Here is a 57,478-nt window from a genome sequence, read left to right on the forward strand (position 1 = left end):
AGCGTCAGATACGGCGCCGCGAAACTCCATTCCTCATCCGACACATCAGTCGGATACCCTTTGCGGTCCGTTGTTTTCATCCCGCCAGGATACCAGGTCTCAATCGAAGTTCCTAACACGCTCTAAGTAGCGCTATGAATGGCAAAATGCAGCGCGGAGGAGTCGATCGTCATCTTCTGGTCGACTAACCGCCGACGCTTCGCGAAAGGTCCGGCGCAATCGTCGCGCCGCTCCTAATGTCGATTCTTGCCTTCGCGCTTCGGTCTTGAGGATGTTATTGGAACAGCAACGCAGACGAAGCCAGCGATGTCGAGCAATTAGGGAGACCCAATACGCATGCTTTCCGGAGGGTTGAACTGCCCCCCTTTTAGCACTCAACACAGAGCCCAGCCCCGAACGGCTCCACCCCTCACCGGATGATGTCATAGCTGTAATCGGTCTTCGAGATGCCAATCGTGCTTGCATCGAGTGTCTCGAAGAATTCATCCAGCAGCGCTAATAGAACGCGTAATGCCCCCGCATACCCCCACGTCGGATAGCGGTGGTAATGGTGGCGGTCGAAAATCGGAAACACGAGTCGGACGAGCGGCGTACCAGTGTCGCGCTCCAAGTACTTTCCGTGTGTATTGCCGATCAGGAAATCCACTGGTTCCGTAAATAGCAGCGAGCGCAAGTGCCATAGATCGCGCTTTGGATAGACCTTGCATCCTTCACCATATGGCGACGCGTCCAGCAATGCCCTAACCTTTTCCGCCCACCCCTCGTTACCGTTCGTCGAGAGAACGTGCACCGGCTCCGCGCCCAACTCGAGCAGGAAGTTCGTGTAACCGAGCATCTGATCTGGATCGCCATAGAGCGCATACCGCTTGCCGTGCAGACTCGCCTGACTGTCTGCCATCGCATCAACTAGTTGCCCACGCTCATTTTCAAGTTCAGCCGGGATTGGTCTTCCCGTCACGCGCGAAATCTCCATGAGGAAATGATCTGTACCTGAAACGCCGACAGGCGCATTCAGTGACACGACTTCGTGGCCATGATCGGCGAGGAACTTGCTGGTCTTCTCACAACAATACTCCTGAAAGACGAACGTTGCCTTGGCGTTCAGCGCACGTTCGACCTCCTCTTTCGTAGTCCCGCCCTCGTACATCCGAAATTCGCCATCAGTCGGCGTGTTCCATGTTCCCGATGGATCGCAAATAATATTCACGCTTACGCCAAATAAATCGAAGATACGCCGAATCTCCTTCATGTTTCCGACCACGAAGCCGTCGAACCCTCCGATAAAGTTCACGCTCTCGTCAGGAACTCGCAAAAGTGGTGCAGTAGTGCCCGCCTTGCCGTCCCAAAAGTACTTCAGGATGCCCAGGAGCGCATTGTCGTAGCCGGTCACGTGGCTGCCGACAAACGCGGGCGTATGCGCGAACGGCACGTCGTAATCTTGTGGCACGCTGCCCTTCTGCTTGCTATTCTTGATGAACGCGTCGAGGTCGTCGCCAATCACCTCCGCCATGCAGGTCGTGGATACGGCGATCATGTCGGGCTTGTAGAGATTGTACGCATTCGCGAGACCGTCGATCATGTTGTTCAGACCACCGAACACGGCCGCGTCCTCTGTCATGGACGAACTGACGCACGACGTCGGCTCTTTAAAATGTCGCGAAAAATGCGAACGGTAATAGGCCACGCAGCCCTGCGAGCCATGCACGAAAGGCAGTGTCTTATGGAATCCGTTCGCGACGAATACGGCACCAAGAGGCTGACACGCCTTGGCTGGATTTATGGTCAGGGAGTCACGGGCGAAGTTCTTCAGTTTATAATCTTCTGTCTTCGTCCATTCGGCAACCCGCTTTATCGCCTCGTCGGAATGGTTGAACTCGAAGTTATCTTTCTTATTGCGAAGGAGCTCTTGATACTCCGGCTCGCGAAACAGCAGTTCGTGATCGAGAATTTTGTCGCTTGATTGGGGCATGATTCGCTCCTGTATTGATGTTCTATGCAACCGGCAATCGGCGCGGCCATGCCGCTAACAGCGCTCACGCCGCCTTCTTCCAAGGTGCTTTCGACAGACTCCAGACAGGACTCGAGATCGCCATGTCCATGTCCCGCGCGAAGATAGCGAAGCCGTCGTAGCCATGATATGGGCCAGAATAATCCCAGCTGTGCATCTGGCGGAATGGGACGCCCATCTTCTGAAAGACGTATTTTTCCTTGATGCCGGAGCCGACGAGGTCTGGTCGCGTATGTTCGACAAACTTCTCGAATTCGTAGCCAGTCACGTCGTCGTAAATCAGAGTGCCTTCTTTTATGTGATGCCTTGTGCGCTGGTAGTCGTCATTGTGAGCAAACTCGTAGCCGGTACCGACAACTTCCATCCCAAGATCCTCGTACGCGCCTATTACGTGGCGTGGGCGAAGGCCACCTACAAACAGCATCACTTTTTTCCTCTGAAGCCGCGGCTTATATTTGGCTATGACGGCATCCATCAACGGACGATATTTTGCGATCACCTTCTCGGCATTTTCCATAATGGTGTCGTCGAATCGGCTTGCAATCTCGCGCAAGCTTTTTTCGATCATTGTCGGGCCGAAAAAATTGTATTCGACCCACGGAGTGCCATACTTCTCCTCCATGTGCCGGCTGATGTAGTTCATCGAACGGTAGCAGTGAAGCAGGTTGAGCTTAGATCGCGGCGTATTCTCAAGTTCTGCGAGAGTGCCATCGCCTGACCACTGCGCGATGACCCGCAGGCCCATTTCCTCGAGGAGAATGCGGCTCGACCACGCATCACCGCCAATGTTGTAGTCGCCAATGATCGCGACATCGTACGGTGTGGACTCCAGCGCGGATCGCTGTCTCGGCTCGGTGCGGTCGAATACGCAGTCGCGAATCGCATCGTTTGCGAGGTGATGACCGAGTGACTGCGATACGCCTCGAAAGCCCTCACAGCGCACCGGTACGATCGTGTGCCCGCCGTACTGCGCGCTCTTCCTTTTAGATACTGCCTCAATATCGTCACCGATGAGGCCGATTGGGCATTCGGTTTGGACGGATATGCCCCTGTTCAGCGGAAACAGCTCCTGAATCTCGTCGACGATCTTATCGAGTTTCTTGTCACCGCCGAACACAATGTCCTTCTCTTGGAAGTCGGACGTGAATTGCATCGTGACAAACGCATCGATTCCTGTCGTCCCGACGTAGTAGTTGCGGCGCGATCCCCACGAGTACTGCCCGCATCCGACAGGTCCGTGACTGATGTGAATCATGTCCTTGATCGGCCCCCAGACGACGCCCTTCGAGCCCGCGTAAGCGCAGCCCCGAATCGTCATCACCCCCGGCAAAGACTTGATGTTTGACTTCACACCACAGTCAGGCTTGCCCTGTTCGAAGGAACCCAAATGCTTGGCCCGCCGTTTAGCCATTTTTTCAGGGTAAGCTCGCAGCACTTCGTCAATCAAGGCCTTATTAGCAGCTTTGCGTTCTTCAACCGTCGCGGTCATTGAATATCCTATAAGTGAAGACTGTCATTGGCGGAAACGGTAGCCGCGCGCCGCACGGCAACCGTCGTCCAGCACTCGTCAGGCGGTGAGCTCGGCGGCGGTCTTGCCGACTTGGGACTCATCGACTTGCACCATAATTCCTTTTTCCATCAATAAGTCTTCGAGCTGATCCATCGTGATCGGGGTTGGGATCACGCCATTGCCGCCGTTATGGTGAACCTTCTCCGCAAGCGCGCGATATTGCCCAGCCTGCTCGCTGTCCGGCGCGTACTCAATCACGGTCATCCGACGAAGTTCCGCATGCTGCACAATGTTGTCGCGCGGGACGAAGTGAATCAATTTGGTGCCTAGCATCGCTGCGAGTGATTCGGCCAGTTCAAGTTCCTTGTCGGTTTTGCGCTCGTTGCAAATGAGTCCGCCCAAACGCACCCCCCCACTGTTCGCATATTTCAAGATTCCCTTCGAGATGTTATTAGCGGCGTACATCGCCATCATTTCTCCCGACATCACGATGTAAATTTCCTGTGCCTTGTTCTCGCGAATAGGCATTGCGAAACCACCGCAAACGACGTCGCCGAGCACATCGTATGACACGTAATCGACTCCGTCGTAGGCGCCATTCTCCTCAAGGAAGTTGATCGATGTGATGACACCCCGACCCGCACAGCCGACGCCTGGCTCAGGCCCGCCCGACTCGACACAGCGGATATTCTTGTAGCCTATCTTCATAACGTCATCGAGTTCGAGGTCTTCGACCGAACCGGCTTCCGCCGCGAGAGAGAGGATGGTGTCCTGAGCTTTCGCGTGCAATATAAGACGTGTCGAGTCGGCCTTGGGATCGCACCCCACGATCAAGATCTTTTGTCCAAGCTCGCTAAGCGCTGCAAGCGTATTCTGCGACGTGGTCGACTTACCGATGCCGCCCTTTCCGTAGAAGGCAATTTGTCGAAGTTGAGACATTGTTGTACTCCATTGAGATTAGAAGATAAAACTATAGGTGCGAATCAGCACTGAAAAGCCACGACCAAGTCCTCAGCCTGCTGCGTCTATATGGTCTTCTTCTAGAGTCACGCATCGGCCGGAGTGTGTCCGCGCCCTTCGTCCCTGCAACGTCCATGCCACAAGCCCCTGAATCGGCCAAATGCTTGCTCAGCGAGGCCATCCGCAAACTCTCAAATTTCGGCCACCGACAATTTCGACGTCGTCTTCCTGACAAACCGCACGCCGCTTTGCCCCAAATGGACATCCACGTGCAGAGTTGGTGCCCGCTTGACCCGGCTTACCGCAGTATTGGCCAGCATGCAGCATTGGTACGGATGTTGCGAGTTTCCTGCTGCCCGCTGAAAAGGCACGATCCAGCACCAGATTAACGATGCCAAGCTATTTCTCCAATTAGGATTACAAAATGCCTGATACGCTAACCTCTTCTGCACTCAGTGGGACACCATTTGCCCGCCTCGATCGCGAGGGGCGCCTCCTCAACCCCGTCTTTAAGGGCTGCACAAATGCGGCTGACAGGATCGGCTTTCGCGGCGAGCTGGCGCTACGATTTGGGCCTCACCTCGCCGACGAGGCCCGTCCGCCCGAGCTCTCTTGCGAGCAGGTGATGGCTGTCGCGAATGCTGGCGACCCACACGTCCAATTCTTCGCAGGTTGGTTACTGAGTTTTGAACACTTGACGAATGTCGGAGAAGTACTCGGCGAGGCCCTGTCGCACCACGGCAAGTACTTCCTGTTCTGTGACAACATCGATCTGTCCAGTCGCTTTCAGGTGCCGTACAAAGAAGCGACGTTTTATGTTCTGCCGATACTCGAATCGACAGTCTACAACGAGATGCTCGAACTCCTTTACCTGGAGAAGGGCGAACTCAAGAGGAAAGACACTGCCGGGAAGCTCGATGCTATCGTCGATGCGGCGATGCAATTTAGCTTTTCCTTTGACACGATAAGTTACGCGGAAGGCCTCAAACTGATGGGACCGATTCGCGATCCAAATGAAAACAGGCCCGTCTGACGACAGCGTCACGGCAGGTCGCCCGCATGTAATCGCTGCCTCTCGTTTCAGAATGTGACGGCGGTTCCAATCACCTCCACCGGAGTTAAAGCATGTCACTGCGCACCAAGACCGCATCACGTCAAACCGCGTCACTCGAGACTCCCCTACTCGAAAACCCGAGCCACACGCACACGGATATCGCGAACGCCGACGCAGATCTTCATGCACCTCCGTGCGTGGCGGTTGCGAAATGGCTCGATGCTCACGACTTCCCGGACACTCAATCGCGCAGCATTGACGGCAGTACGCCCTTAATGCTGGCGGCGCTGCACGGCGAAGACTACATTGTCGCTGCGCTACTCGAATCAGGCGCACGCATCAGCGCCCTCGACGACGAAGGAAACCATGCGCTGTGGTATGCATGTTTGGGCGGCGCACCAGGACCGATCCTTCGGTTGGTCGGTGCAGGACTCGCTCTTGATCACCTAAACGCGGACGATATGACGTGTCTGATGCAGGCGGCCGCCACCGGTCGAATTGAGGTTATGTGGCTGTTGCTGTCGCTCGGCGCGAATGACAGTCTCGTTGCGCCAGACGGCCGTGACGCCCTCGACATGGCTGCCGATTTGGGACTCCAGTTACTGCACGCGGCACACGAACGCAGGAGCCCCAAATTGGTCTCAGCCGGCGAATCGCCTTATTATGGCCCGGGGAGCGCGCGCGGCGTCTTCTCCGATAATGTTTCCCGCTGACCTGCCCCTCGTCATGCCGCTCTACGACTATGTATGTCGCAACTGCAGGTTGCGCTTCGAAACTCTCGTGCGCACGGACTCGCCCGTGGCCTGCCCCCGCTGTCAGAGCACCGAACTGGAGAAGCAGGTCAGTGCGCCGTCCGCCCCAGCGCGCAGCAGGGCAATCATCGCTGCGGCCCGCCGTCAAGCGGCGCACGAGGGACATTTCAGCAACTACTCGACGGCGGACCGCAGCAAACTGTTGCGTGAGGGTTAATAAAGGCGCAGCGACAACATGGCCGATGTTACCTTCTTCTCTCTTTCCGTCGTTCTACCTAGAGATAGATCGCGGCCCCCGCACCGACGTTGGTCGCCGTGTCCTTCAAAGTTTTGACGATGTACTTCACATCCTGAACAGTAAGCTGAGTGTGCAGCGGCAACGCGAGTGCTCGATCGCCAATCCGCTCGGTATCGGGCAGACAGCCTCGTCGACCTCCAATAGCATCGGCGGCCTTCATGTAATGAAACTGCTCATGCAACGGATGGCTGTAGGCTGCCGTTTCTACCCCGCAAGCCAGCATGTCGTCGATCATTTGAGCACGCGCGCTCTGAGTAAACCTCTTGCCCAGATGCACGACGTAAAGCATCCAATTCACTTCGTCCACGTCCTCCGCCTGATACGGTGGTTTGATGCCTTCGAAGCTCTCCATCGCTTCATGATACCAGGCTTCGACCCGCCTCCGTTGGGCGAGCCGCTCCTCGAGCCCTGCCAGTTGTGCGAGGCCGAGCGCGGCGGTGATTTCACTCATACCCGCCTGCAGCGGCACCCGGGCACCGAGGGAGACCGACTTTCGATCGGCGCTCAGACGTCGCCTTAAGTAACGCAGTTCGTGCGCCAAGCTGTCGTCGTCCGTGACGAGCATTCCGCCCTCTCCCGCACACAACGCGGAGGGTGGCGAAAAGTCAAAAACCGTCACTTTACCGAACGACCCCACGCAGCGCCCACGGTAGCGTGATCCGAGCGCCTCAGTGCTATCCTCGATCAGGCTCAGACCGTTCAGATCGGCAAGCTCGCGCAACGATTGCCACGCGGCAGGATGTCCGTTCGTATTTCCCGCAAGGATTGCACGCGTCCGATCTCCAATCTTCTCTTGTGCCTTCATCGCGTCGAGGCAACCGCTCCAGTAGTCGATATCGGCAAACACCGGTGTCGCGCCGGCGAGGGTGATCGCATGCGCGATCTGATGCCATGTATGCGATGCGCAGATGACTTCATGGCCTTGACCGATGCCGAGCGCACGCATCGCAATCCAAGTGCCGAGCGTCCCGCTCGCCACTGCGACCGCATGGACACGGCCGCTCCAGCCTGCGAATGCAGTCTCAAAAGAATCAAGCATTGGTCCGTCGCTCCAGCACGACGATTGCAGGACCGCGTGAACCAGCTCGATCTCCCGCGGCCCGCACGCAGGCTCAGTAAGTGAAATTCTCTCAGTTTCCATCGTAGACTCCGTCTTCTGCAAGGATGAGCATATTGGCCTTACTTGCGTCTGTTGTCACGGAGACACAGACACCTGTTGACGTCGCGAGATAAACGCGGCGGCCCCGAAACTGGAGGAGGGGTTTTTCATTGACAAGCTCGACCGCGCTAATCCGAATGACTCGCACATCGGGATACGACTTCCGCCAAGTTGCGGCAGCCTGCGGCAGCGTCGGTTCGCTCAGAATTAATTCGGCGATAGTACTGATCTGATCTGCTGTAAGTGCCATGTCAGTCGCGCTCACCCGCGACGCGACGCGCCTCTACGGTGACAGGAAGCGTTGTATCGGCCACCATCTCCGGCAGCTGGAATCGCCAGCCGTTCGCAAGCGTTATCACCCCGCCCCACATCTTCTTGCCATCGATGCAGACGATCTGCTCCTCGAGATCCTTCTTTGGCACGTAGGCGCTGAGTATGCCTTTCCTGTCCATGCGGATCATTAGTTTCACGTTGAGAGTTCCAAGGTCGGTTAAAAGATTCGCACTTCAACAAGTAATTCCAATAAATCTAACGATCGGGCCGAGAAGCACAGCGCTCGTCGTAGGTGGCTCTTGTACTGCGACGAGTGCCTCCCAGCTCTGATAGGCCGATATCGTCCTTCCTCCCTTACGACCGTCCAGTCGGGCGCGATCTCGCCCTCAGTGCAGCGACCGCCTGCCCGTCAAAATTGACTGATTGAGCGCATCGCAAGACTCGCCGGCACCACGTATTTATGGCCATTTCGGCAAGCCTCCAAGCCTTAACCAGAAAGCCGCTTCCGCACCGGCCTCAATAGACGTCACCGTTGCAAAGGTCCCGCAACCCCGTGACGCGGATTGCCGACGACTAGACGGGCTCCGTTGACTTGCGAACCGTCCGGTGCATCGTCACCATGCGCGTTACACGAGCCGCGTCCGACGGGTCCGTTGTGGTCAGTTCCCTCGGGGCTACGAAGACCTATCCAGCCTAGATCGGCCGCATGCTCGCCCAAACGGGCGAGCACGTCATGGGGAAGGTGGTCAAGCGTGCATAGCTCCTTGGCGCGCATGCCGACGCGATGGTCGATTTCGACGAAGTGAACTGCATAGATGTAGAACCGTTGCAGGAAGGTTTCGATTCCGATCACATACCCCACGTCGCCTTTGCTGACGAGCGATTCACCCATAGCCTTACCGGCGTAGGTGCCGTCGTTACGGATGGAGAAGCGCGAAGCGACGCACTCACCAATGCTGAAGCGAGGCGCAAATGTGAGCTCAATGAGGTCATCGCTGTCAATTCCAGTCATACTTATCCTCCGTGACATACCGAACTGCTAGCTCAAGACAACTGCGGTGGAGGAAGGGGTCACCCGCGTCCGATCGCGCTAACATCCATCCGAGCGACATTGGCACTGACCGCGACGACCGACCGTTGGTTTTCCTTAATAAATGCGAAACCTGACCGATCTGGCGTTTCGATGAAGTCGATCTTCAGACCATCTAGCAAAACGCGGCTTTCTGCCGGCAAGAAAATTCGCAGTCCGTGGACCTCGATGGTCTCGTCGCCGGTCCGAGCCTCTACTTCGGCACTGAATTCGGCGTCATATCCAGAGCATCCGCCGGTCCTGACAAGAAGACGAAAACCAGCACTTGATGGCAAGCCGGAAAAACGCACCACACGGCGCATAAACTTTTCCGCGGCAGCGGTAACAGCAAATTTGGTCAACATGATGTCGGCATGGTAATAGTTAGTAATCCTTTGACGATTCGTCCAGGTGCTGCCCGCGGCCAGCGATGCTAGCTCACCACAATGCACCCGTCCACGGGACAAACCGCCAAGCACTGCGGACTATCAAACTGTCCTTCGCATACGGTACATTTCTTCGGATCGATTGCGAATACGCCACCTTTCTCGCTTATGGCGACATTCGGGCACTGCGGCTCGCAGGCCGAGCAGCCGGTACAGGTTGAGGCAATGATCTTCAGGGGCATAATGGCACTCCTTGTAAGAAGGTTTGTATAGCGCGCGGGCAGCCGATCCATTTGTCCGTGTGCCGCTCAATCAGCAGCAGCCGTCGCAGTAATCGACGTCTTCTGCCGGATCCCGGGGGCGCCACGCTCCACGTGCACGGTCACGCCTTTCGTGATGCGGCTGCAATATTCGATGAACCATATCAGCGCGGCTTTTTCGATTGTTTCGTACGCGTACTGGTCCACCGGCTCAATGCCCGCCTGCGACAGCTCCTTGCGCGGACACAAACCGACCTTCGCAACCAGTACAGCGTGGCAATCGCTGATCGCGTGTATGAGCGGTGGCAGGCGATCTTCATCATCATGGCCGCCCCGACAATACGACTCCACGCGGCGGTGTCCCACAAAGATCGCTCCGCCAGCGCTGACCTCGAAAATCTGGAACTCGGAGACATGCCCGAAATGTGCGTTCACGCGGCCGTCTCCCTTCGTCGCGACAGCGATCAGCACCTTCAGGTCGGCCGGCACTTCGCTCGCCTTCACCAAAGCCATTGCAGTCTGTTTCGCGTCGCGCTGCGCATTGCGTTGCACTTCCACTCGGCGCTGAAGTTCCCGACGGTAATTAGCGTCGGACCTAGTTTCCATGTCGTCGATCCCGTCGAGCTTGAACTCGTCGCGGCGGTCCTCACTCAGTAGACCTACTGCGTCCGCACGGCACTGACGGCAATGGCGCATTAACGTAGCGCCTCCCTTGCAACGGTCCTGCACGACCATTAACTCGCTAGCAGTAGGGCCACGCTGTCCGTGCAGTCCGAAATACGTGCCATGCTCAGCGTCCGAGATGAGCGGCATGATATTGTGCAGGAAAGCACCGCGCTTCTTCACTTCGCTGTTCACCTCGATCAGGTGTTCGTCATTTATGCCCGGAATCAACACCGAGTTGATCTTCGTCAACACGCCGCGCGCCGTGAGCATTTCGAGCCCTTGCATTTGCCGCTCATGAAGGATCTGCGAGGCCTCCTTGCCCCTGACGCGCCGGTGGTCCCAAAAAATCCACGGATAGATCAATTCACCGACGTTGGGGTCCACCATATTGATGGTGATCGTCACATGCTCAACAGCGTTGCTGCAAATCTCATCGACAAAGTCCGGCAACGCTAGTCCGTTCGTTGACAGACATAGTTTGATGTCCGGAGCGCGCTCGCGGAGCATACGGAAAGTGTCAAAAGTCCTCTTCGGATTGGCGAGCGAGTCACCGGGACCCGCAACGCCCAACACCGTCAACTGCGGAATCTTGGCCGCGACGGCCAAAACCTTATTCACGGCCTGCTCCGGCGTCAGCTTCTCCGACACGACGCCGGGTCGCGACTCATTGGAACAGTCATATTTACGATTGCAGTAGTTGCATTGGATGTTGCAGGCGGGCGCCACCGCCACATGCATTCGCGCGTAATGGCGATGCGCTTCTTCCGAAAAACAAGGATGCTTGTTTATCCTTTCCCATACTTCTGCCGGCTCGCGCTCAGGCTCGTCCGACGAACTGCAGCCCGACTTGTCTGCGCGGCCGTGGGTGTCGCAGCCGTCGATCTGAACAAGCGCATGTCCGGTCACCCTCAGGGTTAGTGTCTTTTGGATACCGACAGGCGCAGTCGAGGACAGCGTGCTGGCATTCGCGCAATCTTGCATGGATGTTCTCTCCAAAGCCTCCAGTGGTTCGCCGGCTTTATCAGCGAAATCCATGCCACTCACTCGAACTCCATTGGTATCGGTACGTGAGTTGGCCAACCAACTCAATCTTCTTGCTACGCGTCTTGACCAAAAGCCGACAACCAAGCCGTATTCTGTCGCTGTCACGACAAAAATAACGCACTCGTCGTGAGCACAAATTGCTTTTGGTAGGCCACTATCCGCTCTCTATCACCCGGCACTGCCGCATTGCGCGTGGGGCATCCGCGATGCCTCTCCGCCTGAAGGGCAAGCTTCGGCCGTTCGTGTGGCGCCGACAGGGTACCGCGAAGCGTTGCTTTGACCTGTAGACCATCACCTGGCACAACGTTTGCGATACATGGCCAACAGCTGAAGGGATCCGACATGAGCAACCCAATCATCAATGACACGACACTCCGCGACGGCGAGCAAACCGCTGGCGTCGCATTTCGCACGGAGGAAAAGTGCGCGATTGCCGCCGCACTGTCGCAGGCTGGCGTCGCCGTACTCGAAATCGGCATTCCAGCCATGGGCGAAGACGAAATGGCGTGCATTGATGCGATTGTCGACATGAACCTCGACGCTCGTCTGATCGTTTGGGGGCGACTCACCGACGAGGACCTCAGCGCGGCATTACGCTGCGATGCCGACATGATTCATCTTTCGGTCCCGGTATCGGATATTCACTTGCAACACAAGCTACGGCAGTCGCGTAGTTGGGTGTTAGCGCGGATCGCACGCGTCATTGGAAAGGCTGCGAAAAGCCACCCCAAGATCTCCCTCGGTATGGAAGACGCCTCGCGGGCGGACCCCTCGTTCATCTTAGAAGTTGTGCGATGCGCAGAGCAGCATGGGGCTCAGCGCGTACGATTTGCGGACACCGTGGGCATATTGGACCCATTCAAGACATTCCACGCTATCGCAGCAATCCGCGTCGCCGTGGACCTGGAGATCGAAATCCATTCGCACGACGACCTCGGACTCGCCACCGCCAACACGCTGGCGGCCCTCTCAGCAGGGGCGACCCACGCCAGCACTACCGTCAACGGCCTGGGCGAGGGGGCCGGCAATGCAGCGCTTGAGGAGGTCGTCATGGGCACGCGACATCTGCTCCGACGAGACACAGGCATTGACGCAACTGCGTTACGCGACATCTCATCGCTGGTCGAACGGGCGTCTGGCCGCGCTATTTCCTCCAACAAGAGCATTGTTGGTAAGGACGTCTTTATGTACGAGTCAGGCATTCCTACCGACGGCCTTTCGAAGCTCCCCACGACCCACGAGGGATTCGATCCCACAGAACTAGGCCAGCAACGGTCGACGATACTCGGCAAGCATTCTGGATGCTCAAAGTGTACGTGACGTCTACGACGCTCTTGGCGTCACAGTGTCCGAGCGGCTTGTGCCTCAGTTGCTTGCACGTATCCGGTCATTTGCCACACAGTACAAACAGGCGCCGGGGACAGCCGATCTGCATCGCTTCCTGACGCAAGCACGTGGCACCCGAGTTAAGGTGTCTTGAGGCCGTCATCGGGTGCGCATTGGTCCAATAGGAGAAACGACGTGCAAGAGGTTATCGAACAACTGCATCGCCTGTCGTCCACGGAAGACTTCCTGCGATTCTTTGACATTTCATTCGACGAGAAGGTAGTGAACGTCAGCCGCCTGCACATTCTCAAGCGTTTTTTTCAGTACATCGAGCAACAGAAGGGGCTACCGCGTAACAACGCGGCGGCTGTGTTCTCTATCTATCGATGTTTACTGAATAAGGCCTACAACGACTTCGTCGTGTCCACGCCCGCAGAGCAAAAGGTTTTCAGAGTCTTTCAGGAAGCGGATGGACGGCGGGTCGTCTCAATTGACCAGCTGCGCGCGTCGCTGCCAGCACGCGGCGACGCCTGACCCGGAGTACCCAATGCATATTGTCGTTTGCATCAAGCAGGTACCGGACTCGGCACAGATCCGCGTTCACCCTGTCACCAACACCATCATGCGTCAAGGCGTCCCAGCCATCGTCAACCCGTACGATCTGTTCTCGCTGGAGGAAGCGCTGAGGCTAAAGGACCGCTTTGGCGGTACTGTAACCACACTCTGCATGGGGCCGCCGCAGGCTGAAGACGCACTTCGCAAATGCGTCAGCTATGGGGCCGACGAGGCTGTACTCGTCACCGATCGCGCTTTCGCTGGCGCCGACACGCTGGCAACGTCATATGCGCTGGCTGCCGCGATCCGACAAATCGCCAAGGAACAGCCGGTCGATATGATCTTTACTGGCAAGCAGACTATCGACGGCGACACTGCCCAGGTCGGCCCCGGCATCGCTACACGCATGGGCTTCCAGTTGCTCACTTACGTGTCCAGGATCGTGGAAATCGACCTCGCCGCACGCTCGATCGTCGTCGAGCGTCGCGCAGAAGGCGGCGTACACGTACTCAAAACTCGATTGCCATGCTTGGTGACGATGCTTGAGAACACCAACGAACTTCGCTTCGCGACGCTGCCCAGAATGATCCACGCGGCAGCTTTTCCGGTACGGAAATGGAATCGCGAGCAGGCCGGCATCGAGGACGTTAGCAAAATTGGGCTGAAAGGCTCACATACCGTAGTGAGCAAAGTGTTCGGCCCAACACCGCGCGAGCAAAAAGCCGAGATGCTCACACTGGATATGGCGAGCCTGCGCGGCGTCTCGTTGGATCTGGTGCATAGGATGTTCGCTCGCCATCCGACTTTGGAGGCAGATGTGCTAATGAAGAGGACCTTATGAACTCGACGGTTGCCGCGAAAAAGCAGCCGGCCTTGAATGCCAGAGGCCGCAACCTGGAGCTACCCGAACATCTAAAAAACTACACCGGTGTCTGGGTCTTCCTTGAGCACGACCGCGGCCACGTGCATAACGTGTCGTGGGAGCTGCTCGGCGAGGCCCGCAAGCTTGCAGACAAACTTGGCAGCAACGTCTGCGTGGCGGTGCTCGGCGGCACGGATGAGCCCCTCGAAAAGTTTTCAACTGAGGCGTTCAGCCTTGGAGCAGACAAAGCCTATGTCATTCACGACCCAGTGTTGCGTGGCTATCGCAATGAGCCATTCACGAAGGGGCTGACCGATCTGGTCAACAAGTACCGCCCTGAAATTTTACTGCTCGGCGCGACCTCGATGGGCCGGGATCTCGCCGGCTCCGTTGCGACAACCCTGCTCACCGGGCTCACCGCCGACTGCACCGAACTGAACATCGATCCGACCTCCCGGGCACTGGCGGCCACTCGTCCGACGTTTGGCGGCTCGCTGCTCTGCACGATCATGACGCTTGCATATCGACCGCAGATGGCGACGGTACGCCCACGGGTCATGGCGATGCCCTCAGCGCAAGAAGGCCGCGTCGGCGAGATCGTGCAGGAAACACTGGGGCTCGTCGAAGCCGACATTGTCACCAAATTGCTCGACTTTGTCGCTGATGCGACGAGCTCTCAGATCAACCTTCCGTATGCGGATGTGATCGTCAGCGGCGGCAAGGGTCTCAAAACTCCGGAGAATTTTCAACTCGCGTTTGATCTGGCGCGCGTACTCCGTGGCGAAGTCGGCGCTACGCGCCCGTGCGTGCAGGCAGGTTGGGTCGCGGCGGATCGACAGGTCGGGCAAACTGGCAAAACCGTGCGGCCGAAACTTTATATCGCAGCCGGCATCTCGGGGGCAATCCAGCATCGCGTCGGCATGGAAAGCTCGGACGTGATTGTCGCAATCAACACCGATCCGAACGCACCTATTTTCGAATACGCGCATTACGGCATCGTCGGGGACGCACTGCAGTTGCTGCCCGCGCTAACGCACGCCTGCAAGGAACACTTGGCACTTCGGCAAATGCGAGACACCAGGAGAGTTAGATGAGAGAATCGTCGCAATTCGACGCGATCGTCGTGGGTGCCGGACCGTCGGGCAACGCTGCGGCCTATGTTATGGCTAAGGGTGGACTGAAAGTACTTCAAATCGAGCGCGGCGAATATCCCGGTAGCAAGAACGTTCAAGGCGCGATTCTTTACGCCAGTGCACTTCAAGAAATCATCCCAGACTTCCGTGACGACGCGCCACTTGAGCGCCACATCATTGAACAGCGCATGTGGATGCTCGACGATACTTCGTTTGTAGGCACACACGCGCGTAGCGACGACTATAACAAGCCCCCGTATAACCGCTACACGATCATACGGGCGCAATTCGACAAGTGGTTTTCGTCGAAGGTCCGTGAGGCCGGTGCCTTACTGATCTGCGAGACCACGGTGAATGACCTGATTCTGGACGGAGACCAAGTTGTCGGCGTCCAGTGCGACCGCGAACACGGCGAAGTTTATGCGGATGTCGTGATTCTCGCGGACGGCGTCAACTCAACTTTGGCCCGCAAAGCGGGCTTTCATGGTGAGATCGAAGCGCGCAACGTCGCACTAGCTGTGAAAGAGATCCTCTTCATGCCCGAGGAGACAATTCGCGAGAGGTTTAACGTTGCCGATCAAGAAGGCGTTGTAATAGAGATGGTTGGACGAATCACAGATGGCATGGCAGGAACTGGGTTTCTTTACACGAACAAGGAGTCGCTGACGATCGGCGTCGGCTGTATGCTGAGCGACTTCAAGAAAAACTCTAATCGCACAACCCCGTATCTGCTTCTCGAGAAAATGAAGCGTCACCCGTCCATCGCTCCCCTTATCGCGGGTGGCGAGATGAAGGAGTACTGCGCGCATCTCATTCCCGAAGGAGGGTTTAATGCGATCCCGCAAGTATACGGTAACGGCTGGATGATCGTCGGTGACTCGGGCGGCTTCGTCAACGCCGCGCACCGAGAAGGCTCGAATCTCGCAATGACGACGGGGCGCCTCGCTGCCGAGACAGCAATAGCCGCCAAAGCGGCCGGCCGCCACGGCTACCGTGCCAGCACGCTGTCAGCGTATAAGGCCGCGCTAGACAAGAGTTTCGTGATGAAGGACTTGCACAAGTACCGCGATATGCCGAAGGTCTTACACCATAATCCCCAGTTCTTTACCACATACCCTGATCTCGTCGCGAAAGCGGCCCGCACTATGATGACGGTCGATGGCATCGACAAGAAGACCAAGAAGCGCGAGGTCATAACCAGCTTCCGTAAAAGTCGCTCGGTGACAGGGCTGATCGGCGACGCATACAAATTCTGGAGGGCTTTCCGATGAATAATACGACCACTGCCAACATCGACGAAAAGCTGTTTCAAAATCGCTACCGAGTGGACGTCGGGCGGCCGCACGTCCGCATAAAAGACGTGGACATTTGCACAAACGATTGCACAGAAAAGAGCTGTACATTCGTGTGTCCCGCCTCCTGCTATCGGAACGAGAACGACGGCTCAGTCACGTTGGTCACCGACGGCTGCCTCGAATGCGGTAGTTGCCGCATTTTGTGCACCGAACACCATAATGTTGAATGGGCCTATCCGCGCGGGGGATATGGCATACAGTTCAAATTCGGCTAAACGAACAAGCTCAGTATCGCTCCGCGGCTGAGCGCCTTATCACATCCGGAGAAACTTTGATGAATCTCATTACTGGTATCGAGTCGACGGATCTGTTCGGCGGTGAAGTCCCGGCCGGCGTACTACAGCTGATCGAGAGAACCCGCCGCGGCAGCGATGACGATGTGGTCGCCGCGTTGTGGACCGCCATCCTGTCCTATCCGCGCTGCCTGCCACCCTACTATCTGCTATATAAGTTCCATGCAAACCGGGGAGAACTTGGCGAGGCGCATAGAGTTGCAACGAGGGCTTTGGCGGTCGCTGCCTGGGAAGCGTCGATCAGCAGTGATTGGTGCGCGGTGCAGCCGGGCGACGCGGACTTCTCCATTCCCGGGCCGCCGCGCTTTTGGCTCTTTACGCTGAAGGCGCTTGCGTTCATCAGCGTACGGCGTGGCGAACGGGCCCTTGCACTGAAGCTGATTGCCAAACTACGCTGGCTGGACCCGATTGATTGCATCGGTTTCGAGGTCGTCGAAGCCTTACTCGCGCAGTCAGAACACGGCAATCGCAAACTGACGAATTGACAGACAGCAATTCGTCACTAGAAGGGGAACTCCCACGATTCATTGGAGCTTTTCCGCTGCCCAATCGAAATGCGCGGTCAGCTTTGTGATGCTCAATCCTTCCGGCACGGTGCATAGCACCTTCTCAACAACATGCAGACCATGACTTCGTGCGTTCGGTGCGGAAGGCAATCCCGGTATCGTCAATGTCGCGTCTACCTTCATGCAGGGGTGCACATCAATCCGTGCCGAAGGTTGCGAGCGAGTTCCGGACCTCGCCGCTGACGGCGTCGCAATCCCCGAACAGCTAATGCAATTCTAGTTCGAAAAGCATGAGTACAACGGGCCGCCAGCGGAGTTGAGCATCCTTTCGTGCGATGTTGGGGGCGGCTGTTCTGCTCGTATCAGTAGCATTCCAGTTGGCCGGATGCAATGGAGACGATGTGGCACCGCCGCTTACTGACAAGGAGGCAAGTCAACCATTCGCATTCGGCCAGTCTACACCGCCCGGTACCGTTACTCCATCGACCGCACCATCGCGGCCACCCCCGACGTCGACGACCGAAGTGGGCGCAAAGTAGACGCGCTCGGGTGGCCACGCGTGGGTAGTGCAAACCGGTCGACCCGACAGCTACAGATTATGTCGTCGTTGACGCTCGGGCCGTCATGCCCGGGATAAAGCGATGCGCGCGCCATTGAGGCAAAGCGTGATGCAGACGCGTGGACACCGTCAGGACGGCAAGCCCGACTGGATGCCTGCGCGTCGTGCAACCTGCCGAAGTGGCGGAGGGCGTCAAGACGCCAACCGTCGTGCGGGCGTCGGTTTATTACGCAGATCCGACCACCCCAACCCACGCACGACATTTGTCGGCGAGGCGGAAACATTCGAACGGGCTACACGATCGTCCACGCTCGATTCAATCGAGCCAACCAGTCGGACTGGTTGCATCGCCACATTCGGACAGAACCTGCCGGGCAATCGGTACAAGCTGATACGCTTCACACCGTGCTCTTCGCAATGCGGTTTTTGTTAAGGTCATGTCACTCATCCCTAGCTGGCAGGTTGACGACCATCGTCAACGGGATAACGCCCCGTTCACGTCAGCCTCATCGCAAGGGCTTCCACACCACTACGGACGGCTTCCCCTCGTTGCGGCATCGGAGTTTTTCGTCATGGTGTTTGTCCTTTGTCATTTCCAGCCATCAGGTCCGTAAGTCGCACCGGTTCGCAACTAACGATACTCTTACTTGAACAGCAGCGCTTTGATATCACACAGACTGAACCGAAACCTGAAGCATAGGACATCGCGCAACTGATGACCGCCGCTGGGAAGCGATGACTGTGGGTCACGGCGATCTCGCATCCTAAGCACGCGATCGTACTCGGTCAATTCAGCAATGTCACAGTGACTCTCTGACTGCTCATAGCCCAACTGATAGATTAGGTTCCATTCTCATTCTCCTTCGCGAATACGCGTGGATACTTCTGCGATTGTCATTTCACCAATGTGACGCGAAAGCGAATGAAAGAACATTTCATCAAAGAGCTCTTCCGATTCTTTGAAAGCTCTTGCTGGATTCTCCTCAACGAAAGCGTAGGCTTCTTCGTGAGCAAGGTCGAGAAGTTTATGAATCTGGCTTTTATGCATCGTGAACAGCATATCAACTAAAAATAAAGGCGCACACTGATTAAATGGCTGCATTTCTGCGTTCTAATACGTGCGAGCATTGCCACCAGCCACTTCGCTCGTAGTTTGAGCGCCCCGTTTCTTCGGTACGTATATGAGCAATTTCTGTATGGCTTGCAACGCAGTTCACCGCCGAAGCGACGCAGCAGCGTGGCCTCGCGGTTCAGCGCCAAGCCCGATTGGCGCATGCGGGACCTTGCAAAGGTTGCAGAACGGACAAGCGTGTCTACCCGGCTCGCGCTGCGCCATAAGCACATGCTCGGGGGTCAAGTCCACCTGTTCTCTTGTCCCGGTTTGCGAATCTACTCCGTACCGGCACTACAGCAGTAGGCGAGGAGGAATACATGGTTTCCGGTGTCGGTCCTGACGATTGAGCGGATATCCGCGTTGAGCTTCGCCATCGCCGCAGACACGTAGTCGGGGGCCGGCAGCTTGTCGGTATTGAAGTCGTGGACAACCACGGCAACGGCGTTGTTGTCCTTCGTCATTGGGTGAGCGAGAACTCGATCTTCTTCCGCGAACCTCTGTTCCCGCGTCGCTACTGCACCAACCCGTCCGCTGCAGTATCCGTGAGTACCTGACATCACATGAATCGTATTACCATCACCGCTCAGCCCCGCTGCGATCGTCTTGAGAGCGGCCGCGACGTCGTCCACGCAACACAGATCATGGAATCCCCAAATTTGCACGGCGTCGGGAGTACCGCTGGTAATGTTTACAAGTGTTGCCACGATGTTCTCCAAGGTTTCGAAAGGGCCCATTTGATGATCAACCAACAATGACGGCTAAAGTGAGATGTCACTGCCCCGCCATGCCGCGCACAGCGACTACACAAGAGCCGCGAAAGTAAGAGGCCAGTTCAAAAAGCTTGCTCTGCGCGACTTAACGCTTTCCAGTCGTCAAAAGAGCAACCGAATTCTAGTGCTTCATGAGTGCCAGCGGGACGCTTGAGGCGGAGGACGACGGGCGACGGCACCCCATAAACGAGTTCGCCACACCGCAATCTTTAGAAGTTAGGCCGACGATACATATAGCCCGCGCCCGACCGACGGCCATTCTCCGAAAGGTTGTCAAACGCGAAGTCACCTGGACGAGCATGTGCCTCATATCAACGAGTTTTGCTGCTTTGTCCGTTTCGTACCTGTGCCGTTGATCAGTATAGCAACAATCATGCTCGTCACCGGTTAAAAGCAACGCCCACTGACCCTCCGTCAAACGTTGCGCAGCGGTAAGTCCAGGAAGGATTTTGCGAGACTGACAGGCCGCCGCGTACTCAGCAGGCGACCAGCGGCGCTATTCCGGCTAGTACTGCGGCCAGCCCCATCCAAACATGACCCTCTTGATTTTAGGCATGGAAACTCCTTATCAGAATAGCAGATGGCCATCGAACCCGCGGTTCATAGCACTTCTGCCACGATAACGAAACTAACGTCATGGGTGCCCGCCGCCCACCTCAACGCTGAACGCGCTCGAACTCTGCCACGTTTTAGCTAGAGTAGCGAAGGCTAGCAGACTATAGAACAAATTGGCATTCAACATTTCTTATGCTACTAGCCGCAAATTTTTATCGACCGCTTTCAACGAGGCATATCCTTCGCGTGCGAGCCGATATCGGAATCCGACACAGATGGGGCCACGCAAACCGTGCCAGAGCACCACATGCCAGAGCACCACATGCCAGAGCACCACATTCCTGCGGCGATTCGTTGGGACAACGGCTGACAATCGTCCAACCGCGCATGCTCGATGACATTGCGAGACGGATGAGACGCTTGTGCGCCGTGAGCGTACCACTGACGAGCCATGGAGGCCTGGAGTGCAGCAAAGCCGCCCAGGTGGAATAGCCGGGATCAGATCTAATCTATGACGGCGAGGCCGGGTTGCAGCTGCGCAAAGAATCGGAGCAGCGACTATCAACAAGTGGCAGGAGCTACATTTTTGGCGACCGCGCGGACCACCACTTGACTGTTTGATTTGCGCGGCGCGCAAACCAGACAAAGAGTTCTATCGCATCCAAAGTGATTCAGAATTCAATCGGGGCTGCGTTGTATCGTCCTTCCAGACATCACAACATCGCAGCGCTTGGCGTTTCCTTGGTAGCACAGGCAAGCTATTGACAATGCGTTCAAGATCAGGCCAGATGCCGATCAGCGCGACACCTGATATTCATCTAGCTTGAAAATGCGGCGCAGCACCGGCACATCAATTCACCTTGCACCTAACGCTACGTCAGGCTTTAGCGTTGATGTACGCACCGGAGACGCAATGCAGTTAAAGATCGGTGAACTGGCAAAAAGAGCGGGGCTGAGCGTTCGTGCTTTACATCACTACGACGCGATCGGCTTGCTGTCTCCGTCGCAACGCACTGAGGGGGGAGCACGCCTGTACGGGCGTGGCGACCTGATCCGGCTGCATCGTATCGAGGCACTGAAACGGTTCGGTTATTCGCTTCCCGATATCAAAGTCAGCCTTGACGACCAACCGGCCAGTGCCCCGATAAATATTCTTCATCGCCAGATCGCCGAACTGGACGCGCGGGCTTCGCGGGCGCAGCGGCTCAGTCGCCACCTGCGACGCCTCGCCAAGATGCTGGCCGCCGGCAGCGAAACGCTCGCGATTGATTGGCTTAACACCTTGGAGTTGATGAGTATGTATCAAAAGCACTTGAACGAAGACGAACTCGACACGCTGTTTGCAACGGGCCCGGACGCGATTGCGCCGATGGATCCAATATGGGACGAGCTCATCGTTGAGGTTCATAGCGCCATGCGGGAAGGGCTGTCTAGTGAAAGCAGTGTTGCCCAAGAGTTGGCTTGGCGCTGGGTTCGGCTCATGACCCGCATGACGAACAACGACCCGGCGCTCGCTTACAAGTTGATGAAGATTCAAACCGCGGAGCCACGCGCACAGCAGATTGTCGGCATTACGGCGGAGATGCTGGTTTGGATAGACGAATCGTTTGCGCACGCGCGCTGCACACTTCTCGCCAAACACTTGAACCCGGCGCAAATGGACGAAGTTCGACGCCGCCAGCTTAACGAAAAGAACAGGCGCGAATGGCCAACGTTGGCGCTTGAGTTGCGGGCACACATGCAGGCCGGCGTCGCGGCCGACGCTGCGCCGGTACAGGCTCTCGTCGAGCGCTGGCAACAGCTTTTCCGTGAAAGCTTCTGTGGCGATGACGTGGTCTTGGAAGTGCATGTTCGAGACGCCTTGAACCAAGAGCCGGACCTGCAACTTGGGGTGGGGCTCGACGAGGCATTGTTGGCCTATCTGCATAAGGCACACATCGTTGGGCACGATGTGACGCCAACCGACGCCGGGCCCAAGCCTAGCGCCTTGATCGTGGCTAGACAACGGGCGGCGCACCAACTACTGGATCGCCCGCTGGCGCTTGATGATCCGCTCGCATTGGCCGTGCTAGGCAAAGCCGAGGCACAGGACCTACGCAATGGCCTCGATCGGTTCCGCCACCCGATGTCGATGTGTAGGCGCAGCGCGCTGGTCGTACGCAGTAGGCTAGCTGACGACATTTGGACCGAGGCCGCCGAGCGGGGGGTGCGACAATACGTCGTGCTTGGGGCAGGACTCGACACCACCGCCTACCGGCAGCACGACACGCCCGGGAGCATCTTCGAGGTTGACTTGCCGGCCACGCAGGAATGGAAACGAGCGCACCTGAATGAGGCGGGCATCCGCTTGCCGCAATCGTTGCGGTTCGTACCGGTCGACTTCGAGCGCATCAGCCTTGCCGAGGGCTTGACGCGTGCCGGATTCGATCCACTCGCACCGGCCTTCTTCAGCTGGCTCGGAGTAACCATGTACCTCGACGAGGCTGCGGTCGTTGATACTTTGCGGTTCATCGCGCGCTGCGCCAGAGGCAGCGCCGTGCTGCTGGAATACGCATTGCCAGTGTCCAGCTTGCCGCCGATGATGCGTGTCTTCGTCGAACAGTTGATGGCGCAATTCGCCGAGGGCGGCGAGCCGTGGAAAAGCGCGTTCGATCCGGCTGAGTTGGCTCAAATGCTGGTTACACTGGGCTTCAGCAGTTCCCACACTTGGACTATAGACCAGTTGAACCAAAGGTACTTTGCGAACCGCTCAGACGGACTGCAAATCGGAACAACACCGTCACGTCTAACTCTGGCCACGGTCTAATCGTCAGACTATGCCTCGCAATTACTTGTTTATCCGCCCCAGTCCGCGCAATGGTCAGCGCTACAAACGGCAAGGGCATCCCACAATCGCAAGGCTATACGAGTAGCAATGCGCCAGCGCAGCGATGCCACCGAGCCAAGTACGGGTCACCGCGGGCGCCGGGGAGCCGAGCAGGAAATCCTCGGGTGCGAGATGCACCGAGGATTTCAGGTTGTTTGCAGCCTCGGTACAGTCGTGTGCGACGAGAAACCCGGAGGCGAACGCATAGGAAGACATGATGACATCCACGCTTAACACCTTGATCCGCGCTGAACGCAATCAGCTGGCAATCGTTAAAGTATCTCCTGAGCATTTGTAGCTCACCGTCACGGCGAATATGCCAAGGCCCCGCATGGCCACGTATCGTCGGTAGCCAGACCATCAATCTGGTCCGAAGCAATCCGCGAAATCGCCACACTCCGCGCAGTTTGAAGACTTGCAGACAAGCAACGCCTCACGCTCGCACAGTTGCTTGTAGAGGAATTTCTTCCACTTCATACCGTGAACGTTTTTTTGCGCCAGCCGCGGAAACCAATAGCCCAACAGCACCGGCAATTCGCTACGCGAGCGAAGGCGCAGCTCCTGCCACAGGTGTTTGTGCCCCGCACAGGCGCAGGCGAGCGCATGCGAAACGCAATGGATTTCAATCGTTGTGCCTGCGAGCGGATCAGCATGTGCCTTCAACAGGTTTGCGAGGTCTCCGACCTCGTCGTCGCACGATCGCTGGCGCCACGCTGCAGGCGAGGCGGCCAGTTGCAAGAAAAGGGCGCTGTCGACGCCGGGAAACCAATGCGCAAGCAGCCAGTGGGTTTCATCCAGATTCAACCCGCGGATGGGCAGTGTGTGCACGCCGGCTTGGCCGAACGCCGCCGAGAGTACCCCTGCGAGGGCAAGAACCGTGGAATCGTTGCTGTCCACAGCGTGACGCATCAACGTCGTGTAGAAGTCCATCACCGTCCTTTGTGGCTCAGACCATGGCCACCGCGTGCGTGTAGCACTTTTTTGGGCATATCCTCGCGCATGCCGTGCAACCGATACACAACTCCCGGCGCGCAATAGTCATAACCTTCTTTTCGTACTCGTCGTCGTCATCCTCGCCTACCGGGGTAAGGTCGCCCCCCTCGTCTACACCGACGAGCTGCAGGACCCCACGAGAACACGACCGGAAGCATCGTCCGCAGCCGATACACTTCTCATCATCAAGGGCGGAGACAAAGGTAGGCGTCCACATCTCCCCGCTAGGTAGTTTTACGCAAAAAATCTCGCTCATCTCCGGCTCCCAGGCGCTTCGTCGAGAGCCGCAGCCGCGGCCTTGCGCGCGTCCATCAGCGCGGCGTGAGCTTCGTGACAGAGCTGCGCAACCGTCAATATCTCTTCCCACCTAGTCGGAAGATCCTCCGAAAGGTCGTGGAGATCCATCTTGGCCTGAATGGCCCGTGTATTGAGTGTCTTCAGGCGCACCTTCAGTTCATTCGGGTCACTCATGCCCCCTCCCGTGGTAAAAGGACGCGCCTCAGTTGTCGCTGTCCGCAAAGTGGCGGTCTTGTCAACAGTGGCTTTAGCCATGAGATACCTCGTCATCCTCGGCAAAGTCGAATGAGCGCACATTTCTGGTTAGCGCCTTGCGCAACCACGGCGGTGGCGTACCTTTCAGGACATCCCTAAGCTTGATAAGGATGTCCTCAATTGGCTCCAGCTGTGGCACCTTGACTGGATGCACCTTCAGCGCTACGACGCGCGCCGCTCCTGAACCACCGATTGCGGCAACGTACAGGATCGCGCAACCGCGGATCGCGTCCAGCTTCGGTGCAAGCTTATCTTCGTCGCCGTCCTCCTCTAACTTGCCGCCAAAATCGAAGGCTTCCACGAACGCGTACCCCTCCGCCGTCACATCGAAGATAACAATGCTTTTCGCCCAGCCAAAGTGCGCGTCGACATGCAGTTTGTCCTGCGTGGCAAATGCGATTTTCATGTAATGGTTCCCTCATGATTTGCATGCAATGGTCGCGACGACCGGAATTCCTTACTCCGCGTTAGCGACTGGCGCAGCGAGGTCGAGCGACGACTGCGGCAGAGCCCAGTCGGCCGGGCGGTGGTGCGTAACTCGATCGATTAATAGATTCGCGAGTTCGAAGACGAGGTTCATCGTTCCGCGATAGCCGACCTGGCATCGATGGGCATTGCCGACCCGGTCGAATACGGGGAAGCCTATGCGCAACAGAGGCTTGCCGAGACGCGCGGCCATCTGCCGGCCGTGCGAATGCGTAATAAGCAGGTCGCAATCCGCCGCGCCTCGTTCCATGTCCTCAAGGTCACCGAGCACGACCTCGCTCGTCGGCAGTAGCGCATGCGACGCCGATGTAGTCGTGCTGACGCAGACTGGCAACTCGGCGCCGATTTCGTGCAACAGCGAACCGATTGCAAGCAGCAAATCCGGTTCTGCGCCCAAGGCCACCTTAACGCCACCTATGTAAAAATGGCTGTCGAGCATTGCATCCAGCAGTTGGCTGCGCTGCCTCTGGTATTTGATCGGGACCTCCCGGTCTGACAATCGCGCAATGCGATGCAAGAGCCGGTCGTTCGGTTCGAGCCCTGTGAGCCGCTCAAAAATTTCGAACGGGATGCCTGCGATAGTCTCCAGTGCCTGCGCACCGTCGCGCGTTTGCTCGCCCACGCCGATGGTGAATGTCGACGCACCTGCGGCGCGTATCTGGTCGAGAGAAGTTCCGCCCAGCGTGGTCCCGCGCCAGTCGGGAGCAATGTGGCCATCGAGCGAACCGGAGACGTCTGGCAATATGATCGGAACTAACCCGAATGCCTCAATGATCTCTCGCAACTCGTCGATATCGCTGGGTGACAGATGACTGCCGGGCAGCACGTTGACCTGTCGCTGCACGGTTGGCAGTGGCTTGACAAGCGCCTTCACGATTGCAACGATGGCGCGCCTGTAGCCGTCCTCGAATGCGCCAATGTAGTCTGGCGTCGATACGTACACGAGTTCGGTATTGCTCAACTCTGGCTTGCGTTTGCGCACCATCGCGAGATGACCGGCGACATCTTCCCCGTTGGCCTCAGTCAGCCCTGTCGAGCAAAGCACGATGATTTTCGGCGCCGCGCGCTTGCAGATGTTCAGTAGCGCCGTTTCGACGTTTTCAAATCCGCCCAGAATGGTAGTGACCTCATTCATTGCAGTGGTCTGCAACGGGATGGCCTCCTTGAAATGGCGCACCAAGAGGACGAGGCCGAACGACGTGCAGCCCTGCGAACCGTGCATCACCGGCATGCACGCATCGAGTCCCATGGCGGCATAACTCGCGCCAAGCGGCTGGCTCATTTTTAGCGGGTTGACCGTACAGGCTTTCCCTAGTTCGACGACGTTTGCCATTGTGTCTGCACTCCGCTATGCTCAGGCCGCGACGCTGGGTCGAAGGCCCTTCGGCCAATCCCGCGCGCTTGCACGCGGCGACTGTTCTGTCATGCGCTCTGTGAACTCCATTCGCTCGCCACAGAGCCCTTCGCCTTTGTCGTCCCACGGAGCTGGAATGCGCACCTGCTGCCAGACCGGGTTGCTGATTGCGCGGTCAATCTCGTGCACCAGCTCGACGATTCCCTCATACCCGGCATATGGATGATGGCGTTCCTGATTGACATCAAGCCAAGGCACCCGCGCCTTTAGCGCGACAAACTGCGAGCGCCCGCCGGACAGCATGATGTCGGCCTGCGACTCGCGGAGCATGCCGTACATTTCGCTTGCCGTCATATTGTCGACTATGCGCGCGTCATCGCCCATGATCTCCTTGATCCTTTCCTTGTCTTTCTCGGTGCTTTTCTTCACACTGGTGCCAACGATCTTGAGCCCCACCTCTTGCAACGCCGCAACAAGCGACCAGGATTTCACACCGCCTGTAATCAGCAGCACGCGCTTTCCATCGAGGCGCGCCCGGTATGGCGCAATGCGCGCCCACGCGCGCTCCTCTTCTGCTTCAATCAAGCGATCGGCGCGTTTGATCAGATCGTCGGGCGCACCCCTTTGCACCAGCAGCTTGGCGACTTGGCGCAACGCATCGCTCACATCGCCGATTCCGTAGAAAGAGCCCTCGAAATAGGGAATGTCGTATTGCCGCTGCATCTTTGTGGCAATGTTAATCATCGACTTTGAGCACACCACCATATTTACCTTCGCGCGGTGAGCGCTCGCGATGTCACTGTAGCGAGCATCACCAGAGATGCAAGCCAAGATACGGATACCCAGCGCGTCGAAGAGCGGCTTCGTCTGCCACAACTCCCCCGAGAGGTTGTATTCGCCGATGATATTGATGTCGAACGGCGTTGTGTGAGCGGGCTCACGCGAGCCGATTACATGATCGAAAATCGCCTCCCCACCGAGTTTATTGCCGAAGTTTTTCGACCCGGCGAAACCGGGCGCGTTGACCGGTATCACAGGTTTGCCGAATTTCTTTGACGCTTGCTTACACACTGCCTCTATGTTGTCACCGATCAGCGCGGTGACGCACGTCTGATAGACAAACACGGCAGGGGGATCATATTTTTGGATAATCTCGCGAATACTTCTGAACAGCCGTCTCTCGCCGCCATAGATTACATCGATCTCACCTAGATCAGTCGTGAACGCGGACCGATAGAGCATCGACCCGGAGGATGCCGCAGGACGGTTATCCCACGAGTTGCCCTCGCACGCAATCGGCCCGTGCACAAGGTGCGCTACGTCAACCACGGGCTGAAGTGCAATCCGAGCTCCATCGAATGCACAACCGCCAGCAGTCGCTCCTGGCGGAAGTTGCTTGGCGCAGCCTTGTCTGCGCTCCGTCTCACTTTTCGCCCTATTCTTCGCGCAACCGGGTTCGTCGAAAATATCTGCAGTCCTAGCCTTGAACCACATTGGAGAATCCTGACAATATGAGGTCCACAACTAATTGCAAGTTCCATACCATCGCGCGAAGCCGCAGGCATCCGCAGCGTGGGGTATCGGGCACTGTAGTAACAGCGTCGACTTAAACCAGTGCTTTGTCGGAGTTGAACGGATTGCGACACAACATACTTATCGACCTTCTTTCAGACCATGCGCGTGCTGTGTTCCACGCGCGTCGCTTTGCATACCGAGCAGACGAAATATCGGAGCCGTCCAGGGCGTGACCTCAAGCTTCGCTTTCTTAGAAGCGCCGCAGTTTGATTCCGTGCTTGCGCAGTGCATAGCCGATCTGCCGCGCCGTAATGCCGAGCAGGCGTGCCGCCTTTGCCTGCACCCAACCGCAGCGCTCCATGGCCCAGAGCAGCCGCTCACGCTCGTCCTCAGGGATGTGCTCACCAGAGTGCATGCCGAGACCGCGGGCATCGCGCTCCGGGGCGCCGAATTTCGCGGGAACGTTCAGCGCGTTACTGACTGTAACGTCCGACGAGCGTGCCGGACGTACTGCGTCTTCTCGCTCCACATGATGCAACACCTTCGTGAGGCACCGGTCGATCTCGCAGAGAAACGAAGAACGACCAATCGTGTCATGATGCGCCATTGTCGCAGTCCGCTCAATGCAGTTTTCGAGCTCGCGCACATTTCCGGGCCAGTAACAACTCGACAGCACCCGCAACGCTTCCTCGTTGAAATGCAGAGCGCGACCGTTCTCACGATTAAAGCGGTTAAGGAAGTATTGCGCCATCTCGGGGATGTCTTCCCGGCGCTCGCGCAGCGGCGGCAACACGATGCTCACCACGTTGATGCGGTAGTAAAGATCCGCTCGGAATTCGCCCTCTCTCACCATTTGTTCCAGACTGCGATTAGTTGCAACGATGAGCCTCACGTCAACTCTCACGGGCGTTGTCCCTCCTACCCGCTCGAACTCCCGCTCCTGCAGAACGCGCAGGAGTTTCGCTTGGAACGACGGCGATATATCACCTATCTCGTCGAGGAAAAGTGTTCCGCCGTGCGCCAATTCGAAGCGCCCCTTTCGCTGAGTTTGCGCGCCCGTGAACGCCCCCTTCTCGTGGCCAAACAGCTCGCTTTCCAGCAGTGTTTCCGTGAGCGCCGCACAATTCACCGAGACGAATGGCTGGTCCTTGCGCGGGGACAAACGATAGATTGCACGCGCGATCAACTCCTTGCCGGTGCCGCTCTCGCCGCGCAAGAGCACCGTCGTTCTCGCAGGTGCGACCTGATGGACCTGCGAGAATACGTGCTGCATCGCCGCAGATCGGCCGATTGCCCAATCGACTTGAATAGGAGGGGCCGCGTTCCGTCGGCGACTAATCTCCTCCTGCACGCTTTTGCGGTTCGGATTCGCCTCACGCTCAAGCAGAAGTGCCCTGCCCATTGGCGCAGCAACAACTTCCAAAAGTTGGAGATCGTCTGCGAAAGCACGCTTCCCGCCCGGATTCTCACAAAGTGCTACGAGCACCCCGAGCGGCCGTCCTTCGTGCCGGATCGGTGTCCCAAGTAGAGCGACACGCTCGGCATTGGAAACACGAACAGCCCCCGTGCGGTCGTCGAACATTGGGTCACCATCCAACTCAGACACAACCACGGCGGACTCGCTTTCCTGTATCTGCCCTACGATCCCTTCACCGGAGGGAAAACGCATACCTTCTCGCCAGTCGTCTGACAGTCCCGTGCTACACAGGCCGCCAAGCTTTCCATCCGGCTGCTCGACGGCGATGAACGCGGACCGCCAGCCTCTCGCACGCGACAGAAACCACAGCGACTTCTTCAACGCGTGCTCCGCATTACGGGATGAGGCCAGCGTTTTTAGCACTTCGGCCACTACATCGAAATCGGGAGGGCTCTCGTTGATAAGAGAATGCGACATAGATTCGGGCTCCAGCGACAACTCGCCAACGCAGTGACGAGACGGCTCGGCACAACGGCAGAGCCATAGTCGCGTTGGTGGCAGCCGAATTCGGGATGCCGCTGTGCTCAGGCATCGCCAAACTCGACAAAAATGACAAAATCGCAGCAATGGCGTCGGGAAGCTGCAAACAGAGGCAACGAGGCCCCTCCGTTCGCGGCTAGCATACTAACCAAAAAAGACGTAGGTTTCACGACAAATTCGGGTCAACGGCAACCCGCACAGCCAGTCGAGGTTCCTAGTCTCGGTCGAACGCTGCCAGCGTTGAAGGAAGGCAGAAGCGGTTTCGTTATATGAAATTCAAATCGTAAGTGCCATAGGCCTCAAATGGCAGCTCAGGTTGCATTGCACGACACAGACGCAACTCCGCGCGAGTCCTTCCAAAATGCTGTGAGAGCTGTTCAGCAGCTTGCTCGAGTGCATCCGCCCAGTTGTTCGTCGTTTCTTTTTTAGCGCGCGATCCAATGCAACGTTACACGCCTGCAACCGGTCGACACCTATGTCATTTCGCATCGAGGCCCGATGTTTCTCGATGACATAAGTCAAACGTCACTCAGTGGGCTCCTGAATTCCCAAAGCAACGCTGCCTGCCCGCGTCAGCGTCGGGGCTGTCCATCGAAAATACCCGGCAGCAACCGTTTTGACGCGCCGAAATATCATCTCTTCGACGCGACCACGGCGCGACGTCACCTAAACCTGACCACGCGTTGGCATCGCCGGCTGCTCTGCCGTGAATATTCCGTGCTCTGCCGAGCTCAGCTGCAGCGAGCGAAAGAGGAACCGTTGAAGTGCGGTAGCTGCGGATGTTCGGTCGTTCCAGTTCTCTTGAGTGAACAGACCGAATTCCGCCACTGGCGGCATCGGCAACCCGACAGCTTGCGGATCGATCGCGTGCATGGTGTCGCGGCGCACGTGCCAGTCGAGCAGCACTGCAATACCGAGTCCTGCCTCAACGGCCGACTGCACCGCCGACAGGCTTGTGCTCGTACACGCAACACGCCACGCGATGCCGGCGTCGAGTAACGTCGCGAAAAAAATCTCCTGCCACCGGCATGCGCCGCCGAATGCAACAATCGGAAGCGGGCCCTCGCCAAGGTCCGTGTTCCGGGTACGTGCGGCTGCCCAGCGAAGCGGATGCCGCCATGTAACTATCGGCTCCGAGTGAATCAGCGCAGGGTCGCCGATCGCGAAATCTAGTGTGTTGCTTGCGAGCCGCTGCGATAACGCCGGGCTCGCATCGACAACAATCTCCAGCGCTACGTCCGGATAGAGAGCCGAGAACTGCCGCAATGCATGGCGAAGGTGGCTCATTGCGATGTCTTCCGGAATGCCGACCCTCACTGTGCCAGAAACGTCGCCCTCAGTCAGGGCGGAGCGAGCCGCGAGGCCAATGTCGAGGAGCTTGTGCGCATATGGCAGTAGCACGTTGCCCGCGGTGGTCGGCTTTACGCCGCGCGGTGAACGTTCGAGCAAGCGTTGGCCAACCTCATCTTCGAGCCGCCGAAGGGCCATGCTGACAGCAGCCTGTGTCCGATGGAGAGCCATCGCAGCATTGCTCACGCTGCCGGCTTCTACAACCGTCACGAATGTACGCAGCAGCGTGCTGTCGAGATCGCGAATCATCAATTTCCCTCATGCAGACATAAAGATTATCAGCTTATACCACGCATACCCCTGCGGTTAATATCCTACCGTCACGAGTCAGGGAACATGGATGCGAAGAAAGTTGCACGAAAAACACGCCGAATACGCACTGCGGGGAATACCCGAGTCGCTGGCGCACCCGGCCCTTCGAGCTTCGCCGTGTACCTGATCGAACAGCCGCCACCGAACTGGCCAATGCTCCTTCCAGTGAAGGAGCGATACCGCAGAAAAGCACAGCTTGACGTTGTGGCCTCCAGTCACCTCGTGCCCACGTCATGGCGCTCCTCGATGAGGAGTTCTAGGCACGCCGGCCTATCTGAGCCCGGATACGTCCACTTAACTGCAATTAGCAAACAATAGGTTGAAGCATTGCGTTCAGCAAGTTGCACGAACCCTCTCTCGCTATGCCAGCCGAAAAAAATGCCCAAGAATGTTTGACAGTGCTGCCCTCTCATCGCACGACCACCGCAGTCGCGGTTCGAGTCTAGAAGCTCGCGGGACTCCCGCGAGCCTGATGTACGCATCGAAGTTTCCCGCAAGAACGCGTCAAGGTGCCCGGCTGATCTCCTCGACGCGTTTATAGCAGCCCGGTTCGCTCGTTTCTTTGCCTTTTTCAATTTCTAACCGGAGGTCACATGAGTACAGCCAACGATCGCATTTATTTTGAGCAAGTCGCTCAACAAGCTGTGGAGCAGATGTTCGCAACTTCGCCCGAAACCGCAGCGTTCCACCGTGGCGATTGGATCGACAGTGAGTACTATCGCCGCCACCTCGTAGAAACTGTATTGCGAATCCGACTCAATAACGAGGTCGACGCGTTCGCACTCTACAAAATCGGCTCCAAGGACAACACGCTCGCACAGATCCTCGCGCAATACTTGGCAGAAGGATACGGGCATGAGGGGAAATTCCTCCACGACCTTAAGAAATTCGGCGTATCTGCCAATGAAGTCGACCGGATTGCCCCCCTCCACAGCACCGACAAACTGATCGGCTACCTCTATCTGAGCATTGGTCGCAACGGTCCGCTGCCGACGATGGTCTGGAACTGGCTGCTCGAATGGTATACCAATCGCTACAGCAAGAGCATTACAGAAGCCGCCAAGCGGGCGTTCGGCCACGATCACGTTAAAGGTTCGCTCGACCACATTCAGTACGCAGAATCGCACAAGCACTATGACATCATTTGGATTGCCCTTCAGCGGGCAATAGGCGGCTGGGGCAGCATTGAGAGCGCGGAAATGTATCTCCGCAACTTCGTCGGCCTGATCCATGAATATTTCGATGAGTTGCGTGTGACGACCGTGCCCCGGACGGAAAGCATAACGTCGCGGGAAGCAGCCACATGACCGCCGTCGTCTTGGTTGCGCCTGCGTCATCCGGTACCGCAGTTTTCGCCGCCACAGCTCGTCAAGGTATCGCCGCCCTTGCATTTGCGCGTGCCGCGACCCTTCGACTGCGAGCGTCTGTTGCGTCCTTCGCGGTGGTGGGCGCTGCGCTCGGCGTCTTCCCATGCACAGGCGAGTCACCGTGGACAGTTCAGCGCTCGCGGAGATTGCCGGGCAGCAGCGTAATGGACACATATACCCACTGGTTAAACTGAACAAGTCGATCTTGTTGTCGAAACTGATGATACGCGGCCATATTTGCAATCCAAACCCACGCAGCTCCGGCAATGCGAACGTGGCGATGCGACGTGCCTAACCATCGTACGGTTCGTCAAATCCATATCAGCGGACTTCGCCGGCGGCGCCGAAGTGGCGAGTGTGCGCCACAATCCGGTCTCAAAGGAGACGAAGCTCCCACGCCCACCCGCCCTCCACTATCGCGAGACTGACTGCTCTCTTAAACCCCTACCAGACATGTCCGGCTCACCGCCGCAGATCGCCCCGACGCCGGGCCCGGACATCGCCAAAACGCTCTGTGCGCTCAAATTTGATCAAGCCGAAAAAATATCTGAACAAGTTGCTTCCACATGAAAGCCAATCATCCTGCTAAGGGTAACCGCATAGTCGTGCTTAACCGGTGGTCCGACGGTTTCGCCGCCTATCAGCGCTACATTGATCATGCGGCGAACAAGATCGCATACGTCTGCACGCCCAACAGTGTCGCCGCGCTTGACACCTCTCGCATTGCACACGTCGAACAGCTATCTGACATCCTCGATGAAGAAGCGCTGCATGCGGCCGTGCGCGCCTGTAGTTCAGCGCTCGGCGGCATCGACAGGCTAGTCGCCTTATCCGAATTCGACCTTTTAGCGGCCGCGCGACTGCGCAATTCGTTCAATATCCCCGGCGACCTTCCCGAGACAGTCGTGCGCTTTCGAAATAGGGCCGTTACGAAGAATACTATCGCCGCAGCTGGCCTGCGTGTACCGCGGTTTGCAGCCCTGGAAGATCTGGTCGTTGCCAAGGCGGCGACTACCACTGTGGTGCGTTTTCCGATAATCGTGAAACCGCGATCAGGTACGGCGAACATAGGGTCACGGCGCATCGAGACCCGTCCTGAGTTCGATGCACTGTGGCCGACACTACCGCTTGCCGAGTACGATTGCGAGGAGTACATCGACGGTCCGGTTTATCACGTTGACGGCTTCCTTCTGAATGGCACATTGGTTATCGCGCGCGCGTCTCGCTACATCAACACTTATGTCCAGTTCGCTCAAGGTAAACCCCTCGGCTCGGTGATGCTCGACCCAGGTCCTCTAAATGAGGCGCTGACCGCATTCTCCGTAAAATGTCTGCGCGCCCTGGATTTCAGAAATGGGCCATTCCATCTTGAGATAGTCCGGGGCTGCGATGGATTGTATTTCCTTAAGGTTGGTGCCCGCGTCGGCGAAGGAGAAATCCCATTCCTCTTTCACGATCTGTACGGTGTTGACCTGTTCGCCCTCTGGGCCGCGCAGCAGTCAGGTGACAGGGCGCGGTTAGCCACTCAGGTGCAAGCAGCGCTAGACGCGTCGGCATCGTCCGCCCGCGGTGGATTCCTCATGTTGCCGGAGCCAGTGGGCAAAGTATTCGTCGATGCAAAATTGCTACGAGAGATCCCCGCGCTTTACGATGCGGTTTTCCCCAAGCCACATCATTTCTTCGACGGCACCGGCGGCTACGCCACCCTCCTCGCGCGCTTCCGCTACCGCGCTGCATCGGAGCACGAAATCGCCACAGCAATTCACACGACATTAGACAATTTCCAATACACGCTCGCCGAGATTGCCGCGCCCCCCTTCACTGCGGAGCCAGCGGCTCCAATGGTTCATCCCGGAAGGCATTCCCCGCCGCTTCTGCCTTGCTAGACGTAGTTTCGCGCCTCCTCCAGCAGGAGCTCACGCATCCAGATGCTCGCAGGATCACCGTTATGCAGGGAAGGCCATTGGATCGCTTCAGTGAAACAGGAAAGTGGCAACGGGACGTCGACGATCCGCAGCGGGGCGACTTCTGCGAAATACTTTGCCAACCTCAGAGGAATCGTAGCGATACGGTTAGTATGAAGCAGGACTCGCGGGATCAAGTCGAAGGTAGGCACGATAACCTCTTCGCGCCTCTTGAGACCTAGATCGAGTAAGAAGAACTCCTCGATCGAAGGTCTCCGTGCACGCCCAAACCTCACTGTTACGTGTCCCATCGACATATACTTCTCGAGTGGCAGGCGGCGGGACAACTGTTTGTTCGTCGGACAGCCTACACACACGAGCTTCTCCTCAAAGAGCGGTGCTTTAGGATGAGCATCAGCCAACAACAGCTCCGGCAGGATCAAAAAATCGGCGTCCCCACGCCGAAGCAGCTCACCCGGGTCGTCATCAGGGAAAAGCAATTCGAAACCAACCGAAGGAGCCTCGCGCGCTACACGCTCAATGACATTCTGAAAATAGACCAGCGTCATAAAGTCGGACAGGCACACCCTGAAGCGGCGATTCGACTTGTCCGGTCGAAACACGTCCCGCGAGATGATCGAAAGCTGGATGTGCGATAAGGCTTCCCGAACAGGTCCAGCGAGCTCCGTCGCTCGCGCAGTGGGGACGAACTCACGACCTCTCAATACAAACAGGTCGTCGCCGAAATAATCGCGTAGTCGAGCGACGGCGGCGCTCATGGCAGGCTGGCTCAGATTGACGCTTTGCGCCGCAGCCGTCAAGTTGCGCTGCGTCATCAGCGCATCCAGCGCGACGAGAAGATTCAGATCAAGGCCTTTGAATCGCATGTTCCGGTATCCGCCTTATGGATGAGACATATCGAAACAATCGATTGTACAAATTATTTGCGATAACGCAAAGTTGCGACAATTCAAATTGAATAGGGAACGTCGAAGCCCGTCTGTCGTAGTGCTGATTGATCCGCAAAATCCCGCATAGTGATCCGCAGTTGGCGATCGAACCTATCGGCAGATCAAACGATACAAGGCATGCGTCGGACGCGATGGAAAGGCTATGAACCACCCAGACTATTTGACAGAAGTGCGCAGCGGCAGTGATTGTGCCGATCTTCGCCCTAAGATTTACCTTACATTTGATGACGGACCTCATCCAGTATGGACGCCGAAAATACTTGACATATTGGCATATGAGCAAGCGGCGGCAACTTTCTGTGTCATTGGCGCGTACGCAGCGGAGTATCCAGAACTGATCAAACGGATCGCCGCAGAAGGTCATGAACTCGCTAACCACACCATGACACATCCAGACCTTTCGAAATGTGAGCCGGACCTAGTTCGCCGTGAAATATGGGAGGCGGATGCGCTTATCAAGGAGACGTGTCCTGCGGCGAAAGTGACGTATATCCGCGCGCCATACGGAATCTGGACGAAAGACGCAATCGGGGAAACGGGGAAGGCTGGACTGATCGCGCTTCACTGGTCAGTAGACCCGCGGGATTGGTCTCAACCGGGTGTCAATGCGATTGTTGATGCGGTGATGGCATCAGTCCGGCCAGGCTCGATTGTGCTGTTGCATGATGGAAGCCCCCCCGGAGAGTCGAACTCCGATGTTCACACGACATCCCGCAGACAGACGGCCGAGGCTCTCTCGCGTCTAATTCCTGCGTTGAAGGCGCGCAGGTTCGTGATTAGTCGACTTCCTGATCGTCGATCCCAAACACTGGGCGAATGAGCGCACATCTGTAACCACTAGCCTGCTTGGACTATTGGCTGGCCCACTCATTGCAAACGGTTCCCAATAGTCACATCGAGAGATCGTGCACGATTCTGGCGCACAATCAAATGAAGATGTCAGGAAAAACTGACCCCCGAAAAAAGGATCCACTGATATAACTTTCCGTGTGCGCCGATGGAGGTGTTGTTGCTTACCTCGATACCATGGAACGCATTGAAGGAGGTTATTAGTCGGCCGAAAGCGACAGATTAATACGATTGCATCAACAAACGACGGTACACGACAGCACGCAGTCAACTCTTTCTACGGTATCGCAGTTTCACGCAGGGTCTGTCGTCGATGTGATCGCGCCAAGCAGGCGTATTGACGGATCCTAGCAGGCCTGTAATCAGATCATTTTTTGACACCACTTAGCAAACTGACCTCGATGAACATTCCTGCCGTCATCAATACGACCTCCGTTTTATTGTACGCACTTCTTTCTGCCGTTTATAAGACAGCACAGGTTCTACATTCCCTACCCGCTCCAGCTGAGCATAGCAACCAATCTGCCACGAATTTTCTTCCCGACGTCGACGTCATCGTTCCGTGCTTCAACGAAAACCCCGATACTCTGCGCGCGTGTCTCGCCTCTATCGCAACGCAGGAATACTCAGGAGCTTTAAAAATCCACGTGGTCGATGACGGATCCGCCAACCGCGATGCGTTGGAACCCGTTTATCGCGACTACGAGCACGATCCAAGATTCAATTTTGTTCTTCTCCCCCAAAACGTGGGAAAACGCAAGGCCCAGATCGCCGCAATACGGGCTTCATCCGCAGAACTCATACTCAACGTCGATTCCGACACGACCTTGGCGCCTGACGTTATAAGCCAACTCATACTGACAATGAGCGATGCAGAGGTCGGCGCCGCCATGGGTCAATTGACCGCCAGCAATCGCAACGATACGTGGTTGACCCGTCTGATTGATATGGAATACTGGCTCGCGTGTAACGAGGAGCGCGCAGCTCAGGCCCGGTTCGGCGCCGTGATGTGCTGCTGCGGACCGTGCGCGATATATCGCCGCTCCGCGCTTCTCTTGCTGCTTGACCAGTACGAGACACAGATGTTCCGGGGAAAGCGAAGCGATTTTGGGGAAGATCGTCATCTAACAATTCTCATGCTGGCCGCGGGCTACCGAACAGAGTACGCTCCAAATGCGATCGCTTCGACCGTGGTTCCAGACAGACTGGGGCCGTATCTTCGCCAACAATTGCGCTGGGCGCGAAGCACGTATCGCGACACGCTGTTGGCGCTACGGCTTTTACCCCGCCTAGATCGGTATCTTACGCTGGACGTCATTGCGCAGAATGCAGGCTCCCTATTGCTCGCGATCGCAATGCTCTCCGGCTTTTTACAGATCGTATTGACAGAGACGGCCCCATGGAAGGCGTGCTTCTTGATTGCGTCAATGAGCATGCTCCGCTGCTCCGTAGCAGCCGTGCGCTCTTGTGAGCTTCGATTTCTTGGGTTTTCCGCGCACACGCTGGTCAACCTACTGTTCCTACTACCTGTTAAGGCGTACGCCTTGTGTACACTCAGCAACAGCAACTGGCTGTCCCGCGGCGTGGCCGCCGGCGGTTGTAGCGCACACGTCGACCCGCCGGGGCACGACACTGAAACGGGCACCACTATATCCACAAATGGCGGGGCTCAGCGTGACAAGCCCCGTCGACACTGGGATGAGCAGGCATTCACGGAATCTGATGACGTTTTCCGAAACAAATGATCGTGTTCGTCACGAGATCTTCCTGAAGAGAACAACCATTTGGATTTCCATGTCAATGCCAACCGCAGCAATCACGTTTACAGGTGTCAACAAGTCCTACGGCGGGAAGCTCGCTGTCAATGGACTGTCCTTCCACGTAGAGCCGGGCGAATGTTTCGGCCTTTTGGGGCCCAACGGCGCAGGCAAGAGCACGACCGCGCGGATGGTCCTCGGGATGGCGCTACCTGACGCGGGTACGATCACAGTCCTCGGAGAGCCAGTGCCTGGACGCGCGCGACGGGCACGTGCACGAATTGGCGTCGTTCCGCAATTCGATAATCTTGAACCCGGGTTCACAGTGCGTGAGAACCTAGAGATATTCGGGAGCTACTTTGGCATGAGCGCAGGTGAGATCTCGATTGTGATTCCCTCTTTGCTCGAATTCGCGCGTCTGGAAAGCAAGGCTGATGCGCGCGTTATCGAATTATCAGGCGGCATGAAACGGCGTCTGACGCTCGCTCGCGCGCTCATCAACGACCCCCAACTACTTGTAATGGACGAGCCCGCGACGGGCCTTGATCCGCATGCGCGCCACCTCATCTGGGAACGCCTGCGCTTGCTACTCGCGCGCGGCAAAACAATTCTTCTCACCACTCATTTCATGGAAGAAGCGGAGCGACTGTGCAACCGTCTCTGTGTGATTGACGAAGGGCGCAGCATTGCCGAAGGTACTCCTAGTGCGCTGATCGAAGAGCAGATTGGGAGCCAAGTGATTGAGATATATGGCGGCAATTCACATGAACTGCGGCCGTTACTCGAACCCTACACACAGCGAACCGAAGTGAGCGGCGAAGCATTGTTTTGCTATGCCGCTGATCCCGAGCAGGTGCGTTTGCAGTTGCGGGGGCATGCGGGTCTGCGCATTCTCCAACGCCCCGCCAACCTGGAAGACGTGTTTTTGCGGCTAACCGGCCGCGAAATGAAGGATTAGTGATGCGTGATGTATTCATGATAACTCTGCCCGGCAACGCGCTGAACTGGCACACAGTATGGCACCGCAACTACCTTGCATGGAGGAAATCTGCGCTTGTGTCGCTCCTCGGGAACCTTGCGGATCCGATGATGTACCTGTTTGGTCTTGGCCTAGGTGTGGGAATAATGATAGGCCGCGTCGACGGCACGTCATACATCGCGTTCTTGGCCGCTGGAATGGTTGCGACGAGCGCAATGACTTCTGCCACCTTTGAGACGATTTATGCGGCCTTCTCGCGAATGCATACTCAGCGCATGTGGGAAGCGGTGTTATGCACTCAACTCACGATTGGCGACGTCGTTCTAGGTGAACTTTCATGGGCGGCCACAAAAGCCCTTCTTGCCGGCGCTGCGGTGATGGTGGTTGCTGCGATCCTAGGCTATGCGGCGCTGTCGAGTATCATCTATGTCATGCCCGTCGTCGTTCTCACTGGACTCGCCTTCGCGAGTGTGGCTATGGTGCTCGTCGCCATCGCGCCCAGTTACGACTATTTCATTTTTTACCAAACCCTTGTTCTGACGCCCATGTTGTTCCTGAGCGGCGTCGTCTTCCCGATCGGTCATCTCCCCGGTGCTCTTCGGCAAATTGCGAGATTCCTTCCGCTGACACATTCCGTTGAGCTGATCCGCCCAGCGATGCTGGCACGGCCTGTCGCTAGTATCAGCCTTCATGTGGCTGCGCTTTGCGTCTACGCAGTACTGCCGTTCTTTTTATCGGCGGTTCTACTTCGCCGCCGCCTAATGTCGTGACGATTTTGGCAATCAATCCGAGCCCACGAACTTCGCAACGGACTATCTGCGCAGCGCTCACACCCTCTTTCAACCCGTTAGATTAACGCCATGACATACCCCATGCAGACAACTGAGCCATTTGTGATCGTGGGGATGCCGAGGACCGGCACTCACTACTTGGAAGAATTGCTGAATGCGCATCCGAACGTGTCAAGTAATGGTGAGTTGCTCAATCCGTATGACCCAATCTGGCCCGGTCGCGCCCGGCTTTTGCGTAGCGATCGCGAACTGCTCGAGCTAGCCTATCTGCACCATCCGACCATGACCGGGAATCCGCATTTGACACACGTCGGTTGCAAGATCAACCAGCCTCAGTTTAACGAACGTCCCGGGTTTTTCGAGACGCTGGCCGCGTGGCCACGTTTGAAGGTACTGCTCGTGATTCGACGAAACACGTTGGAATCGTTCCGTTCTTTGGTGCAAGCAAGACAAAGCGGTCAGTGGCTAAAATACGGTCCGGACAACGACGACTCACGTCCGCCTCCGCAAGTCATATTGAAAATCGAAGACTGTGAGGCTTACTTTAAGGCCGCGGACGATTTCCACCACTTAATTCTGAGCTCGTTTTCACCGTCGAGCGTGCTCACTATCAACTATGAAACTCTTCGGGACGATCCGGCCCCAAGTCTGAAGGCGGTCTCAGCCTTTCTCGGCATCTCGAATCACCCTTGCTCTGAAAACACATCTCTTAGACGTCAGGAAGTTCGATCGCTGCGGCAGACGGTACTTAACTTCGAAGAGTTGAGGCGTCACTTCGAGGGCAGTCGATACGATAGCTTTTTCGAAGCTCAAGGGGGCTGATCGGCCCGCCAAACATCAAGATTGCCCCGATAGCTTTCAATTGTCTAGCTTTTGAAGAGCATTGGCTTTATCGACTCGCAAACTGGGGTTTCGCGGTCCGCAGCCTAGCTAAACTAATTCTTGCGTTCCGAGCAGCAGATGAACTCCGATGTGTATGGCCCACTGTTCCGGTTCAGTGTTCAGCGAGTGGCGTATGAACATATTGTTATAGGGTAACTTCAAATGGCCTCAACTGTGCAATGGAGACTGTATTGGGAAAATGAGCTAGGGCTCTCGGACCACATAGAATTGTCCGAGTTCTTTCGGGCAACGTATGGACCAACTGGATCTTTTAACGCAAGACCTTTCGAGGGCAGCCGGAGTTGGGCTGGTGCGCGGCCCGAACTCCGTGCGATTGCCTACGATTCGCAAGGGGTGGCGGCTCACATGGGCTCGCTGCGCCGGTTCATCAAGGTTGGCACGGTCGATGTTCTTGTAGCCGAACTGGGACTTTACGGAGTTCGTCCGGATCTCGAAGGACTCGGCATCAGCCATTCGATCCGCGCGATGTATCCGGCACTGCAGGGCCTTCGGGTTCCATTCGCATTCGGCACGGTGCGCCATGAGTTGAAGAACCATATCGCGAGGTTGTGTCGGCATGGATTGGGAACGGTCGTCTCGGGCGTGCGGGTGCGGTCAACTCTGGCCGACGTTCGTCTAGATTTGCCCCCGACACGCACTGAAGACGTCCTTGCGGTAATCATGCCGATTGGTAGCCCGATGAGCCAGTGGCCAGAGGGGAGTGCAATCGAGCGCAATGGTCCGGAGCTATGAAGGCTGGCGCTTCACCACAGAAGGCGGTGGAGCCGACGCCCCCATGCAATTGTCCTTATAGTAAACCGCTATCGAGGTATGTGAACTTGACACATGTAGCGAATTTCGACTTGCTGCTTCGCGAATTGAACTCCAACGATCCGTGGCGGCTGGACAGTAACCCGTTCGAATTCGAGCGCCACAGGCAAATGCTTCGATTGGCACTTGCCGAGGGCATCGTCACAAATGCACTCGAAGTCGGATGTGCGAGCGGGGCGTTCACGGAAAAGCTGGCGCCTCACTGTCGACGGCTCACCGTCATCGATGTAGTTCCAGAAGCGATTGCGCGAACACGCGCACGGCTAATGGAATCGGCCAATATCACTTGGATCGTATCAGACATCCAGCGCTTTTCGGCTCCGGATAAGTTCGATCTGATAGTTGTCGCGGAGGTTCTTTATTACCTCGGAAGCATCGCCGAGGTACGGGCCACTGTGCAGAGCTTGGCGCGCATGCTTGCGCCCAACGGGCAGTTGGTATTCGGATCGGCTGTTGACGCCAATTGCCGGCGGTGGGGCCACATCGCCGGGGCGGAAACGGTGCTCGAAATGCTACGGGAAGAGCTGACCGAAGTCAAGCGCGTGCAGTGCATCGGGCGGTCGTCCAATGAGGATTGCATGCTCGCGCGCTTCCGGAGCCCGATGGATTTTACAAATCAACCGAATTTCCTCCGTTAGAGCGGGAGATACTATGCGCATCTGCGGCATCAAACTGACACACGATGGAGCCATCGCTGTTGTGGAGGATGGAAAGCTCCTTTTTTGCATCGAACAGGAGAAGCGGCACAATAACCCGCGATATCAGGAAATCGGGAATCTCGACGTAGTTGCAACAGTGCTGAGCGAACACGGGCTGCGTGTCGATGACATCGATCAGTTTGTAATTGATGGCTGGGACGGCGAGATAGAGTCGGAATTTCGCACTCTCAGCGGCCGTACGCCTGTGATCTTGAAAGGTGCTCCCTATATCGAACGCAGGGCCGACGATCTCCTCCATCCGCTCGAACGCACCGGCCTGTTAATCGCCGAACAATCGTATTCGTATCAGAGCTACCCTCATGTTTCGGGCCATGTCGCGTCCGCGTACTGCACCAGTCCGTTCGCGATAGGCGGGGAGCCTGCATACTGCCTAGTCTGGGATGGCGGCATGGTCCCAAGACTGTACTATGTGCGACCGGACGAAGCACGCCTCGTCAATTGCCTGTTCCCAGTTATCGGCCAAATGTACGCGGCGGCTGGACATCATTTCGGGCCCTATAAGAAGGCGAGCGGCGCTGACTGGGACCTGGGCGTCGCCGGCAAGCTTATGGCATACATCGCGCTCGGGTCGATCGACGAAGGCATCATTGCAGTCTTTCGGGAGCTTTATGAGCAACGCTTTGCCGGCGACACCGAACTTGCGCAAGACTACCGCGAGAATGTCCGCATACCAGAAAGATCTCTCGCAGCTATACGCGACTTTTTCCAAGAATGCGTTCCACAATTGGAGGCCAAGCCTCAAGAAGACATACTTGCTTCCTTTCACGTATTCCTCGAGCGTCTTCTGGTTCAAGGAATGGAGGCAGCGCTCTCACGCCATCCGATTTTCGAGCCGCGGAACTTGTGCATCTCTGGCGGATGCGGTCTTAACATCAAATGGAACAGCGCACTACGTGAGAGTCGTCTTTTTGACGCAATCTGGATTCCGCCTTTTCCGAACGATAGTGGGTCTGCGATTGGCGCCGCTTGCTGCTCGATGGCAGCGAACAAAGGCTTCCTGCCGTTGGAATGGTCGATCTATAGCGGGCCAGCAGTGAAAACTGGTGACGTGCCGCCCGGATGGACAGCGTCCCCTTGCTCCATTGCACAACTCGCCGGCGTACTCGCTGAAAATCAACCCGTCGTCTTCCTAGCCGGCAGGGCAGAGCTGGGACCCCGAGCGTTGGGTGCTCGAAGCATTCTCGCTGCTGCGACGTCCCCTGCGATGAAGGACTTCCTCAACGCGGTGAAGCATCGGGAGCATTTTCGTCCGGTAGCACCAATATGTCTTGAAGATCAGGCGATTGCCGTCTTTTGTCCCGGTACTCCAGACCCCTACATGCTGTTCGATCATCAGACGCGCGAGGAATGGCGGGAGAGGATCCCCGCCGTAGTGCATCTCGACGGATCGGCGCGGTTGCAAACCATTGCAAGAACTTCCGCGCATCCCGTGGCGCAACTCCTAATTGAATACGAAAGACTCACTGGCGTTCCTTTGCTATGTAACACCAGTGCCAACTATCATGGACGTGGCTTCTTTCCGGACGCTGCTTCAGCCTGCGAGTGGGGAGGTGTCGAACATGTATGGTGCGACGGTCTTTTATTGAGCAAGGCATGTAGCACTGGCCTGCCATCGTCAATCGACGAACCAGGTTCTGACGGCCGGTTTGAGCGGGCCGTAGCCGCACCGCTCGGGGCGTGACTTGAGTGAGTGCGTCAGGGACTTTCTTTCACGGACGAACCGCACAGACAGCGGCAGCATCCCTCAATGCCAAGATTTTCTATATTGCCATACCGATGCCCACCACACTGCTCCGACGCCGCGATGCAGAGCGGACGCCTTTGCTTCCAACAGCGGTTTCACCCCCTATCGTAGGCAAGTATGAAGAAGACCTCCGTTTCAGATCGTCATGTGCACGGCTTCCGGATTCAGCCGGAGTCGAGAGGACGATTGCTCCGGCAAACGCCCGCCATCCTGTGGTTCACAGGGCTGTCGGCAGCTGGAAAGTCGGCGATTGCCGACAAGGTCGAGGCACTACTGCATGCGTCCGGCCAACTCACCTACATTCTCGATGGAGACTCTATCAGGCTCGGTCTATGCAAGGATCTCGGCTTTGCGGATGCGGATCGCCACGAGAACGTGCGGCGCGTGGCCGAAGTTGCAAAATTGATGGCTGACGCGGGACTCGTAGTGCTAGTGTGCCTCATTTCGCCGTTCCGTCGCGATCGGGAACTCGCCAGATCCACCGCGGGTAGGCACCGTTTCGCCGAAATCCACGTTCACGCTAGTTTGGCCGTAGCCGAAGCTCGCGATCCCAAGGGACTGTATCGGCTTGCGAGAACTGGCGCCATACAGCATTTCACCGGCATCGACTCGCCGTATGAACAGCCGACGGTCCCGGACGTATTCATCGACACATGTTCGAAGTCCATCGATGAAGGCGCGGACCTTGTGGTGAACTGGCTCAATAGCCGCTAGTTGGAGCGAGACGAGTGTGGGCACGCCGCAGAACTGGATTCGATAACCCGATGTTCATGGCGAGCGGCTCGATCGACGCCAGTTGCCGGAGCGGGCGAAACGTCGACACTCGCACTTTGCATACCCTCCTTCCAGCGAACCCGGTGCCAGGGACGTGAGTTTCTTCAGCCACCCATCTGATTGCACTGTGCTCACGCGGACCAAGGTAGACAGATGATTGATTACGGCAATCTCAATTGCTATCGCGGACGATCGCGGTCGCGGTTGCGCGACGCAGCGTTGCTTCCGGCAGCAAATCGGTCTTTCGGCCGTGCCGCATCAATCACTGCCCTGCTTTCACTAGTCTATTCACTTTCCGGCTGCACAGTCGGCCCCGAATATCGCACTCCCGCGCCGCCCGCGACCGACAGCTATACACCGACGGCCCTACCCGAACACACGGTTTCGTCGCCCGGTTCGACGGGTCTTGCGCAGCAGTTCAAGGCTGGCGGCGAGCTGCCTGCACAATGGTGGACCCTTTACCGTTGCGAGCCCCTCGACGCGCTGATACGCGAGGCCCTCTCAAATAGCCCGAATATCGCTGCAGCCCGCGCGGCGCTGCGCCACGCGAGCGAAAATCTGCGCGCGCAAACAGGGATCGATCTATATCCCGCCATCGATGTCAAGCTCAATGCTACTCGCGAAAAGCTCAATGGCACGACCCTAGGCCAGCCCAGCCTGAACAGAATACTAAGTCTGTACAACGCATCAGTGAACGTTTCCTACAACCTGGATCTCTTCGGGGCTGCACGGCACGAACTCGAGGCGCTGGGCGCGCAGGTCGACTTCCAGAGTTTGCAGCTACAGGGCACATACCTGGCGCTGTCAGCGAACATCGTCACCGCTGCGGTCAGGGAAGCTTCCCTCCGCGAGCAGATTGACGCGACCGAGCGTATCGCCACGGATGAGGAGACTCAGCTCGGTGTATTGCGTAAGCAGCTTGAGTTCGGCGGGGTGGGTCGCGTGGCCGTGCTCTCGCAGGAAACGTTGCTCGCACAAACGCGCGCTACCCTGCCGCCACTGCGGCAGTCTCTCGATCGGGCGCGACATCAGCTTGCCGTGCTCGCGGGTAAACCGCCTAGCGATAACAGCGTTCCCGAGTTCAGGCTGTCGATGTTCACCCTACCGCAGAGCTTACCCGTCGCCCTCCCTTCGTCGCTCGTCCGTCAACGTCCGGACATCCTGGCTGCGGAAGCCCTGCTGCGTCAGGCGAGCGCCCAGGTCGGCGTCGCAACCGCGAACATGTATCCGCAGCTTACGCTGTCCGCAAACTACGGCCCGCAATCGTTAACGCCAGCGGGCATGCTGAAGTACGCGGACATGATCTGGAACATCGGCGCGGGACTCACTCAGCCGATCTTTAACGGAGGCCAACTGAGCGCTAAAAGGCGCGCGGCGGAATCCGCCTTCGATGAGGCCAACGGGCAATACAGGCAAACGATACTGCTTGCATTCGAAGATGTCGCGGACACGCTCCGCGCACTCGATCACGATGCAACCGCACTCGCCGCGCAAACCGAAGCGTGGCGTGCAGCCAGCAGCTCGCTCGAGCTGACGCGTGGCCAGTTTCGTGCCGGCGGTGTCAGTTATCTAGCTCTGCTCGATGCGCAGCGTCAATACCAGCAGACCATCGTCAATCTCACCCAAGCGCGCGCTGCACGCTACGCAGACACGGCGGCATTGTTCGAAGCACTGGGTGGCGGCTGGTGGAGCGACACTGCGAGGATCCAGACAGGACAGGCGGACTCCGATATCAACCCGCAGTGAACTCTCTTTCTGCTTGCCGCGCCCCGCATGGTTTCCAATGCTGCGCGTCCAACGGGATCTGTTCCATATCAGTTTGCCGTGCAAGGACACGACGATGACGACAAATAAACCAACAGCAAAACGGATGATCACCATGCTGATCTGCATGGGCGCTCTGCTTGGCGCGCTGATCGGTTTCAACCTGTACAAGGCGCATATGATCCGGAAATTCATGGCGCACAACGCGGTGCCGGCTGCTACCGTCACGTCCGCCGTCGTGAGCTATCAGACATGGCAGCCACAGCTTGCCGCTGTGGGCAGCCTGCGTGCCGTGCGCGGTGTCGACGTGACGAGTGAAGTGGCTGGACTAGTTCGCGAGATCGCATTCAAGTCCGGCGAGGAAGTCAAGGCCGGACAGGTGCTCGTGCGTCTGAACGACCGCTCGGACCGCGCGCAGCTCGCCTCGCTAAGAGCTGCCGCCGACCTATCGCAAACCGTCTATAACCGCGACACAGCACAGTACGACATTCAGGCGATTGCCAGGGCGCAAGTCGATACTGATGCCGCCGACCTGAGAAGCAAACGAGCACAAGTCGAACAGCAGGCCGCACTGGTCGAGAAAAAAACGGTTCGCGCCCCCTTCGCGGGACGCGTGGGCATCACGACAGTCAATCCGGGCCAGTATATCAATCCGGGCGACGCCATCGTTACATTGCAAGCTATCGATCCCATCTACGTCGACTTTCACCTGCCCCAGCAGGAACTCGGTCAACTGCAGGTGGGACAGAGCGTCGCCGTAAATGCAAGTGCATTCGTGAGCCACGGCTTCGTGGGTAAGATCCGCGCTATCAACCCGCGCCTCGACAGCACGACGCGCAACGTGGAGGTCGAAGCGGCCCTCGACAACCGCGAGCGCAAACTGTTGCCGGGGATGTACGCTAGCGTAAAAGTCGATGTTGGTCACGAGCAGCGCTACCTGACACTGCCGCAAACGGCAATCACTTACAATCCCTACGGGGCAACAGTTTTCGTCATCAAACCGGGCGAGCATAAGGACGCACGCGGCAAAACGATGCCCGTTGCGCAACAAATCTTCGTAACGCCAGGACCCACGCGCGGCGATCAGGTTGCGATCCTGAAGGGCTTAGACGAAGGCGCACTAGTGGTAACGAGCGGCCAGCTCAAGCTGAAGAACGGCACACCGCTCGTGATCGACAATCGCGTGTTGCCGGCAGACAGTCCTGCTCCGACGCCCCAAGAACAATAAGAGTTCCTCAGATGGATTTCACCGATATCTTTATCAAACGGCCGGTCCTCGCGTCCGTGGTGAGCCTGTTCATCCTCGTGCTGGGCTTACGTTCCCTGTCGACACTCAAGGTTAGCGAATATCCCCAGACTGGCACTGGCGTCGTTACCATCACCACCTCGTACTATGGCGCTAGCGCCGAGACGATGGCCGGCTTCGTTACTCAGCCGCTCGAAGCCGCGATCGCACAGGTGCAAGGCATCGATTACATGTCGTCGAAGAGTAGCACGGGTGTCTCAAGTATCACCGCGACTCTCCGCCTGAACTACGATCCGAACCGCGCGCTAACAGAGATCAACACCCAAATCACGTCTATGCGGAACCAGTTGCCACCCCAAGCGCAACAGCCAGTGTTGACGATTCAGGTCGGCCAGACTACTGACACGATATATATGGGCTTCTACAGCGATGTCCTGCCAAGCAACAACGTCACGGACTATCTGCTGCGCGTTGTCAAGCCGAAGCTCGATTCAATTCAGGGCGTGCAAACCGCAGAGGTTCTCGGCGGCCGTCAGTTCGCGTTGCGCGCGTGGCTTGATTCCACCAAGCTCGCAGCGCACAACGTGACGGCTTCTGACGTCTACACCGCACTCGGCAACAACAACTATCTGGCGACGCTCGGAGCAACCAAAGGCCAGATGACCAGCGTCAGTCTAAACGCCGGTACCGATCTGCATTCCGTCGAAGACTTCAGGAAGCTGGTTATCAAGCAGAAGAACGGCGCGATCGTACGCCTAGAGGATGTCGCCAATGTTGTGTTGGGTGCGGACAACTACGACTCCGATGTCGCTTTTAGTGGAAAACGCTCGGTGTTCATTGGGATCAAGGTAGCGCCCGACGCGAACCTGCTCGAAGTAGCGAAACGCGTCAAAGCTGTGTTCCCTGATCTGCAGAAGCACCTCCCCACGGGTGTGTCGAGCGACATCGTCTATGATGCCACGGACTTTATCGAGACTGCCATCGACGAAGTGATGAAGACGCTCGTCGAGGCACTACTGATCGTAACGCTAGTGATTTACCTGTTCTTCGGCAGCTTCCGCGCGGTGATAGTGCCCTTGTTCGCGATGCCGCTGTCTCTGATCGGCACATTCTTTACGATGCAGTTGCTCGGCTACTCCATTAATCTACTGACGCTGCTCGCGCTGGTGCTCGCGGTCGGACTCGTGGTCGATGACGCGATCATCGTGGTTGAGAATTTCGACCGACACCTGACGACCGGGGGCAAGCGTCCCTTCGATGCCGCGCTCATCGCCGCGCGTGAACTCAGTGGCCCGATACTCGCAATGACTGTTGTGTTGATTGCCGTCTATCTCCCCATTGGCTTCCAAGGCGGACTGACGGGCGCACTGTTCACGGAGTTCGCATTTACACTGGCAACCGCGGTCACTATGTCGGGCGTGGTCGCGCTAAGCCTATCGCCAATGATGTGCTCGCGACTCTTTCACCACGAGCAGCAACCCGGACGCTTCAACCGTCTCGTCCATCAGCAGTTTGAGAAAGTGCACCGGGGTTATATGCGGCTCCTGCGCTCGATACTGGACACATGGACCGTATTCGTCGTGATGGGTGCAATACTGTTATGCGGGACCATCTATTTATTTGCGACGTCACAGTCCGAACTCGCCCCCCAGGAGGACCAAGGCATCGTACTGTCGCTGATCCAGGGACCACCCAATGCGACGATTCAACAGATGCAGATGTATGCCGACCAGGTTTTCCAGATATCTAAGCAATTGCCCGAGTATGCGCAGATGTTTCAGTTGACAGGCGCGCCGACATTGAATCAGGGCTTCGGCGGCGTGCTCTTCACGACATGGGACAGGCGAAAGAGAGGTGCCTCCGAGTTGCAACAGGAGCTTCAACAGAAGTGGAATGGCATCGCCGGCGCGCGAGTTGCTGCTTTCCAGCTTCCACCCCTGCCCGGTGCGCAAGGCTTCCCGGTGCAGTTCGTGATCAACACGACGGAGCCTTTCGATAACCTCAACGAAGTGACCCAAGCGGTTTTGCAACAGGCGCGCGAAAGCGGCATGTTCCTCTTTGTCGACAGTGACCTAAAGATCGACAAGCCCGAGACCGTTCTGATGGTCGACCGCGACAAGGTCGCCTCGCTCGGCCTTACGCAAAGCGACATGGGACAGGCGCTCGGAGCTGCGCTCGGTGGTAACTACGCGAACTATTTCTCGGTCGCCGGCCGTTCGTACAAGGTGATTCCGCAGCTTCAGCAGGTCGACCGAATGAACCCATCGCAGCTATTAGACTACAACCTGCGCACTTCCGACGGCAGTATGATTCCTGCTTCGACTGTCTCGCATCTGAAGTCGACGGTTGTGCCCGAATCCATCAACCATTTTCAGCAAATGAATTCGGCAACGATCTCGGCCGTAGCCGCACCCCGCGTTTCGCAGGGCGAAGTACTCGAGTTCCTGCGCAACGCCACAACCCGCGTCGCTCCCTCAGGATACAACATGGACTATTCCGGACTTTCGCGCCAATTCATGCACGAGTCCGGCGGCTTCCTAATCACTCTGATGTTCGCAGCGGTCATTGTGTTCCTTGCACTCGCGGCGCAGTTTGAAAGCTTCCGCGATCCCATCGTCATTCTGGTATCAGTGCCGTTGGCGTTGTTCGGTGCGCTGATCTTCATTAACATCGGCGTTTCCACGCTCAACATCTACACGCAAGTCGGACTGGTCACACTCATGGGGCTTATCAGCAAGCATGGCATTCTCATCGTGCAGTTCGCGAATGAGTTACAGCGTTCAGGCCGCAGCAAGCGCGAAGCTCTTGAAGAAGCGGCAGGCGGGCGCCTGCGCCCGATCGTCATGACTACAGCCGCCATGGTGCTTGGTGTTCTGCCGCTAGTGATTGCGTCCGGCGCCGGCGCGGCAGGGCGCAACGCGATCGGACTGGTAATATTCACAGGACTGTCGATCGGCACTCTGTTCACACTGTTCGTTGTCCCGTCGATGTACATGTTGTTAGGTGCAGAACATCACGAGAAGACAACAGCAATGACGTGACCGCCATCAACTGTGCAATTTTTCGCGCACTCCTCGCGCCGCGGTGTGGCTGGAGCAAGCAGCTTGCGATGACTGCAAGGACTGCCTTCACGCGGCGAACAGGCGGTGACCGTGCCCGGCACGCAGGCCGCAACAATCGTCATGCCACGTCTGGCCCAGCAACTCGCGTCCTTGCGCAAGCAACGCGACGAGGTCGCCAGCGAAGTAGAACGCCTGGTACATGCACACCCTCTTTGGCCGGTCCTGACCAGTATGCCCGGAGTCGGCGTCAGGACCGCCGCCAGACTCCTCACTGAAGTCGCTCACAAAGCCTTTGCTTCAGCCGCGCATCTCGCCGCCTACGCCGGCCTCGCCCCGGTCACACGACGCTCAGGTTCGTCCATCCGTGGCGAGCATCCATCCAGGCGGGGCAACAAGGTGCTCAAGAGAGCGCTCTTCCTCTCGGCCTTTGCCGCCTTGCGAGATCCAGTCTCGAGGGACTATTACGCTCGTAAGGTCTAGCAGGGCAATCGCCACAATCATGCGCTCATTGCCCTTGCCAGACGACGCTGCGACGTGTTGTTCGCAATGCTGCGCGACGGCACTTCTATCAACCAAAATCCGCCCCTAACGCTTGACGAACGACATAGCCCCCCCCCCGCATCCGCTGACCACGCACGTACACTGGCCCACAGCAATGGTATGGCTCACTCGTTCTTGAAGACGATGTGCGTTTTCCCCGGGGTTACAGGGCAACTCCACTCCAGGCCCCCAACCCGCAATTGAGTCCAGTCCGAAAGCTATATGCCCATGGTGTCTCGTCGTCAAGTTAGTCGATATCGAGCACGAGGTAATCTTTTGCAGTCGACATCCCGACGCTCGCCTCGTTGCGACATTGCCTTCACGTCTTCGCAAGCGATGTTTAGGCAACTCGGCGGCGACAAAAAATAGACGACCGGTTGTGACCTCACGATATCTTTTCACAAGCATCAATTTTATTTGTTTGATCCTGAGGCAGACGATTTGCTATCGTGGCATTCACGGGTATTAAAGATAAATAGCGGTTTGTCCTGACAGACAACGGAGTTATTGGCAACGAAATAAGCAATCTTTACCTGTCTTATCTAAATCGTAGCGTTAATCTCAGCGATCGTCTTTTGGACGGGTAGAGGCACTCAAAAGGGAGATAATTCATGAAAAACTGCGCCGCATCTTCACAAATTGCATCACCGACTATTGACCTATTGTACGACTACGCTCCTTTCCTCGAGATTTGCAAATCAGAAGGAGCAATTGGTTCGTTTTCACCCAGTGTACAGACGCCGCGGGTTGCAATCGTGGGGGCCGGCATTAGCGGGCTTCTGGCCGCGGCAGAATTGATGCGAGCAGGTGTCACCGATGTCACCGTGTTTGAAGCCCGCGATCGCATCGGAGGTAGAGTATGGTCACAACCTTTTGATCCACGGTACCCGCATCTCATCGCTGAAATGGGTGCAATGAGATTTCCTCCGAGTGCGACCGGTCTTTTTCATTACCTTGACAGATACGGCATTTCGACGACAGCCTCTTTCCCGGATCCGGGAATGGTCGATACCGAATTGCACTATCGCGGTACTCGCCATATCTGGCGCGCGGGAGAACCGCCGCCCCCATTATTCAGAGTCGTCTACCAAGGCTGGAGAACCTTTTTGCAGGAAGGATGCGTGATCAACGGTACGTCTCTAGTTGCTCCCGCAAAAATCACCGCAATGTTGAGGTCAGGCCGGTTTGAGAAAGCCCGAGCGGAATGGCAAACGTGGCTCGACGTGTTTCGTGACAGTTCTTTCTACGCAGCCATCGTGGCCATCTTCACTGGATCTCGCCCGCCCGGAGACATCCGCTGGGAACGGCCTGACGACTTTGAACTATTCGGTTCTTTGGGCATAGGCTCTGGAGGCTTCCTTCCTGTTTATCAGGCGGCATTCACCGAAATACTGCGGCTCGTCATCAATGGCTACATGGACGATCAGCGCTTGGTCTCTTGCGGAATTTCTACACTAGCTGAGTGCCTCGCAGCAGAGAAGATCGGAGAATGCACCGTTGCTGACCGGGTTCGCTTCAATGGCGTGGGCCGTATCTACAAAGAAGACGGAAAGATAAGGCTGATAACTGACGCGGGCGAAATCATGACCTTTGACCGAGTTATCGTTACCAGCAACACAAGGACAATGCAGATGGTTCACGGCCTGACCGACGACGAGACGTTTCTCAGTCGAGACGTCTCACGAGCCGTTAGAGAAACGCATCTCACCGGGTCATCAAAACTATTCATGCTTACACATGGTAAATTTTGGCTCGGTAACGATTTGCCAGTCACAATTCAATCTGACAGTTTTGCGCGCGGGGTATATTGCCTTGACTACGAGCCCGATAAGCCAGACGGTCCAGGTGTAGTTTTGCTTAGCTACACGTGGGAGGACGACGCGCACAAGCTACTAAGTGTCCCCGACAAAAAGCAGCGCTGCGAGCGTTTTGTCGACGCCCTTGCTACATTCAACCCTGAACTTGCGCGGCACCTGACTCCCGTGGATGACGACTACGAGCATGCCATCCTTCACCATGACTGGTTGACTGACCCCCATTCTTCCGGTGCGTTTAAACTCAACTATCCCGGTGAAGATGTGTACTCACAGCGGCTTTTTTTTCAATTTCAGACGGCAAACGACCTTGCAACGGATACTGGCCTATATTTGGCTGGATGTGGTTGTTCATTCACCGGTGGTTGGATCGAGGGGGCGGTCCAGACAGCTATCAATAGCGCCTGCGCCGTTATACGCAGTACAGGCGGAGACCTTGTACGGGGCAATCCTCTCGACGAAATACGCAGTGCCTATCACTACTAATATCGCATGCACTGACGACACGCTATTTTGGAACTATTTATGTATTCGGAAGACACTCTGCAATCGCTTTGTGATGGTATACGCGATGGTGAAATCTCTGCGGATGACATGCGGAAGCACGCAATTAGCGCCAATGCTAATCAGTCGAAGCTGAATTGTTTCATTGGTAGTCGCGACCTCGATGCGCATTTCGCAAGGCCGAATGATGTGCTGAAAGGTGCACCACTCTATGGCATCCCCTTCTCATTGAAAGACAATATTTGTGCTAACGGGCTTCCAGTAACTGCCGGTACGCCAGGGATGGAAGGATGCATAGCGACACGCGATGCCATTATCGTCCGAAAACTGAAATCCTTGGGTGCAATCGTCGCCGGTAAGAACAATATGCATGAACTTAGTTTTGGCATCACATCGGTCAATCCGAGGTGGGGAACGGTGGGCAACCCGACGGCTCCGGGATATCTGGCGGGCGGAAGCAGTGGCGGTTGCGCGGCCGCGGTGGCTGCCGGGATCGTTCCGATGGCGATCGGAACTGACACTGGCGGCTCAGTGCGGATACCGGCCGCCTTCTGTGGCATTGTCGGCTTCAGGCCTACAAGCGGTCACTGGTCTTCAGCTGGAATCGTTCCAGTTTCTCGCACTAAAGATTCACCTGGGCTTTTGACGCGCACGGCGAAGGACGCGTTGATGATATATGAGCTGCTGTCAACCGGTACTCGCCCTCCGGCAAAACAGATGAGTACTCCTTGCCGCATAGGACTTCCGGCGTCCATGTGGAGTGACATCAATGAAGATGTCCGAAAGCATTGTTGGCATGCGATCACGCGTCTCATCCGCGCGGGGTTCGAGTGCGTTGATCTGGACGACTCTGCTGTTGCTGACTTAAATAGGATTGGAACCTTCACCATTCCCGTTTACGAATTCTTCATGGACTTTCCACGCACATTGCTTTCCTTCGGTTGGGCCAACAGGATAAATACGATATTCGATAACATCCGTGATGAAGCTGTCCGCAACATCGTCCACAGCAACCTCAGTGCGCAGATGATCTCTGCGGCGGATTATTCTTTTGCGATTCAGAATGTGGGCCTTTTGCGTCAACAAATGAAAAACCTGTTCACCACCCAAGGTATCGATTTTCTCGCATACCCGACGGTTCCGCGCAGCGTTCCCCACTGTAGCGATGCCGGGCGGCCCGAACTTTTCTCGGAGGTGATACGTAATACCGACTTGGCCAGCAATGCCGCGATGCCCTCGATTACGCTTCCTGTTGCTCCGCATGGCGCATTGCCCGTTGGTTTGAGCCTTGACGCACCACGAGGTCAGGACCGCCGCCTCTTGACTATGGCAACGTCTGTAGAAGACGTTCTGAATTCGTCGTAACACGACTGCCATCTTCACTGCGAAAGGTTTCATGCGCAGGCAGCAGCAAACGATTCGCACACCGTTTCGGAGGCGGTAGCCAATGCAGATTTCATTGCAAAGAATAAACACTCTCTTTGACGCCGGTAGTTTTGTCGACCATCACCCTGTCGAGAGAAGTCATTTCATCTGCGGCGAAGGGTCTATAAATTCCGTAAGAACGTTTCTGGTCATGAATCGGGGAAGAGACTGTGAATTCCGAGGAAGCGGACAGTGGGGTACCGCCACGCAGATTATAAAGACCGTAACGATGGCCCGGGACAGTTGCGCCCCATTGATTTACGTTCAGGACCGTCCCGGAGGGACAGATAGTTTCGATACCACAAAAGTTCTTTCGTCGGACATGTCGAAACTGCTTTTGTCACCAACTGGAATGGGCAGAGTCAGTGCATCCCTCGCGGAGTTGGCCGAGAAGAATTTGCTAATTTCCGCCATACTCGGCCCGACCTCAGGCCCCTTGGCCTTACCACTGATGCTGGCTGACTTGGTGTTGATGACCAAAAAGGGCGCCTTGTGCATGGGTCGCCCCGATATGGTGAAGGCCATGCTGGCTCAGGATTCAGATCTCTATTCGCTAGGTGGAACAGACGTTCACAGCAAGCACTCAGGTTCAGTTCAATTGGTATTCGAAGATGAAGAAGACCTATTCGGATGTGTAAGGCAGTTGCTTCACGTCAGCGCCAACCGCGGAGCGAACCGTGGTCTGGGATATGTAGAACCCGAAGCAGCTGATTTCAAGAGCTTGATTCCATCGGATCATCGTACGCCCTATGACATGCATCAGTTGCTGCATTCTTTCGTCGACAAGGACAGCTTCACCGAAATTAGCCCGGAATACGCAAAGGAAGTGTTGACAGGCTACGCGACCATTAAAGGAAGCGCGATCGCTATCATTGCCAACAATCCCCGCTATAAGGGCGGTGCCATTCACAGGCAATCCGCTACCAAAATAGTCAAAATGGTTGGTGTGGCTGAGAAAGTCAGGATACCGATCATTTTTATTGCTGACATCCCTGGATTTATGATAGGCCGAGAGGCCGAAAATAGTGGGATTTTTTCTGCAGCGGCAGATTTGTTCAGGGCACACGTTCGAAGCAAAGTACCTAAGTTGCTGCTCATTGCAAGAAAAGCGTACACGGGAGGCGTGTATGCTATGTGCGGCCCTGGCTTTAACCCAGTAGCAGTCTTGGCTTATCCGCAGGCTCACATTGGTGTTTTCAGTCCCGATACAATGACAAAAGTCATGTCAGAACTTGATGAAACGACAAGAGACATAATACAGAGGCTGACCGACGAAATCGAAAATCCCGAACTGTTGAAGGCCAGTGGACTGATTACCGACGTCATTGAAATAGAAGATACCAGGGAGCAGGTTTCGAGATATTTGTTCGCGGAAGGAGGCAGATCTTGAGTCGGATGCTCTGATCGCGGGACAATGCGCGACTCGCCAGACTATTGTGTCCAAGTTGTAGCACTGCCGCGATCAGACTTCTTCGGACTGTTGCCGCGCCACGGTCATCCGGCACCGCAATGATAACCGGCGATTCGATGTACGCATGTCACGTTCATCGCGCTAGGCGGGGTCCACGCACTACATAGTCGGGTCTGAATAATTCGTTTTCGGCGACGACGCCGTTCATGGTGTCGAAGCGGAAGCCGCGGAGCGGTTGAGCAATGCGACAAGTACAAGGACGTAAAAACGCCGCAGCTTTCTGAGGATCATG

Annotated in this window: 49 protein-coding genes and 3 pseudogenes; 29 read left to right on the top strand and 23 right to left on the bottom strand. The window is 56.7% G+C overall.

The window, feature by feature from the left end; genetic code table 11:
* The 4 genes and pseudogenes from AB3X96_RS37395 to nifH all read right to left on the bottom strand — a co-directional run.
* A pseudogene (locus AB3X96_RS37395) lies at positions 1-80 on the bottom strand (IS5/IS1182 family transposase); the annotation flags it as partial.
* A 329-nt stretch (positions 81-409) separates the two neighbouring features.
* Positions 410-1,969 (bottom strand): nitrogenase molybdenum-iron protein subunit beta, encoded by a 1,560-nt coding sequence (gene nifK / locus AB3X96_RS37400; protein WP_368593696.1) that lies wholly within the window; start codon positions 1,967-1,969, stop codon positions 410-412.
* Between the two features lie 64 nt (positions 1,970-2,033).
* Positions 2,034-3,497 (bottom strand): nitrogenase molybdenum-iron protein alpha chain, encoded by a 1,464-nt coding sequence (gene nifD / locus AB3X96_RS37405; protein ID WP_368593697.1) that lies wholly within the window; start codon positions 3,495-3,497, stop codon positions 2,034-2,036.
* A gap of 78 nt (positions 3,498-3,575) precedes the next feature.
* Positions 3,576-4,457, bottom strand: coding sequence for a nitrogenase iron protein (nifH, locus tag AB3X96_RS37410; protein ID WP_176112424.1), 882 nt, complete (start codon positions 4,455-4,457; stop codon positions 3,576-3,578).
* A 445-nt stretch (positions 4,458-4,902) separates the two neighbouring features.
* On the opposite strand from nifH, the gene AB3X96_RS37415 reads away from it, so the two are divergent.
* From AB3X96_RS37415 to AB3X96_RS37425, 3 genes are all read left to right on the top strand, one after another.
* Positions 4,903-5,511 carry a hypothetical protein gene (locus tag AB3X96_RS37415; RefSeq protein ID WP_368593698.1) on the top strand — a complete coding sequence of 203 codons (609 nt, stop codon included), beginning with the start codon at positions 4,903-4,905 and terminating at the stop codon, positions 5,509-5,511.
* Positions 5,512-5,603: 92 nt separating this feature from the next.
* A complete protein-coding gene (locus AB3X96_RS37420) occupies positions 5,604-6,245 on the top strand; it encodes an ankyrin repeat domain-containing protein (RefSeq protein ID WP_368593699.1) in 642 nt (213 codons plus the stop codon).
* A 13-nt stretch (positions 6,246-6,258) separates the two neighbouring features.
* Positions 6,259-6,501, top strand: a complete 243-nt coding sequence (locus AB3X96_RS37425; protein ID WP_176112427.1) for a zinc ribbon domain-containing protein — start codon at positions 6,259-6,261, stop codon at positions 6,499-6,501.
* Between the two features lie 58 nt (positions 6,502-6,559).
* Here AB3X96_RS37425 and AB3X96_RS37430 read toward each other — a convergent pair whose 3' ends face one another.
* The 7 genes from AB3X96_RS37430 to nifB form a co-directional block, all read right to left on the bottom strand.
* A complete protein-coding gene (locus AB3X96_RS37430; RefSeq protein ID WP_368593700.1) occupies positions 6,560-7,723 on the bottom strand; it encodes a DegT/DnrJ/EryC1/StrS family aminotransferase in 1,164 nt (387 codons plus the stop codon).
* A complete protein-coding gene (locus AB3X96_RS37435) occupies positions 7,713-7,991 on the bottom strand; it encodes a hypothetical protein (RefSeq protein WP_368593701.1) in 279 nt (92 codons plus the stop codon). The genes AB3X96_RS37430 and AB3X96_RS37435 overlap by 11 nt, the downstream gene beginning before the upstream one ends.
* Position 7,992: 1 nt before the next feature.
* Complete coding sequence (gene nifT / locus AB3X96_RS37440) at positions 7,993-8,211, bottom strand: putative nitrogen fixation protein NifT (protein ID WP_368593702.1); 219 nt, start codon at positions 8,209-8,211, stop codon at positions 7,993-7,995.
* A gap of 329 nt (positions 8,212-8,540) precedes the next feature.
* Positions 8,541-9,026, bottom strand: a complete 486-nt coding sequence (locus AB3X96_RS37445; protein WP_368593703.1) for a nitrogen fixation protein NifZ — start codon at positions 9,024-9,026, stop codon at positions 8,541-8,543.
* A gap of 59 nt (positions 9,027-9,085) precedes the next feature.
* Complete coding sequence (locus AB3X96_RS37450; RefSeq protein ID WP_368593704.1) at positions 9,086-9,448, bottom strand: HesB/IscA family protein; 363 nt, start codon at positions 9,446-9,448, stop codon at positions 9,086-9,088.
* 68 nt (positions 9,449-9,516) lie between these two features.
* Positions 9,517-9,711 (bottom strand): 4Fe-4S binding protein, encoded by a 195-nt coding sequence (locus tag AB3X96_RS37455; protein WP_176125947.1) that lies wholly within the window; start codon positions 9,709-9,711, stop codon positions 9,517-9,519.
* Positions 9,712-9,777: 66 nt separating this feature from the next.
* Positions 9,778-11,376, bottom strand: coding sequence for a nitrogenase cofactor biosynthesis protein NifB (gene nifB, locus AB3X96_RS37460; RefSeq protein WP_368593730.1), 1,599 nt, complete (start codon positions 11,374-11,376; stop codon positions 9,778-9,780).
* Between the two features lie 405 nt (positions 11,377-11,781).
* Here nifB and nifV point away from each other — a divergent pair.
* The 7 genes and pseudogenes from nifV to AB3X96_RS37495 all read left to right on the top strand — a co-directional run bounded on the left by nifV (position 11,782) and on the right by AB3X96_RS37495 (position 17,448).
* Positions 11,782-12,919: pseudogene (gene nifV, locus AB3X96_RS37465) on the top strand (homocitrate synthase).
* A 41-nt stretch (positions 12,920-12,960) separates the two neighbouring features.
* On the top strand, positions 12,961-13,299 hold the full coding sequence (nifW, locus tag AB3X96_RS37470) for a nitrogenase stabilizing/protective protein NifW (protein ID WP_368593705.1): 339 nt from the start codon (positions 12,961-12,963) through the stop codon (positions 13,297-13,299).
* A gap of 13 nt (positions 13,300-13,312) precedes the next feature.
* Positions 13,313-14,161: an electron transfer flavoprotein subunit beta/FixA family protein gene (locus AB3X96_RS37475; RefSeq protein WP_176112436.1), complete on the top strand. Its 849-nt coding sequence runs from the start codon at positions 13,313-13,315 to the stop codon at positions 14,159-14,161.
* Positions 14,158-15,276, top strand: coding sequence for an electron transfer flavoprotein subunit alpha/FixB family protein (locus AB3X96_RS37480; RefSeq protein WP_368593706.1), 1,119 nt, complete (start codon positions 14,158-14,160; stop codon positions 15,274-15,276). Before AB3X96_RS37475 ends, AB3X96_RS37480 begins: the two co-directional genes overlap by 4 nt.
* Complete coding sequence (locus tag AB3X96_RS37485) at positions 15,273-16,586, top strand: FAD-dependent monooxygenase (protein ID WP_368593707.1); 1,314 nt, start codon at positions 15,273-15,275, stop codon at positions 16,584-16,586. The genes AB3X96_RS37480 and AB3X96_RS37485 overlap by 4 nt, the downstream gene beginning before the upstream one ends.
* Complete coding sequence (locus AB3X96_RS37490; RefSeq protein WP_176112439.1) at positions 16,583-16,885, top strand: ferredoxin family protein; 303 nt, start codon at positions 16,583-16,585, stop codon at positions 16,883-16,885. Before AB3X96_RS37485 ends, AB3X96_RS37490 begins: the two co-directional genes overlap by 4 nt.
* A gap of 59 nt (positions 16,886-16,944) precedes the next feature.
* Entirely contained in the window at positions 16,945-17,448 is a 504-nt protein-coding gene (locus tag AB3X96_RS37495) for a hypothetical protein (RefSeq protein ID WP_368593708.1), read from the top strand.
* A gap of 1,433 nt (positions 17,449-18,881) precedes the next feature.
* On the opposite strand, the gene AB3X96_RS37500 is transcribed toward AB3X96_RS37495, so the two are convergent.
* On the bottom strand, positions 18,882-19,130 hold the full coding sequence (locus AB3X96_RS37500) for a hypothetical protein (RefSeq protein WP_368593709.1): 249 nt from the start codon (positions 19,128-19,130) through the stop codon (positions 18,882-18,884).
* Between the two features lie 287 nt (positions 19,131-19,417).
* Positions 19,418-19,846 (bottom strand): hypothetical protein, encoded by a 429-nt coding sequence (locus AB3X96_RS37505; protein WP_312883734.1) that lies wholly within the window; start codon positions 19,844-19,846, stop codon positions 19,418-19,420.
* 1,534 nt (positions 19,847-21,380) lie between these two features.
* On the opposite strand from AB3X96_RS37505, the gene AB3X96_RS37510 reads away from it, so the two are divergent.
* Positions 21,381-23,273: an SAM-dependent methyltransferase gene (locus AB3X96_RS37510; RefSeq protein ID WP_368593710.1), complete on the top strand. Its 1,893-nt coding sequence runs from the start codon at positions 21,381-21,383 to the stop codon at positions 23,271-23,273.
* 60 nt (positions 23,274-23,333) lie between these two features.
* On the opposite strand, the gene AB3X96_RS37515 is transcribed toward AB3X96_RS37510, so the two are convergent.
* From AB3X96_RS37515 to AB3X96_RS37555, 9 genes are all read right to left on the bottom strand, one after another.
* Positions 23,334-23,549, bottom strand: coding sequence for a hypothetical protein (locus AB3X96_RS37515; RefSeq protein ID WP_368593711.1), 216 nt, complete (start codon positions 23,547-23,549; stop codon positions 23,334-23,336).
* A 144-nt stretch (positions 23,550-23,693) separates the two neighbouring features.
* Entirely contained in the window at positions 23,694-24,263 is a 570-nt protein-coding gene (locus tag AB3X96_RS37520; protein WP_018435008.1) for a nitrogen fixation protein NifQ, read from the bottom strand.
* A 16-nt stretch (positions 24,264-24,279) separates the two neighbouring features.
* Positions 24,280-24,582, bottom strand: a complete 303-nt coding sequence (gene fdxB, locus AB3X96_RS37525) for a ferredoxin III, nif-specific (protein ID WP_368593712.1) — start codon at positions 24,580-24,582, stop codon at positions 24,280-24,282.
* Positions 24,579-24,797 (bottom strand): CCE_0567 family metalloprotein, encoded by a 219-nt coding sequence (locus tag AB3X96_RS37530; protein WP_026228605.1) that lies wholly within the window; start codon positions 24,795-24,797, stop codon positions 24,579-24,581. The genes fdxB and AB3X96_RS37530 overlap by 4 nt, the downstream gene beginning before the upstream one ends.
* Before the next feature lie 73 nt (positions 24,798-24,870).
* Positions 24,871-25,284, bottom strand: a complete 414-nt coding sequence (gene nifX, locus AB3X96_RS37535) for a nitrogen fixation protein NifX (protein ID WP_368593713.1) — start codon at positions 25,282-25,284, stop codon at positions 24,871-24,873.
* Positions 25,285-25,335: 51 nt separating this feature from the next.
* A complete protein-coding gene (gene nifN, locus AB3X96_RS37540) occupies positions 25,336-26,697 on the bottom strand; it encodes a nitrogenase iron-molybdenum cofactor biosynthesis protein NifN (RefSeq protein WP_368593714.1) in 1,362 nt (453 codons plus the stop codon).
* A gap of 21 nt (positions 26,698-26,718) precedes the next feature.
* A complete protein-coding gene (nifE, locus tag AB3X96_RS37545; RefSeq protein ID WP_368593715.1) occupies positions 26,719-28,212 on the bottom strand; it encodes a nitrogenase iron-molybdenum cofactor biosynthesis protein NifE in 1,494 nt (497 codons plus the stop codon).
* Between the two features lie 271 nt (positions 28,213-28,483).
* Positions 28,484-30,127, bottom strand: coding sequence for a nif-specific transcriptional activator NifA (gene nifA / locus AB3X96_RS37550; protein WP_368593716.1), 1,644 nt, complete (start codon positions 30,125-30,127; stop codon positions 28,484-28,486).
* Between the two features lie 729 nt (positions 30,128-30,856).
* A complete protein-coding gene (locus tag AB3X96_RS37555) occupies positions 30,857-31,789 on the bottom strand; it encodes a LysR family transcriptional regulator (RefSeq protein WP_176112450.1) in 933 nt (310 codons plus the stop codon).
* A 656-nt stretch (positions 31,790-32,445) separates the two neighbouring features.
* On the opposite strand from AB3X96_RS37555, the gene AB3X96_RS37560 reads away from it, so the two are divergent.
* A complete protein-coding gene (locus AB3X96_RS37560; protein WP_368593717.1) occupies positions 32,446-33,159 on the top strand; it encodes a hypothetical protein in 714 nt (237 codons plus the stop codon).
* Positions 33,160-33,785: 626 nt separating this feature from the next.
* Positions 33,786-35,105 (top strand): acetyl-CoA carboxylase biotin carboxylase subunit family protein, encoded by a 1,320-nt coding sequence (locus AB3X96_RS37565; RefSeq protein ID WP_368593718.1) that lies wholly within the window; start codon positions 33,786-33,788, stop codon positions 35,103-35,105.
* Here the strand turns inward: AB3X96_RS37565 and AB3X96_RS37570 are convergent.
* Complete coding sequence (locus AB3X96_RS37570) at positions 35,102-36,010, bottom strand: LysR family transcriptional regulator (RefSeq protein ID WP_176112453.1); 909 nt, start codon at positions 36,008-36,010, stop codon at positions 35,102-35,104. The genes AB3X96_RS37565 and AB3X96_RS37570 overlap by 4 nt on opposite strands.
* Before the next feature lie 226 nt (positions 36,011-36,236).
* Between AB3X96_RS37570 and nodB the strand changes: the two genes are divergently transcribed.
* From nodB to AB3X96_RS37650, 16 genes and pseudogenes are all read left to right on the top strand, one after another.
* On the top strand, positions 36,237-36,914 hold the full coding sequence (gene nodB / locus AB3X96_RS37575) for a chitooligosaccharide deacetylase NodB (protein WP_368593719.1): 678 nt from the start codon (positions 36,237-36,239) through the stop codon (positions 36,912-36,914).
* Positions 36,915-37,344: 430 nt separating this feature from the next.
* The gene (gene nodC, locus AB3X96_RS37580) at positions 37,345-38,688 is read left to right on the top strand and encodes a chitooligosaccharide synthase NodC (protein WP_368593720.1); all 1,344 of its coding nucleotides are present in this window, start codon (positions 37,345-37,347) and stop codon (positions 38,686-38,688) included.
* The gene (gene nodI / locus AB3X96_RS37585; protein WP_368593721.1) at positions 38,666-39,658 is read left to right on the top strand and encodes a nodulation factor ABC transporter ATP-binding protein NodI; all 993 of its coding nucleotides are present in this window, start codon (positions 38,666-38,668) and stop codon (positions 39,656-39,658) included. Before nodC ends, nodI begins: the two co-directional genes overlap by 23 nt.
* Positions 39,659-39,660: 2 nt before the next feature.
* The gene (locus AB3X96_RS37590; protein ID WP_176112455.1) at positions 39,661-40,449 is read left to right on the top strand and encodes an ABC transporter permease; all 789 of its coding nucleotides are present in this window, start codon (positions 39,661-39,663) and stop codon (positions 40,447-40,449) included.
* A gap of 102 nt (positions 40,450-40,551) precedes the next feature.
* On the top strand, positions 40,552-41,292 hold the full coding sequence (locus AB3X96_RS37595; protein WP_281375199.1) for a sulfotransferase: 741 nt from the start codon (positions 40,552-40,554) through the stop codon (positions 41,290-41,292).
* A 222-nt stretch (positions 41,293-41,514) separates the two neighbouring features.
* Positions 41,515-42,105 carry a NodA family N-acyltransferase gene (locus AB3X96_RS37600; protein ID WP_176112457.1) on the top strand — a complete coding sequence of 197 codons (591 nt, stop codon included), beginning with the start codon at positions 41,515-41,517 and terminating at the stop codon, positions 42,103-42,105.
* Between the two features lie 80 nt (positions 42,106-42,185).
* Positions 42,186-42,821, top strand: coding sequence for a nodulation methyltransferase NodS (gene nodS / locus AB3X96_RS37605; protein WP_368593722.1), 636 nt, complete (start codon positions 42,186-42,188; stop codon positions 42,819-42,821).
* Between the two features lie 13 nt (positions 42,822-42,834).
* Positions 42,835-44,583, top strand: coding sequence for a nodulation protein NodU (nodU, locus tag AB3X96_RS37610; protein WP_368593723.1), 1,749 nt, complete (start codon positions 42,835-42,837; stop codon positions 44,581-44,583).
* A 180-nt stretch (positions 44,584-44,763) separates the two neighbouring features.
* Positions 44,764-45,360, top strand: coding sequence for an adenylyl-sulfate kinase (gene cysC / locus AB3X96_RS37615; protein ID WP_176112460.1), 597 nt, complete (start codon positions 44,764-44,766; stop codon positions 45,358-45,360).
* A 213-nt stretch (positions 45,361-45,573) separates the two neighbouring features.
* Positions 45,574-47,166: an efflux transporter outer membrane subunit gene (locus tag AB3X96_RS37620; protein ID WP_368593724.1), complete on the top strand. Its 1,593-nt coding sequence runs from the start codon at positions 45,574-45,576 to the stop codon at positions 47,164-47,166.
* 94 nt (positions 47,167-47,260) lie between these two features.
* The gene (locus tag AB3X96_RS37625) at positions 47,261-48,412 is read left to right on the top strand and encodes an efflux RND transporter periplasmic adaptor subunit (protein WP_368593725.1); all 1,152 of its coding nucleotides are present in this window, start codon (positions 47,261-47,263) and stop codon (positions 48,410-48,412) included.
* An 11-nt stretch (positions 48,413-48,423) separates the two neighbouring features.
* Complete coding sequence (locus AB3X96_RS37630; protein WP_368593726.1) at positions 48,424-51,471, top strand: efflux RND transporter permease subunit; 3,048 nt, start codon at positions 48,424-48,426, stop codon at positions 51,469-51,471.
* Between the two features lie 96 nt (positions 51,472-51,567).
* Positions 51,568-52,088: pseudogene (locus AB3X96_RS37635) on the top strand (transposase); the annotation flags it as partial.
* A gap of 555 nt (positions 52,089-52,643) precedes the next feature.
* The gene (locus AB3X96_RS37640) at positions 52,644-54,332 is read left to right on the top strand and encodes an FAD-dependent oxidoreductase (RefSeq protein ID WP_368593727.1); all 1,689 of its coding nucleotides are present in this window, start codon (positions 52,644-52,646) and stop codon (positions 54,330-54,332) included.
* Between the two features lie 39 nt (positions 54,333-54,371).
* Positions 54,372-55,715 (top strand): amidase family protein, encoded by a 1,344-nt coding sequence (locus tag AB3X96_RS37645; RefSeq protein ID WP_368593728.1) that lies wholly within the window; start codon positions 54,372-54,374, stop codon positions 55,713-55,715.
* 82 nt (positions 55,716-55,797) lie between these two features.
* Positions 55,798-57,165 carry a carboxyl transferase domain-containing protein gene (locus AB3X96_RS37650; RefSeq protein WP_368593729.1) on the top strand — a complete coding sequence of 456 codons (1,368 nt, stop codon included), beginning with the start codon at positions 55,798-55,800 and terminating at the stop codon, positions 57,163-57,165.
* Positions 57,166-57,478 lie beyond the last annotated feature (313 nt).

This window comes from Paraburkholderia sp. BR13439 (assembly GCF_040948805.1).
Classification (GTDB): Bacteria; Pseudomonadota; Gammaproteobacteria; order Burkholderiales; family Burkholderiaceae; genus Paraburkholderia; species Paraburkholderia youngii.

What these genes read in the sequence shown, in the direction of transcription:
- nifK (WP_368593696.1), bottom strand. Translation starts at nt 1,969, where the DNA reads ATGCCCCAATCAAGCGACAAAATTCTCGATCACGAACTGCTGTTTCGC.
- nifD (WP_368593697.1), bottom strand. Translation starts at nt 3,497, where the DNA reads ATGACCGCGACGGTTGAAGAACGCAAAGCTGCTAATAAGGCCTTGATT.
- nifH (WP_176112424.1), bottom strand. Translation starts at nt 4,457, where the DNA reads ATGTCTCAACTTCGACAAATTGCCTTCTACGGAAAGGGCGGCATCGGT.
- AB3X96_RS37415 (WP_368593698.1), top strand. Translation starts at nt 4,903, where the DNA reads ATGCCTGATACGCTAACCTCTTCTGCACTCAGTGGGACACCATTTGCC.
- AB3X96_RS37420 (WP_368593699.1), top strand. Translation starts at nt 5,604, where the DNA reads ATGTCACTGCGCACCAAGACCGCATCACGTCAAACCGCGTCACTCGAG.
- AB3X96_RS37425 (WP_176112427.1), top strand. Translation starts at nt 6,259, where the DNA reads ATGCCGCTCTACGACTATGTATGTCGCAACTGCAGGTTGCGCTTCGAA.
- AB3X96_RS37430 (WP_368593700.1), bottom strand. Translation starts at nt 7,723, where the DNA reads ATGGAAACTGAGAGAATTTCACTTACTGAGCCTGCGTGCGGGCCGCGG.
- AB3X96_RS37435 (WP_368593701.1), bottom strand. Translation starts at nt 7,991, where the DNA reads ATGGCACTTACAGCAGATCAGATCAGTACTATCGCCGAATTAATTCTG.
- AB3X96_RS37445 (WP_368593703.1), bottom strand. Translation starts at nt 9,026, where the DNA reads ATGACTGGAATTGACAGCGATGACCTCATTGAGCTCACATTTGCGCCT.
- AB3X96_RS37450 (WP_368593704.1), bottom strand. Translation starts at nt 9,448, where the DNA reads ATGTTGACCAAATTTGCTGTTACCGCTGCCGCGGAAAAGTTTATGCGC.
- AB3X96_RS37455 (WP_176125947.1), bottom strand. Translation starts at nt 9,711, where the DNA reads ATGCCCCTGAAGATCATTGCCTCAACCTGTACCGGCTGCTCGGCCTGC.
- nifB (WP_368593730.1), bottom strand. Translation starts at nt 11,376, where the DNA reads ATGCAAGATTGCGCGAATGCCAGCACGCTGTCCTCGACTGCGCCTGTC.
- AB3X96_RS37475 (WP_176112436.1), top strand. Translation starts at nt 13,313, where the DNA reads ATGCATATTGTCGTTTGCATCAAGCAGGTACCGGACTCGGCACAGATC.
- AB3X96_RS37480 (WP_368593706.1), top strand. Translation starts at nt 14,158, where the DNA reads ATGAACTCGACGGTTGCCGCGAAAAAGCAGCCGGCCTTGAATGCCAGA.
- AB3X96_RS37485 (WP_368593707.1), top strand. Translation starts at nt 15,273, where the DNA reads ATGAGAGAATCGTCGCAATTCGACGCGATCGTCGTGGGTGCCGGACCG.
- AB3X96_RS37490 (WP_176112439.1), top strand. Translation starts at nt 16,583, where the DNA reads ATGAATAATACGACCACTGCCAACATCGACGAAAAGCTGTTTCAAAAT.
- AB3X96_RS37495 (WP_368593708.1), top strand. Translation starts at nt 16,945, where the DNA reads ATGAATCTCATTACTGGTATCGAGTCGACGGATCTGTTCGGCGGTGAA.
- AB3X96_RS37500 (WP_368593709.1), bottom strand. Translation starts at nt 19,130, where the DNA reads ATGCAGCCATTTAATCAGTGTGCGCCTTTATTTTTAGTTGATATGCTG.
- AB3X96_RS37510 (WP_368593710.1), top strand. Translation starts at nt 21,381, where the DNA reads ATGCAGTTAAAGATCGGTGAACTGGCAAAAAGAGCGGGGCTGAGCGTT.
- AB3X96_RS37515 (WP_368593711.1), bottom strand. Translation starts at nt 23,549, where the DNA reads ATGTCTTCCTATGCGTTCGCCTCCGGGTTTCTCGTCGCACACGACTGT.
- AB3X96_RS37520 (WP_018435008.1), bottom strand. Translation starts at nt 24,263, where the DNA reads ATGGACTTCTACACGACGTTGATGCGTCACGCTGTGGACAGCAACGAT.
- fdxB (WP_368593712.1), bottom strand. Translation starts at nt 24,582, where the DNA reads ATGAGCGAGATTTTTTGCGTAAAACTACCTAGCGGGGAGATGTGGACG.
- AB3X96_RS37530 (WP_026228605.1), bottom strand. Translation starts at nt 24,797, where the DNA reads ATGAGTGACCCGAATGAACTGAAGGTGCGCCTGAAGACACTCAATACA.
- nifX (WP_368593713.1), bottom strand. Translation starts at nt 25,284, where the DNA reads ATGAAAATCGCATTTGCCACGCAGGACAAACTGCATGTCGACGCGCAC.
- nifN (WP_368593714.1), bottom strand. Translation starts at nt 26,697, where the DNA reads ATGGCAAACGTCGTCGAACTAGGGAAAGCCTGTACGGTCAACCCGCTA.
- nifE (WP_368593715.1), bottom strand. Translation starts at nt 28,212, where the DNA reads ATGTGGTTCAAGGCTAGGACTGCAGATATTTTCGACGAACCCGGTTGC.
- nifA (WP_368593716.1), bottom strand. Translation starts at nt 30,127, where the DNA reads ATGTCGCATTCTCTTATCAACGAGAGCCCTCCCGATTTCGATGTAGTG.
- AB3X96_RS37555 (WP_176112450.1), bottom strand. Translation starts at nt 31,789, where the DNA reads ATGATTCGCGATCTCGACAGCACGCTGCTGCGTACATTCGTGACGGTT.
- AB3X96_RS37560 (WP_368593717.1), top strand. Translation starts at nt 32,446, where the DNA reads ATGAGTACAGCCAACGATCGCATTTATTTTGAGCAAGTCGCTCAACAA.
- AB3X96_RS37565 (WP_368593718.1), top strand. Translation starts at nt 33,786, where the DNA reads ATGAAAGCCAATCATCCTGCTAAGGGTAACCGCATAGTCGTGCTTAAC.
- AB3X96_RS37570 (WP_176112453.1), bottom strand. Translation starts at nt 36,010, where the DNA reads ATGCGATTCAAAGGCCTTGATCTGAATCTTCTCGTCGCGCTGGATGCG.
- nodB (WP_368593719.1), top strand. Translation starts at nt 36,237, where the DNA reads ATGAACCACCCAGACTATTTGACAGAAGTGCGCAGCGGCAGTGATTGT.
- nodC (WP_368593720.1), top strand. Translation starts at nt 37,345, where the DNA reads ATGAACATTCCTGCCGTCATCAATACGACCTCCGTTTTATTGTACGCA.
- nodI (WP_368593721.1), top strand. Translation starts at nt 38,666, where the DNA reads ATGACGTTTTCCGAAACAAATGATCGTGTTCGTCACGAGATCTTCCTG.
- AB3X96_RS37590 (WP_176112455.1), top strand. Translation starts at nt 39,661, where the DNA reads ATGCGTGATGTATTCATGATAACTCTGCCCGGCAACGCGCTGAACTGG.
- AB3X96_RS37595 (WP_281375199.1), top strand. Translation starts at nt 40,552, where the DNA reads ATGCAGACAACTGAGCCATTTGTGATCGTGGGGATGCCGAGGACCGGC.
- AB3X96_RS37600 (WP_176112457.1), top strand. Translation starts at nt 41,515, where the DNA reads ATGGCCTCAACTGTGCAATGGAGACTGTATTGGGAAAATGAGCTAGGG.
- nodU (WP_368593723.1), top strand. Translation starts at nt 42,835, where the DNA reads ATGCGCATCTGCGGCATCAAACTGACACACGATGGAGCCATCGCTGTT.
- cysC (WP_176112460.1), top strand. Translation starts at nt 44,764, where the DNA reads ATGAAGAAGACCTCCGTTTCAGATCGTCATGTGCACGGCTTCCGGATT.
- AB3X96_RS37620 (WP_368593724.1), top strand. Translation starts at nt 45,574, where the DNA reads ATGATTGATTACGGCAATCTCAATTGCTATCGCGGACGATCGCGGTCG.
- AB3X96_RS37625 (WP_368593725.1), top strand. Translation starts at nt 47,261, where the DNA reads ATGACGACAAATAAACCAACAGCAAAACGGATGATCACCATGCTGATC.
- AB3X96_RS37630 (WP_368593726.1), top strand. Translation starts at nt 48,424, where the DNA reads ATGGATTTCACCGATATCTTTATCAAACGGCCGGTCCTCGCGTCCGTG.
- AB3X96_RS37640 (WP_368593727.1), top strand. Translation starts at nt 52,644, where the DNA reads ATGAAAAACTGCGCCGCATCTTCACAAATTGCATCACCGACTATTGAC.
- AB3X96_RS37645 (WP_368593728.1), top strand. Translation starts at nt 54,372, where the DNA reads ATGTATTCGGAAGACACTCTGCAATCGCTTTGTGATGGTATACGCGAT.
- AB3X96_RS37650 (WP_368593729.1), top strand. Translation starts at nt 55,798, where the DNA reads ATGCAGATTTCATTGCAAAGAATAAACACTCTCTTTGACGCCGGTAGT.